Annotated in this window: 54 protein-coding genes and 1 tRNA gene (2 of these 55 cut by a window edge); 34 read left to right on the forward strand and 21 right to left on the reverse strand. The window is 46.0% G+C overall.

All coding sequences use genetic code 11. The features are described from left to right. The 3 genes from ACN0RF_RS02285 to ACN0RF_RS02295 all read right to left on the reverse strand — a co-directional run. On the reverse strand, positions 1-577 hold the 5' portion of the coding sequence (locus tag ACN0RF_RS02285) for an outer membrane protein (RefSeq protein WP_011234663.1). Its footprint begins 32 nt before the window's first position; only the first 577 of its 609 coding nucleotides appear in the window; it begins with the start codon at positions 575-577; its stop codon lies beyond the left edge, outside the window. A 106-nt stretch (positions 578-683) separates the two neighbouring features. Next, complete coding sequence (locus tag ACN0RF_RS02290) at positions 684-1,853, reverse strand: M14 family metallopeptidase (RefSeq protein WP_011234662.1); 1,170 nt, start codon at positions 1,851-1,853, stop codon at positions 684-686. A gap of 8 nt (positions 1,854-1,861) precedes the next feature. Then, positions 1,862-4,678, reverse strand: coding sequence for a TonB-dependent receptor domain-containing protein (locus ACN0RF_RS02295; protein WP_417437928.1), 2,817 nt, complete (start codon positions 4,676-4,678; stop codon positions 1,862-1,864). 234 nt (positions 4,679-4,912) lie between these two features. Between ACN0RF_RS02295 and katG the strand changes: the two genes are divergently transcribed. Continuing rightward, complete coding sequence (gene katG, locus ACN0RF_RS02300; RefSeq protein ID WP_417437929.1) at positions 4,913-7,168, forward strand: catalase/peroxidase HPI; 2,256 nt, start codon at positions 4,913-4,915, stop codon at positions 7,166-7,168. A 97-nt stretch (positions 7,169-7,265) separates the two neighbouring features. Here katG and dbpA read toward each other — a convergent pair whose 3' ends face one another. From dbpA to ACN0RF_RS02315, 3 genes are all read right to left on the reverse strand, one after another. Next, positions 7,266-8,690 (reverse strand): ATP-dependent RNA helicase DbpA, encoded by a 1,425-nt coding sequence (gene dbpA, locus ACN0RF_RS02305; protein WP_417437930.1) that lies wholly within the window; start codon positions 8,688-8,690, stop codon positions 7,266-7,268. Between the two features lie 86 nt (positions 8,691-8,776). Then, positions 8,777-9,649 (reverse strand): DMT family transporter, encoded by an 873-nt coding sequence (locus tag ACN0RF_RS02310; protein WP_417437931.1) that lies wholly within the window; start codon positions 9,647-9,649, stop codon positions 8,777-8,779. Positions 9,650-9,814: 165 nt separating this feature from the next. After that, positions 9,815-10,975 carry a porin gene (locus ACN0RF_RS02315; protein ID WP_417437932.1) on the reverse strand — a complete coding sequence of 387 codons (1,161 nt, stop codon included), beginning with the start codon at positions 10,973-10,975 and terminating at the stop codon, positions 9,815-9,817. A 312-nt stretch (positions 10,976-11,287) separates the two neighbouring features. Between ACN0RF_RS02315 and ACN0RF_RS02320 the strand changes: the two genes are divergently transcribed. The 6 genes from ACN0RF_RS02320 to ACN0RF_RS02345 all read left to right on the forward strand — a co-directional run bounded on the left by ACN0RF_RS02320 (position 11,288) and on the right by ACN0RF_RS02345 (position 18,487). Continuing rightward, positions 11,288-12,451 carry an iron-containing alcohol dehydrogenase gene (locus ACN0RF_RS02320; RefSeq protein ID WP_417437933.1) on the forward strand — a complete coding sequence of 388 codons (1,164 nt, stop codon included), beginning with the start codon at positions 11,288-11,290 and terminating at the stop codon, positions 12,449-12,451. Between the two features lie 11 nt (positions 12,452-12,462). Further along, the gene (locus tag ACN0RF_RS02325; protein ID WP_417437934.1) at positions 12,463-13,824 is read left to right on the forward strand and encodes a hypothetical protein; all 1,362 of its coding nucleotides are present in this window, start codon (positions 12,463-12,465) and stop codon (positions 13,822-13,824) included. Next, positions 13,814-15,190, forward strand: a complete 1,377-nt coding sequence (locus tag ACN0RF_RS02330) for a sigma-54 interaction domain-containing protein (protein ID WP_034821118.1) — start codon at positions 13,814-13,816, stop codon at positions 15,188-15,190. The genes ACN0RF_RS02325 and ACN0RF_RS02330 overlap by 11 nt, the downstream gene beginning before the upstream one ends. Continuing rightward, a complete protein-coding gene (locus ACN0RF_RS02335) occupies positions 15,183-16,631 on the forward strand; it encodes an NAD-dependent succinate-semialdehyde dehydrogenase (RefSeq protein WP_417437935.1) in 1,449 nt (482 codons plus the stop codon). The genes ACN0RF_RS02330 and ACN0RF_RS02335 overlap by 8 nt, the downstream gene beginning before the upstream one ends. Before the next feature lie 34 nt (positions 16,632-16,665). Next, positions 16,666-17,700: a cyclase family protein gene (locus ACN0RF_RS02340; RefSeq protein ID WP_286830144.1), complete on the forward strand. Its 1,035-nt coding sequence runs from the start codon at positions 16,666-16,668 to the stop codon at positions 17,698-17,700. A gap of 220 nt (positions 17,701-17,920) precedes the next feature. Continuing rightward, positions 17,921-18,487 (forward strand): porin, encoded by a 567-nt coding sequence (locus ACN0RF_RS02345; RefSeq protein WP_286823419.1) that lies wholly within the window; start codon positions 17,921-17,923, stop codon positions 18,485-18,487. Positions 18,488-18,749: 262 nt separating this feature from the next. Here the strand turns inward: ACN0RF_RS02345 and ACN0RF_RS02350 are convergent. Continuing rightward, positions 18,750-18,826, reverse strand: a tRNA-Val gene (locus ACN0RF_RS02350). Positions 18,827-19,021: 195 nt separating this feature from the next. Between ACN0RF_RS02350 and ACN0RF_RS02355 the strand changes: the two genes are divergently transcribed. Beyond that, entirely contained in the window at positions 19,022-19,285 is a 264-nt protein-coding gene (locus ACN0RF_RS02355; protein WP_417437936.1) for a hypothetical protein, read from the forward strand. A gap of 8 nt (positions 19,286-19,293) precedes the next feature. Here the strand turns inward: ACN0RF_RS02355 and ACN0RF_RS02360 are convergent, their stop codons facing one another. Next, entirely contained in the window at positions 19,294-20,328 is a 1,035-nt protein-coding gene (locus tag ACN0RF_RS02360; protein ID WP_417437937.1) for a DUF3080 domain-containing protein, read from the reverse strand. Positions 20,329-20,359: 31 nt separating this feature from the next. On the opposite strand from ACN0RF_RS02360, the gene ACN0RF_RS02365 reads away from it, so the two are divergent. Beyond that, positions 20,360-20,968 carry a riboflavin synthase subunit alpha gene (locus tag ACN0RF_RS02365; protein ID WP_417437938.1) on the forward strand — a complete coding sequence of 203 codons (609 nt, stop codon included), beginning with the start codon at positions 20,360-20,362 and terminating at the stop codon, positions 20,966-20,968. Here the strand turns inward: ACN0RF_RS02365 and ACN0RF_RS02370 are convergent. Together ACN0RF_RS02370 and ACN0RF_RS02375 are read right to left on the reverse strand one after the other, a co-directional pair. Then, entirely contained in the window at positions 20,962-21,171 is a 210-nt protein-coding gene (locus ACN0RF_RS02370) for a CPXCG motif-containing cysteine-rich protein (protein WP_011234647.1), read from the reverse strand. The two genes, ACN0RF_RS02365 and ACN0RF_RS02370, sit on opposite strands and share 7 nt — an antisense overlap. Positions 21,172-21,370: 199 nt before the next feature. Further along, on the reverse strand, positions 21,371-22,264 hold the full coding sequence (locus ACN0RF_RS02375) for a DMT family transporter (RefSeq protein ID WP_417437939.1): 894 nt from the start codon (positions 22,262-22,264) through the stop codon (positions 21,371-21,373). 165 nt (positions 22,265-22,429) lie between these two features. Between ACN0RF_RS02375 and thrS the strand changes: the two genes are divergently transcribed. From thrS to ACN0RF_RS02410, 7 genes are all read left to right on the forward strand, one after another. Then, entirely contained in the window at positions 22,430-24,346 is a 1,917-nt protein-coding gene (gene thrS, locus ACN0RF_RS02380; protein ID WP_417437940.1) for a threonine--tRNA ligase, read from the forward strand. A gap of 19 nt (positions 24,347-24,365) precedes the next feature. After that, a complete protein-coding gene (gene infC / locus ACN0RF_RS02385) occupies positions 24,366-24,911 on the forward strand; it encodes a translation initiation factor IF-3 (RefSeq protein WP_126779471.1) in 546 nt (181 codons plus the stop codon). A gap of 73 nt (positions 24,912-24,984) precedes the next feature. Further along, positions 24,985-25,182: a 50S ribosomal protein L35 gene (rpmI, locus tag ACN0RF_RS02390; protein WP_011234643.1), complete on the forward strand. Its 198-nt coding sequence runs from the start codon at positions 24,985-24,987 to the stop codon at positions 25,180-25,182. A gap of 13 nt (positions 25,183-25,195) precedes the next feature. Further along, positions 25,196-25,549: a 50S ribosomal protein L20 gene (gene rplT / locus ACN0RF_RS02395; protein ID WP_011234642.1), complete on the forward strand. Its 354-nt coding sequence runs from the start codon at positions 25,196-25,198 to the stop codon at positions 25,547-25,549. Between the two features lie 123 nt (positions 25,550-25,672). Beyond that, entirely contained in the window at positions 25,673-26,653 is a 981-nt protein-coding gene (gene pheS, locus ACN0RF_RS02400; protein WP_011234641.1) for a phenylalanine--tRNA ligase subunit alpha, read from the forward strand. 13 nt (positions 26,654-26,666) lie between these two features. Then, positions 26,667-29,054, forward strand: a complete 2,388-nt coding sequence (gene pheT / locus ACN0RF_RS02405) for a phenylalanine--tRNA ligase subunit beta (protein WP_011234640.1) — start codon at positions 26,667-26,669, stop codon at positions 29,052-29,054. A 3-nt stretch (positions 29,055-29,057) separates the two neighbouring features. Further along, positions 29,058-29,354 carry an integration host factor subunit alpha gene (locus tag ACN0RF_RS02410; protein ID WP_011234639.1) on the forward strand — a complete coding sequence of 99 codons (297 nt, stop codon included), beginning with the start codon at positions 29,058-29,060 and terminating at the stop codon, positions 29,352-29,354. Positions 29,355-29,398: 44 nt separating this feature from the next. Here ACN0RF_RS02410 and ACN0RF_RS02415 read toward each other — a convergent pair whose 3' ends face one another. From ACN0RF_RS02415 to ACN0RF_RS02425, 3 genes are all read right to left on the reverse strand, one after another. Next, positions 29,399-30,076 carry a ChrR family anti-sigma-E factor gene (locus tag ACN0RF_RS02415; protein WP_011234638.1) on the reverse strand — a complete coding sequence of 226 codons (678 nt, stop codon included), beginning with the start codon at positions 30,074-30,076 and terminating at the stop codon, positions 29,399-29,401. After that, a complete protein-coding gene (locus ACN0RF_RS02420; protein ID WP_011234637.1) occupies positions 30,066-30,686 on the reverse strand; it encodes a sigma-70 family RNA polymerase sigma factor in 621 nt (206 codons plus the stop codon). The genes ACN0RF_RS02415 and ACN0RF_RS02420 overlap by 11 nt, the downstream gene beginning before the upstream one ends. An 88-nt stretch (positions 30,687-30,774) precedes the next feature. Beyond that, positions 30,775-31,353 (reverse strand): LON peptidase substrate-binding domain-containing protein, encoded by a 579-nt coding sequence (locus ACN0RF_RS02425; protein ID WP_114981259.1) that lies wholly within the window; start codon positions 31,351-31,353, stop codon positions 30,775-30,777. A 145-nt stretch (positions 31,354-31,498) separates the two neighbouring features. Between ACN0RF_RS02425 and ACN0RF_RS02430 the strand changes: the two genes are divergently transcribed. The 11 genes from ACN0RF_RS02430 (at position 31,499) to ACN0RF_RS02480 (ending at position 40,128) form a co-directional block, all read left to right on the forward strand. Further along, entirely contained in the window at positions 31,499-32,434 is a 936-nt protein-coding gene (locus tag ACN0RF_RS02430; protein ID WP_114981261.1) for a YbgA family protein, read from the forward strand. 2 nt (positions 32,435-32,436) lie between these two features. Further along, positions 32,437-33,843, forward strand: a complete 1,407-nt coding sequence (gene phrB, locus ACN0RF_RS02435; RefSeq protein WP_034821072.1) for a deoxyribodipyrimidine photo-lyase — start codon at positions 32,437-32,439, stop codon at positions 33,841-33,843. Next, positions 33,836-34,270, forward strand: a complete 435-nt coding sequence (locus ACN0RF_RS02440) for a nuclear transport factor 2 family protein (RefSeq protein ID WP_034821069.1) — start codon at positions 33,836-33,838, stop codon at positions 34,268-34,270. Before phrB ends, ACN0RF_RS02440 begins: the two co-directional genes overlap by 8 nt. Then, the gene (locus tag ACN0RF_RS02445; RefSeq protein ID WP_034821066.1) at positions 34,267-34,998 is read left to right on the forward strand and encodes an SDR family NAD(P)-dependent oxidoreductase; all 732 of its coding nucleotides are present in this window, start codon (positions 34,267-34,269) and stop codon (positions 34,996-34,998) included. Before ACN0RF_RS02440 ends, ACN0RF_RS02445 begins: the two co-directional genes overlap by 4 nt. Further along, complete coding sequence (locus ACN0RF_RS02450; protein WP_034821063.1) at positions 34,995-36,269, forward strand: NAD(P)/FAD-dependent oxidoreductase; 1,275 nt, start codon at positions 34,995-34,997, stop codon at positions 36,267-36,269. Before ACN0RF_RS02445 ends, ACN0RF_RS02450 begins: the two co-directional genes overlap by 4 nt. Beyond that, positions 36,266-36,988: a DUF1365 domain-containing protein gene (locus ACN0RF_RS02455; RefSeq protein WP_011234630.1), complete on the forward strand. Its 723-nt coding sequence runs from the start codon at positions 36,266-36,268 to the stop codon at positions 36,986-36,988. The genes ACN0RF_RS02450 and ACN0RF_RS02455 overlap by 4 nt, the downstream gene beginning before the upstream one ends. Positions 36,989-37,009: 21 nt before the next feature. Then, positions 37,010-38,248 carry a class I SAM-dependent methyltransferase gene (locus ACN0RF_RS02460; RefSeq protein WP_417437941.1) on the forward strand — a complete coding sequence of 413 codons (1,239 nt, stop codon included), beginning with the start codon at positions 37,010-37,012 and terminating at the stop codon, positions 38,246-38,248. Beyond that, positions 38,248-38,748: a DUF2878 domain-containing protein gene (locus tag ACN0RF_RS02465; RefSeq protein WP_417437942.1), complete on the forward strand. Its 501-nt coding sequence runs from the start codon at positions 38,248-38,250 to the stop codon at positions 38,746-38,748. The genes ACN0RF_RS02460 and ACN0RF_RS02465 overlap by 1 nt, the downstream gene beginning before the upstream one ends. A 3-nt stretch (positions 38,749-38,751) precedes the next feature. Next, positions 38,752-39,258, forward strand: a complete 507-nt coding sequence (locus ACN0RF_RS02470; RefSeq protein ID WP_417437943.1) for a chalcone isomerase family protein — start codon at positions 38,752-38,754, stop codon at positions 39,256-39,258. A gap of 1 nt (position 39,259) precedes the next feature. Beyond that, positions 39,260-39,787 (forward strand): DUF3833 domain-containing protein, encoded by a 528-nt coding sequence (locus tag ACN0RF_RS02475; RefSeq protein ID WP_011234626.1) that lies wholly within the window; start codon positions 39,260-39,262, stop codon positions 39,785-39,787. 83 nt (positions 39,788-39,870) lie between these two features. Then, positions 39,871-40,128: a DUF3912 family protein gene (locus tag ACN0RF_RS02480; protein WP_011234625.1), complete on the forward strand. Its 258-nt coding sequence runs from the start codon at positions 39,871-39,873 to the stop codon at positions 40,126-40,128. Positions 40,129-40,175: 47 nt separating this feature from the next. Here the strand turns inward: ACN0RF_RS02480 and ACN0RF_RS02485 are convergent, their stop codons facing one another. Next, entirely contained in the window at positions 40,176-40,595 is a 420-nt protein-coding gene (locus ACN0RF_RS02485; protein ID WP_417437944.1) for a hypothetical protein, read from the reverse strand. Positions 40,596-40,734: 139 nt separating this feature from the next. Between ACN0RF_RS02485 and ACN0RF_RS02490 the strand changes: the two genes are divergently transcribed. The 3 genes from ACN0RF_RS02490 to ACN0RF_RS02500 are packed head-to-tail and all read left to right on the forward strand — an operon-like array spanning position 40,735 to position 43,173. After that, positions 40,735-41,496, forward strand: a complete 762-nt coding sequence (locus ACN0RF_RS02490; protein ID WP_417437945.1) for a Nif3-like dinuclear metal center hexameric protein — start codon at positions 40,735-40,737, stop codon at positions 41,494-41,496. 16 nt (positions 41,497-41,512) lie between these two features. After that, positions 41,513-42,301, forward strand: coding sequence for a methyltransferase domain-containing protein (locus ACN0RF_RS02495; RefSeq protein ID WP_417437946.1), 789 nt, complete (start codon positions 41,513-41,515; stop codon positions 42,299-42,301). Between the two features lie 2 nt (positions 42,302-42,303). Then, positions 42,304-43,173, forward strand: coding sequence for an NAD(P)-dependent oxidoreductase (locus ACN0RF_RS02500; RefSeq protein WP_011234621.1), 870 nt, complete (start codon positions 42,304-42,306; stop codon positions 43,171-43,173). A 155-nt stretch (positions 43,174-43,328) separates the two neighbouring features. Here ACN0RF_RS02500 and ACN0RF_RS02505 read toward each other — a convergent pair whose 3' ends face one another. Further along, positions 43,329-44,678, reverse strand: a complete 1,350-nt coding sequence (locus ACN0RF_RS02505) for a DUF1329 domain-containing protein (protein ID WP_011234620.1) — start codon at positions 44,676-44,678, stop codon at positions 43,329-43,331. A gap of 162 nt (positions 44,679-44,840) precedes the next feature. On the opposite strand from ACN0RF_RS02505, the gene ACN0RF_RS02510 reads away from it, so the two are divergent. Next, positions 44,841-46,013: a WD40/YVTN/BNR-like repeat-containing protein gene (locus ACN0RF_RS02510; protein ID WP_011234619.1), complete on the forward strand. Its 1,173-nt coding sequence runs from the start codon at positions 44,841-44,843 to the stop codon at positions 46,011-46,013. Further along, positions 46,014-48,344: an efflux RND transporter permease subunit gene (locus tag ACN0RF_RS02515; RefSeq protein WP_417437947.1), complete on the forward strand. Its 2,331-nt coding sequence runs from the start codon at positions 46,014-46,016 to the stop codon at positions 48,342-48,344. An 84-nt stretch (positions 48,345-48,428) separates the two neighbouring features. On the opposite strand, the gene sbcB is transcribed toward ACN0RF_RS02515, so the two are convergent. Continuing rightward, positions 48,429-49,868, reverse strand: coding sequence for an exodeoxyribonuclease I (gene sbcB / locus ACN0RF_RS02520; RefSeq protein WP_417437948.1), 1,440 nt, complete (start codon positions 49,866-49,868; stop codon positions 48,429-48,431). A 62-nt stretch (positions 49,869-49,930) separates the two neighbouring features. Next, positions 49,931-50,167 (reverse strand): hypothetical protein, encoded by a 237-nt coding sequence (locus ACN0RF_RS02525; RefSeq protein WP_114981270.1) that lies wholly within the window; start codon positions 50,165-50,167, stop codon positions 49,931-49,933. 89 nt (positions 50,168-50,256) lie between these two features. Here ACN0RF_RS02525 and ACN0RF_RS02530 point away from each other — a divergent pair, with 89 nt between their 5' ends. Continuing rightward, on the forward strand, positions 50,257-51,294 hold the full coding sequence (locus tag ACN0RF_RS02530) for an isoaspartyl peptidase/L-asparaginase family protein (protein ID WP_114981271.1): 1,038 nt from the start codon (positions 50,257-50,259) through the stop codon (positions 51,292-51,294). Positions 51,295-51,305: 11 nt separating this feature from the next. Beyond that, the gene (hrpA, locus tag ACN0RF_RS02535) at positions 51,306-55,235 is read left to right on the forward strand and encodes an ATP-dependent RNA helicase HrpA (protein WP_417437949.1); all 3,930 of its coding nucleotides are present in this window, start codon (positions 51,306-51,308) and stop codon (positions 55,233-55,235) included. 36 nt (positions 55,236-55,271) lie between these two features. Here the strand turns inward: hrpA and ACN0RF_RS02540 are convergent, their stop codons facing one another. The 4 genes from ACN0RF_RS02540 to nrdA form a co-directional block, all read right to left on the reverse strand. Beyond that, complete coding sequence (locus ACN0RF_RS02540; RefSeq protein WP_011234612.1) at positions 55,272-55,538, reverse strand: GrxA family glutaredoxin; 267 nt, start codon at positions 55,536-55,538, stop codon at positions 55,272-55,274. 102 nt (positions 55,539-55,640) lie between these two features. Next, a complete protein-coding gene (yfaE, locus tag ACN0RF_RS02545; RefSeq protein ID WP_011234611.1) occupies positions 55,641-55,901 on the reverse strand; it encodes a class I ribonucleotide reductase maintenance protein YfaE in 261 nt (86 codons plus the stop codon). A gap of 3 nt (positions 55,902-55,904) precedes the next feature. Continuing rightward, positions 55,905-57,038, reverse strand: coding sequence for a class Ia ribonucleoside-diphosphate reductase subunit beta (nrdB, locus tag ACN0RF_RS02550; protein WP_417437950.1), 1,134 nt, complete (start codon positions 57,036-57,038; stop codon positions 55,905-55,907). An 18-nt stretch (positions 57,039-57,056) separates the two neighbouring features. Continuing rightward, positions 57,057-57,671: the final stretch of a class 1a ribonucleoside-diphosphate reductase subunit alpha gene (nrdA, locus tag ACN0RF_RS02555; protein ID WP_417437951.1), read on the reverse strand. Its footprint extends 1,716 nt past the window's final position; only the last 615 of its 2,331 coding nucleotides appear in the window; its start codon lies off the right edge, out of view; its stop codon occupies positions 57,057-57,059.

The following is a 57,671-nucleotide window of genomic DNA, read 5'->3' on the forward strand; positions in this document are numbered from 1 at the left end:
TATCGACGTCTTGATCGATTTCATCTAAATCGTAGAGTTTATAACCAACACCAAGAGAGAGGTTACTGGTTAAGTGAAAGAAAGCTGAAGCGTCATAACGAATACCATTTTCGTCATCAATGTCCAGATAGTCAGCTTTCACCGACAGCTCAAAAAAGTCGGTGATCATTGAACGAATGCCAACGCCGGCTCCGTATCCTGATTCATCGAAAGATTCTGAGCCAAGGGCGTCTACTGAACCAACAAGTTCAAGCTTTTCGTATGTAACTGTGGCGAAGACGTCGGTCGACTCTGTGATACCGTGATTAAAGCCGATACCTGCATTAAGTGAATCTAAATCAACATCACCGAGATCCGATTCATCACCAACGGAGTCGAAATTGGCCAATACAAAAATTGAGTCACTTAATGAAAGCGAGCCGGCTACGGCGTAACCATCCATTGTAATGTCTTCGTCGATAGGCGTTTCAATATCGGTTTCTATGTAGGAGGCCTGAATTTTATCCCAGTTAGGAGAGTCGGCAAACGCGCTAGTTGAAGTTCCAATCAATGCAATTGCAATTAATGTTTTCTTCATAATGCTTCCTTAGTTGAGAGTAGTTATTCAAAAAAGTAACCAAGCGGTTATCTCTCTTTAAAGCTAGCTACACCTCGGTCAGTCAGCAAGGCCCTTTACGAAACCTTTAATCTAAGCGGTTAATTAAAGAGATCAGAGCGGCTTCCGCAACCTTTTTAATGTTATTGCGTTCTTCGTTGTCACTTACTTCATAGGTCACCGCGTGAGCGGCAAATTCATCAGCGATAAACTGCTTAAAAACACCACTTTCAGGATGAGCTCCGGGCTGATAATCAAGTTCTACTGAACCGACAAGTTCTTCAATTTCCTCAATCCAGTTGTAGACTCTTTGAGGGTTTCTCAAAGGCACGCCACTGCGGGGTTCGTAGTCTTCAGGCATGGTGTAAAACACATTTTTTCTGGTAGAATGGAAGTCAATTGCAAATTCAATTTTGCCGCCGTCTTTAACCAGCTTTTTGAGATAATTAGCCATGGCCTGAGTTTCCGGCAGGGTCAGATTTTTCCAGTCTCTGTTCATATCGATGCCTGCCGCGGTTAAGCGCCAGTTACCATGATAGACCCCATCCGGATTCATATTGGGTACCAATAGAATGTTGTACTTTTGTCGAAATTTAACGACGTAAGGCTCGTCGCTAAACAGCAACTCACCAAAATGCAGTAGTGCTAACGCGCCGGTAACTTCGGGAGGGTGTTGACGGCCAATTAAAATTATCCATTTATCGCTGGACTCAACTCTATGCTCCAGAGCTGCCAGGTTACGCCCTTCACTGGAGACACCAAGAGAAATAACTTCGGTCTGTTGCGGCTCTTTAATAAGACTACTGAGCCACTCAATATAATGAACGTTATCAATAATCTCCTGTCCGGCAATATACTCTTTGGTTTGGCCTGAAAGGGTTAATTCAAATTGAAGCGTGCCGTCGCCCTCAGAAAATGGAATTGCGTGCCAAATATCATCGCCTTCACTACGTTTGGGTTTATATCGAGAAACCCCTTCACTGGCGACCAAAGTAATATCGATTGTTTGGCTTGTTTCAGTTTTATTTTTTACCGCAAAAGCATACCAGGGACTTGGGTTAATTTTTTCCCGTTCAGGCTCCAGAAAAAGCTTGTATTGATTATCACCTGTTTTCTCACAATGGTTCAGGCGTCCCACAGCAAAATTGATAGTGAACTCGATCTGCTCAAAAGAGCAGTCCTCCGGTTTTTTATCCGTCTCTCCGGGCTGCTGAAGTGCTAACTGGCTTAATAACGCAACATTAGCTAGTGTGAGCATTTATACTCCTAAAATGCCCACGACAAAGTTGCGTATGTATAACGTCCACGATTTGAATGAACATCGGAAAAGTAACCGAAGCTTTCATCTGCAATGGGCGGGTTTTTATCAGCCAGATTGCGGGCACCGATTCGCAGACTTAAGCCATCGAGTGACTCCTGATTAAAATAGTAGTCGAGATAGATATCGGTTGTGATCCAGCTATCAATTGGCATCATGTCTCCATCCGACGTTGTAACGCTAGTTTCGTAAAAGTCATCAACATAGTTGACTCGTATACCCGCGCCCCAGTTCCCGAGATCCCAGTCTAGACGAGCAAACGAACGCCATTTAGGGTTGCCGTCCATTTGCCGTAAATCACCTGCGCCAACCACCGGAATGTCAATAGGAACGGCAGGGTTACCATTTTCCTGAGCTTCCAGAACAATGGCACTTATAGGGTCCGGGGTTTGCATAAATTTACGCAAGTGAGCTGCATTTAAGGAAAAGTTGAACAACCCAAATGCCTCACTGTTAACTTCATAATTAATACTGATATCGGTGCCGGAAATTTCCCGAACTTCAAGGTTGTCGTACTGATTATTTACGTAAACAACTTCCAGGTCATCGTTACGTATAACGGCTGGATTTGAGCTGCCTTGTGAACGCAGCAGTGAATCATAAAGTAAGTGGGTTTGGCTGTTTAAAATTCCGACAACGTTTTCTTGTTCAATTGTCCAGCGATCGACAGTAATAAGAAAGTTATCGAAAGGGGTAATGGCAAAACCGACATTATAAATTTCGTCGTCTTCTGGTGTGAGTTTGCTATTGCCGCCTCTAATCTCGGTTATGCTGTAGCGGTCATCAATAACAGGATCGGTTCTGGAATTGGTTCGGGAAACACTTTCCTCAACCACCTGAGGTAAGTTAGGTGCGCGGAAACCACCGGAGTACGATGCTCTTAATTGCAACCAGTCCATCGGCAACCAGCTAAGGGCGACTTTGGGTTTGGTTACGCTGCCGACATCGTTAAATCTTTCATAACGAAGCGCCAGTTGCATATCAATGGTTTCGTGCAGCGGTACCAGAAGCTCAGTATAAGCGGAAAATACGTTGCGACTGCCTTCTGAGTCTGGTGTAAAGCTGCTACCGAGAACATCAGAGTTAGTCATGAGCTCGCCAGTGACTTGATCGTAGAACGGGGTAGAGCCATCCAGCAAATAGTGACGATCATCGGCATAGGCTTCGTAGCGATACTCAACGCCCGCGGCAATACCAATGTCACCTGCGTACCAGGATGTAAGCACGGGGTTTGATAATTTGAAGTCCCATTGCGCTAGTTCGCTGGTACTGTCACGGGTTATGTCTTCGGTCAGCCCGGCTATAACCGCGGCTGAGTTATAGACTGACGTGCCGTTGTTTACGTTATCCGGGTTACCGCCAATAAATGGATTATAGGCTTCTTCTATATTGGTTGAGTTAATCGCCTCATGCAGCGCACTCACGCGGATGCGGTTATAACCCGTATCCAGTGTGTCGGCTCTGGAATAGAGTAGGGCGGATTCCCATTCCCACTGTTTCGAGTAACCCTTTATGCCTCCCAGTAAACGGTAACTGGAGTCTTCAACCTCTATTCTTCTTGGGCCGACATCCATTGGCCGTATGTTTCTTAATGTCACGGTTTCGCCAAATGGGTTGTAAGCGGCATCTTCGCTGATGGTGAAGCGTTGTGCAGTAAGATTGGCATTTTGCTCGCGCCGACGCTTAGATAGCGCCTCGTAGTACAAGGCCTCGCCAAAAAGCTCTAAGTTAGGTGCAAGAGAATGTGTGTAATAAGCAAATAGGTTTACCCGGTCTATTGCCGAGGTCATGCTCTGATCCTGAGCTGAGTCGTAACGCATGTCTCTGGGAATGGAGCCTTCAGCAGCACAGACTCCATCAGACAAAGTCTGGAAGCAGTCACCCATAGATTCCGGCCGAATATGGAAACGGCCGATATTTTCACCATCGTATATTGCCCAGGGGCTGGACAGCGAACGGTTGTCTAATTGAGTATCGCCAACAAAAGCTTCAGGTATTCTGTCGTTAAAACGACGGTCTTCGCTGGCTGAATATGAGCGCTCATTGGCACCGATTTCATCACGGGTGTAATAAGCGAAAGACAAACTTAAATGGCTTTTATTGTCGTTAAAAAACACGCCGGTTGAACCGCTGGCAAGGTACTGTTGCATTGAAGTTCCTTCAGCATTGCCAGCGCTCAGGTTTAACTGAGTTTGAGTGACTTCTTTTTTCAGAACATAGTTAACGACACCAGCTACGGCATCGGTTCCATAAAGTGCTGAAGCACCATCACGAAGTACTTCAAGTCGTCTTAAGCCGGTTACCGGAAGCGTGTTTGAGTTTACTGTGGTGACAGGAACAAAATTCTCGGTCTGGGTTCCCGGGTGCAGAACCAAGCGACGACCGTTGAGCAGAGTTAAGGTATTACCTGTGCCGATACCTCGTAAGTTAATGGAAGCGACATCGCCACGGGCATCATTAACGCCACCAATAGATCGCTCGTTGTTAAAACTGATATCGCCCACCTGAGGAATAGAGCGAAGCAGTTCATCTCCGGTTACGGCACCTGTATTAATGATGTCATCTGAATCGAGGATAGTCACCGGAAGCCGACCAGCTGCTTGCGCCCCCCGAATATTACTGCCCACGACTGTAATTTTCTCTATAGCTTCCTCGTCATCCTCACTGCGATCTTGCTGCATAGCCAGAGCCTGCGGTTGGAGAGCAAACGAACTTAAAGCGGCAAAAGTACATAGGGCTAAGTAGCTTTTTCTGTGTTTATTCATGATAAAACCTACACTGTATTAACAATTAACTTAGTTGTAGGTATATACCCAGATCGTTATTTTTACCTCAATTTTTAAACATTCTTAACATATTGATGACTGAAAATTTTGGGTCAAGACTGACAATCCGATTATGGCAATCTATTTTTCGAGCCTATCTGAGCCCCCTAAAACACTGCGTTTGTTTTATATTACTGACGCACTTATTGTGTCTAACGAAAAGGGTAATTAATCATGTTTAAGAAAACAGTACCTTTACTTTCCGCTGTAGCGATTGCGATATCGTTTTCAGCCGGAACGGGTGTTGCAAATGCTCAGGAAAACGCATCTTATGAGGTGAATTCTCCAGAGCCTAAGTCGAACGATTTCTGGTGGCCAAATAAGCTCAATTTAGAGCCATTGCGTCAACATAGTCCTGAATCAGACCCTTACGGCGATGATTTTGATTATGCCGAAGCCTTCAGTCAGCTTGACCTTGAGCAGGTTAAAAAAGACATTGAAGAGCTGATGACCTCTGATCAGGACTGGTGGCCAGCCGACTACGGTCATTATGGTCCATTCTTTATTCGTATGGCCTGGCATGGTGCCGGAACCTACCGGGTTCAGGATGGCCGCGGCGGTGCGGCAGGCGCTCAGCAACGTTTTGAACCTTTGAACAGCTGGCCGGATAACGTCAGTCTGGATAAAGCGCGCCGTCTGTTATGGCCGGTCAAACAGAAATACGGAAGAGATATTTCATGGGCTGACTTGATGGTGCTAACCGGTAACGTTGCGCTTGAGTCTATGGGTTTCGAAACTTTTGGTTTTGCCGGCGGACGTGAAGATGCCTGGGAACCTGATATTGTTTACTGGGGCCCCGAAAAAGAATGGTTAAAGGGTGATGAGCGTTATTCAGGCGATCGCGAACTTGAAAACCCTCTGGCCGCTGTTCAGATGGGTCTGATTTATGTTAACCCCGAAGGCCCTAACGGCAAGCCTGATCCTTTACTGGCTGCGAAGGACATCCGTGACACCTTTGGCCGCATGGCAATGAACGACGAAGAAACCGTTGCTCTGATTGCCGGTGGACATACCTTTGGTAAGGCACATGGTGCGCACAAGCCAGAAGAATGTTTAGGCGCGGAACCCGCGGCTGCAGGTGTTGAAGAGCAAGGTCTGGGCTGGAAAAATAAATGTGGTAAAGGTAACGCCGAAGATACCATTACCAGTGGTTTAGAGGGGGCGTGGTCAGTGAACCCGACAGCCTGGACAACTCAGTATCTGGATAACCTGTTTGGTTTTGAGTGGGAACAGACTAAGAGTCCAGCCGGTGCTATTCAGTGGATCCCTGTTGATGGTCAGGCGTCTAATTTAGTTCCTGATGCTCACGTTGAAGGCAAGCGTCACGCACCTATTATGTTTACGACGGATCTTTCGCTAAAAGAAGACCCTGAGTATCGCAAAATTGCTAAACGCTTCCATGAAGACCCTAAAGAGTTTGAACTGGCGTTCGCAAAAGCCTGGTTCAAATTGACGCACCGCGATATGGGGCCTAAACAGCGTTATCTTGGTGATATGGCTCCGCAGGAAGATCTTCTGTGGCAGGATCCAATTCCTGCAGTCGATTTTGAACTGATTAACGAGAATGACGTTGAGCAGCTTAAGGTTGCAATTCTGGACTCAGGCCTTAGCGTGCCTCAGTTAGTTCGTACGGCCTGGGCTTCGGCATCAAGCTTCCGCGGTACTGACATGCGTGGCGGTGCTAACGGCGCTCGTATTGCATTAGAGCCTCAGATGAACTGGGAAGCGAACAACCCGGCTGAGCTTAAGAAAGTGCTGGATACGCTGAAAGGCGTTCAGGAAGACTTTAATGATGAGCTGTCCGGCGACAAGTACGTGTCTTTGGCTGATGTTATCGTTTTAGGCGGCGCTGCGGCTATTGAAAAAGCGGGGAAAGATGCCGGTTACGATGTGACGGTACCTTTTGAGCCGGGTCGTACTGATGCCTCTCAGGAAATGACGGACGTTAACTCGTTCTCGTTCCTTGAGCCTAAAGCTGACGCATTCCGCAACTACTATGCTGAAGGCAACCGTGTTTCACCAGCTCAGCATATGGTAGATAAAGCTGACCAGCTAACCTTAACGGTACCGGAAATGACGGTATTAGTGGGTGGCTTACGTTCGCTGGACGCTAATTATAACGACAGTGATCATGGTGTTTTCACAGACCAGCCGGGCACGTTGAATAATGACTTTTTCGTTAACCTGCTAAGCATGGATAACGAATGGAAAAAGTCATCGGACAACGAAGCGATATACGAAGGCTTTGATCGTAAAACTGGAGAACAGAAATATACTGCAACGACGGTTGATCTGATTTTCGGTTCAAACTCTGAATTGCGTGCTGTTGCAGAAGTGTATGCAATGAGTGATGCAGACCAGAAGTTTGTTAACGACTTTGTTCAGGCATGGACGAAAGTCATGCAGTTAGACCGCTTTGATCTGAAATAATAGTTAAGCGTGTAAGCGGTGGTATTCTCTTCAGAACCAAGAGAGTATCACCGCTTTTTATATTGTCATTTAAGAGCGCAGGCTGAGGCACCGCAAATTAAAGTACTTTCGCCCGAAACTTCTTACCTTTTATTTTATTGTTATTAATAAGCCCTAAAGCGTGCTTAGCCAAACGGGAGTTTACGGCAACAAAACCAAAGGTACTTTCCAGCTTTATCTTTCCAATGTCGTCAGCACTCAGAACCTTGTCCTTTGTGAGGGCGCCAACAATGTCACCCGGTCTCAACTTGTCCTTTTTCCCGCCACTGACTTGTATGGTCGACATATTAGCTTTCAGCGGTGTGCTGTTAGACAGCGCTGGCGCAGGCTTTACCTGAATGGGTTCTGCGAAAGTATCCTCAAGCAAACGCATTTTATAATCATCTTTTTCAGCAATTAAGGTTATTGCGACGCCTTCTTTGCCCGCGCGGCCAGTACGACCTATGCGGTGGGTATGGGTGTCTAAATCATGAGCCATATTAACGCTAATCACTAAATCAAGTTCAGCAATATCCAACCCACGGGAAGCGACATCGGTTGCAATGAGTACGCGAGCACTGCCATTACTAAATTGTATAATCGCCTGATCTCTATCTTTCTGTTCGAGCTCACCATGCAAAGCCAATACGCTGAATTTATTGGCATGAAGTGTGTTAAAAATGTCTTTTACTTCGTTCTTGGTATTGCAGAAAACCAGACAGTTTTCAGGTTGATGCTCGCCCAGTAAATTCATTACCAGCTGTGCGCTGTCTTCATTATTCATGGCATAAAAGAGCTGTTCGATTTGTGGCTTTGCCTGCTCTTGAATAGCCTCAATATTTTTTGCCTTAGTTGTCACCTGTTCTGCTAACGCGGCGATATTTTTAGGGTAGGTGGCACTGAATAATAGTGTCTGTCGTGTTTTTGGAATGTGTTTGACGATGGCGTTCAGGCTGTCCTGAAATCCCATTTCTAACATTCGGTCGGCTTCATCAAGAACCAGAGTCGTCAACATGGACAAATCAACATTGCGCTGCTCAAGATGATCAAGTACCCGCCCGGGTGTGCCAACTAAAACATGAGCGCCATGCTCAAGCGAGTTGGTCTGAATACGTGATGGCTCGCCACCGCACAGGGTAAGTATTTTGATATTAAGCATTGATTTAGCCAGCTTACGGATCTCGTCAGCAACCTGATGGGCGAGTTCACGAGTAGGGCACAATACCAACGCTTGTGGCGAAAAGCTTTTTGCCTCCAGCTTTGCCAGCAAAGTCAGCGCAAAAGCGGTGGTTTTTCCTGAACCGGTATCCGCGCGAACAACGGCATCGGTGTTATTTAAAATGATCGGCAAGCTTAAGGACTGAACCGGTGTCATTTGTTGATAACCAATTTCATCAAGCCGTGCCAGTAACGCTGGCGGCAGGTTCAGTTGATTAAAGTGAAGGAGTTCAGGTGAAGTCTCAGAAGTGTTATCCGAGATATTTTCAGGCGTATTTATAGGCATTAAAGGGGCCACTTTCTGTGTCAGGTTTCTGTGGTTATTGTAACAGGGTTCCGGACAAATACACTGAGGTAATCTGAGCAAAAGCTTCACTGTTTGCTCGAATAAACACCCAGCGCAGTGACCGTAGCCAGTATTATCAGCATTCCTAGTACCTGCGTGTAAGCCAGCACCTCACCTAAAATAATCACGCCGAATAGCGCTGCCGTAACGGGTTCTATTGTCGCCACTATAGATGCCAGCGCGGGCAATGTTCTTCTCAGCCCAATAATATAAAGAATAAATGATGCGCCACCGCCCAGTACTCCGAGAATAGCAAAGAGCGGCCAGTCTGCTGAGTTGACGACTCTGCCGGCTTCCTCTATATCAATTAATGTCCCCAGAGCCAGTGTCAGGGTAGAAAATGCGATTGCAAGAACCGCCTGCGGACTACCTTGCCTGGCGGCGTATTTAAAGCCAAAAATAAAAAGCGCCAGTGACATACCTGAAAGAAGTCCGGCTATGACGCCTATAGGAGTAATACCACTGCTGTCGATTTGATACACACGGGTGAGCAATACGACACCAGCCATGACTAACAATATTGCAGCACATTTGCTTAACGTGGGGCGTTCAATTTTAATAGCGAAAGAAATCAGGTAAACAAATATGGGGGCGCAATACATGAGTGTCGCTGCAACGGCAACGCTACTCTTAGAAATACTGAAGAAATAAAAAGCGAAATTCCCGGAGACCCCAAGTCCGGCGATGATAGACCACAACCATAACTTACTGTTAGTGAGCCCACTATTACGAGGTCTTAAAACCAACCACATCAGCACAAATATAAGCCCGACAGCACCCCGGCAAAAAGATACTAAAACGGCATTCCAACCGTCATTGATGAGGACGCCAGCTATTCCACCGGACAGTCCCCAGAACAGCGCCGCTGACGCCACCAGTATGATGCCTGAATTCGCCATTGCTTCGGTCAACTTCTGTTGGAGTGCTGAATGAGCCTAAAGTATTGAATTTAGAAGACAGGAAGAGGACTTTCAAATGGTGCTTAGGTATTGAACTAGCAGTGTAGACTGCCATTACTCTAAAAGTGCGAGCAATGACAGTTTATTGGAGAATAATGTTAATACTTAAAACGACAACGCAAAGCCGATACTGAAAGCTTCATTTTTAATGCTTTGGTTCATGTGGTTTTCTGCTTCTAGCGCCGACACTTCAGCCGAAACTGTAAAAATATCCCACAAGGTGTGGTAAACGGCAGCGCTGATTTTTGTTTGTTGTTTGACTTGCTCTAAGCTGTCTACGCCAGCTAAGTCCACTTTTGAGGTGCCATAATTCAGGCCAACTTTGGTTGCACCAAATTGATGGGTTAGCTGTGTAAACCAACCTGAGCTGTCGCGGGGGCTGCCGTTGACATCTGCTGCATCAATTAATAACCCGTAATAGCCCAGGCCTGACGCATCAAAAGCTGAAAGTGATAAACGAGTGTCATCAAACTGGATAGCCGCGGTGATGTCGATTCCTTTTGCATCGTAATCATCAAGTGAGGTACTGACCTTTTGATTATAGAAGGTTGTTGAAACAAACCCGTAGTCGTAGTTATAGCGAAGCCGTCCATGAAGTCCCGGGCGCTCCGAACCTGAATCGCCAACATAGCCATTGCCACCGAAACTGACCGAATCTAATGGTTGAAAAATACCGATATCTGCGTGGAAGTTTTCTCCTAATGCCCGGCTGTATGTAATTTGAGAAAGCCGGTCGGCAAAAATATAACCATAACCTGCCGCACCCAGCGAGGTATTCAATGGACTGCGAATTGAGGCTGGTGCGCCGACACCACTCAATGCCATATCCTCTAAAACAACATCAATGCCGAATACTCCATATCCGCGTCCGACTTTTAAAGTTCCGACATCGTCATTTCCTACCGTAAAATACGCACGATAAGCCCTGTTATCTCCGTTGCCGTTAAAGGCACTGTTATCAGTAGATCCTGGCTCAATTGCTAAAAATGCTTTTATATCGAAGTCATGTGTCTGAGTTGTTGCTGAGAATTGAAAGCTGGACGGGCTATATCCATTTGATACTGACGTAGCGTCTTCACCAATACATAGCAGGGCGTTTCCTGCGACGGTGTTATTAGAGTCATCACAGCTTGCGTATACCGCATGTGCATTGATGTAGCCGTTAAAGTTGAAATCCCAGTCCGGAGTTGTCTGCGCTGCTGAGCTTCCACTGATTAACATTCCTGCAATACCTAGCGACCGGTAAATAGTGTATTTGTTATTCATTTTTATAATCCCTGGTTTTTTATTATGTGACTAATGTCAGCGGTTTGAGTAGCAATGCTTGTGCCAAACGGTAGGCTTCGAGTAACTCTATGTTTTTTATGGTTTTTTAATGTATTTACATTTAACTATTTGATGAAATATCTCATCAAATATTGGTATATTGATGATGAAATTCATCAGAATATTTTAATTTCAGCAGGTGAAGTCACATAAAGTAATTTAAAAACAAAGGGTTATATAATTTTGTTGTGAGTGGTACGGGTTTTGCTACAGTTTATTGACATAACTTGAAGGTATAGATGAAGGAAATCTATGACAGCTAATAGCGTACAGGTTTTTAAAACGGCGGGACGATTGCTTACCGGCTCAGGAGCAAGTAACCAGCTATTTTCCGAGATGTGCAGGCTTAACTTGAGGCATCCCTTAATTGTAACGGATAAAGGCGTACTTGATGCCGGGCTAATCCAACCTATTGTTGCCGAACTTAAAAGTCAGGGCATTACGGGTATTGTCATTTACTCTGAGATATCAGCGGAGCCAGAAACCCATGTCGTTGAATCGTGCCGTGACGTTTTCATTAATGAAAGCTGTGATGGGATTATTGGAATTGGTGGCGGCAGTGCAATGGATACCGCAAAAGCTGTTGCGGTATATCAAAGTGAGAAGAGAGCTTTGAACGAACTGTTTGGCGAGAGCAATTGTGCGCGGCGAACCGTACCTTTAATTTGTTTACCAACCACCGCAGGAACAGGCTCCGAAGTCACTAATATATCCATTCTGTCAGACGTAGAGGCACAACTGAAAAAGGGGATTGTCAGCGATGAACTGCTGCCGGATGTGGCGATTGTTGCACCGGAATTGACACAGAGTTGCCCTCCATCTGTAACGGCAGCAAGTGGCATTGATGCATTGGTGCACGCCGTAGAAAGTTATATTTCCAATTTTGCTTCAGATATCACCCGGGCGTTATCAGTAGGCGCCATAAAAATGATTATTCGCGCCTTGCCTGACGCATATCAACGCCCTGATGATCTCGACGCAAGAGAACGTATGGCTACCGGTAGCTTAATGGCTGGGTTGGCATTCGGAAATGCAGGAGTTGGTGCAGTACATGCCTTGGCTTATCCCTTGGGCGGGCGTTATCACTTGTCGCATGGGGTTAGTAATGCATTGATGTTCACTCACGTCATGCGCTGGAATCTATCATCCTGCCCAAATGATTTTCTCAATATTGCGCTGGCAATGGGGGCTGAGGCCACGATTAGCGAAGCCGACGCAGGAGACTTCGTTATTGAGAAACTTGAATCCCTCTGTCGGGCTGTCGAAATTCCCGGCGGATTAAGAGAGTTTGGTATTGAACTCAGTGATCTGCGTTCACTAGCTGAAGCGGCGAGTGGTGTGACTCGTTTATTGAGAAATAACCCTCGTGAACTTAGCGTCGATGATATCGAAGCAATTTATCAGGCCGCTTACTAAAAGGACTCATTATGTCGTTATGGAAACAACGAAAAGACGGGGCGGAAGCACCTTTCTGGCCTATGGGACCATTCAAGGTCAGATTGCCATTTCTGCACTATCGCTTTGAGTGGCCAGACTATCTGCAGGGATTATTAATGTGCGCCGTCGATTTGGCGGCAATATCATTAATGACCGAATTATTGGGAATGCCATTTGAAGCGGCATTAGCCGTTGTTCTGATTAACGGCGCGTTTTATCTGCTGCACCATTTATTGGGCGACCCTGTTGTTCCAGGATGGATAACGCCCGCTATTCCTTTATTGATGATGTACGTATCGACCTTTCCGGAGGGGGAAGCGAGAGTGCATGCTTTAATAGCGTTTCAGATGATGCTGGGACTTTTTGCCATTGGGCTTGGAGCATCCGGTGTTGCAAAACGGGTAGTACAGCTTATTCCCAGCGCTATAAAAGCTGGAATTATCATGGGCTCCGGTTTAGCTGCGGTAGCGGTAGTATTTGAGGAGGGAGGCCGTTTCGAATCCTACCCGTTTACTATTTCAATTGCGGTTGGCATTGCTTTTTATCTTATTTTTTCACGACATTTCGCGACGGTTCAGAATAAACATTGGGTTCTTCGTGCACTGGGTAAGCTTGGTATCTTTCCCATTATTGCATTGGCTATTGTGATTGCACCACTGGCTTCAGAAGCTCCATGGCCAGATATCGAATGGGGCATAACATCACCTGACTTCGCAACCTTATTCGCGCATTACACCGTTTTTGGTGTCGGGCTACCGCCTCTTAGTATGTTTTTAACTGCCATGCCAACGGTGCTGGCAGCTTATATTGTGCTGTTCGGCGATGTGTTACAGAGCAAAGCTATTCTGGCGGAAGCAGATGAGATGCGTCAGGACGAAAAAATTGATTACAACGCCGACCGCGCGCATCTCATTTTTGGTGCCCGCAACTTTGGTATGAGCATAATTGGCCCGGATGTTGCGATGTGCGGACCGTTATGGGCGGCAATGCATGTGGTAATTGTTGAGCGCTTTAAAAAAGGGCGGAAAGCTATGGACTCCATTTTTGGAGGCGCGGGTTCTTTTCGCTGGGGAACCAATACCGGCCTTTTACTTCTGCCGGTGGTTAGCTTAGTTCAACCGATTCTGGGAATTGCTTTAGCTCTGACTTTGCTTATACAAGGCTACGTCAGCGTTCGTATTGGCATTCAGGAAGCAAAAACGGAACGCGACTTGGGCATAGCTGGAATTATCGGGGCAATTCTTGTAGTTAAAGGAGCAACTTGGGCTTTCGCTGCTGGGTTGCTGTTATGTTTTTTGCTATATGGCTGGCGTTTGCGCGCACCTAAAAAGGAGCAGAGCGATGTTCGGTAGCGATAGGTTACAGCGTGTATTAGATGCGATGAGCGACGGTGTTTATATCACCGATGGTAACGGCATTACGATAACGGTTAATACGGCTTATGAGCGTATTACCGGTATTCCGAAGGAAAAGCTTCGGGGGTTACATATGTCCGAAGTTGTAAAACGTGGCTATATTTCGCGCTCGGTATCATTGGAGGTTTTGAAAGAAAGAAGACCTGTCACTTTGACGCAGGACGTAAGTAAAGAGCACCAAATTTTAGTTTCTGGTACACCAATGTTCGACTCCGACGGGCGTATTGAGTACATCGTTACCACGGTTCGGGATGTCACTGAGCTGCTAAAAGCTAAAAGAGCGCAGGAAAAACTGGAACAGTTACTGAGCTTACGAGAGCAATATGGGGCTTCTGTTTCAACCGATGGCCATAAAGAGCCTTTTGTCATTAGTCGGCAAATGAGAGCTTGCTATGATCTCGCAAAACGAGTCGCGAGCTCCTCTGCAAAAGTGTTGCTACAGGGAGAAACAGGTACCGGGAAAACACTGCTTGCACGGACTATTCATAGTTACAGCAATGTCGCTAACGGGCCTTTTATTGAATTAAATTGTGCCGCGATGCCAGAGTCTCTGCTTGAGTCTGAGTTATTTGGTTATGCTTCCGGGGCGTTCACCGGAGCCTCGGAGAAAGGCAAGACAGGGTTACTTGAGGCGGCTAATAATGGCACTTTGTTTCTTGATGAAATTGGTGATTTGCCACTAACTCTTCAAGCCAAGTTACTTAAAGTTATTGATGAAAAACGGTTTTTGCCGGTCGGTGCTACTTCGTTTAAACAGACTAACTTTCGGTTAATTTCTGCAACACATCATGACTTAAAGAAACTGGTTGCCGAAAGTCATTTTCGCGAAGACTTGTTATACCGATTAAGTGTGGTACCGATTGAACTGCCTCCCCTGCGAGAAAGGATTGAAGAAATTCCCGTACTGCTTGAACATTATCTCAACCATTTCAATGAAAACTATGAGCTGGACTGTCGTTGGCATGCGGATGTGATTGCTCGTCTTAAACAATATGAATGGCCGGGCAATATTCGCGAGCTGATTAACCTGACAGAACGATTAATGGTGACTTCTGAACAGTCGCTGATCACAACGGCTCAGTTACCTATAGAAATAGCAACTGACAGGCCGTTAGGGCGTGAAGGTTGCTCGCTAAAAGAACAGGTAGAGATGCTTGAGAAGAGAGTAATTGAAGAGGCGTTATTGATACACGGTACCACGCGGGCGGCAGCCAGTGCTCTGGGAGTTGATCAGTCTACCTTAGTTAAAAAACAAAAACGCTGGCGCATAGAGCAAAAAAGGGACTTACCGAACGATGAATAATGAACAAGTTTTACAGCCCGATAACGTGGAGTTAATAAAAAACAGCCGGGTTGGTACGTCAACAAAAAGCTCAATAGCTGTTGATGATCCTGCAACTGGACATGTGATAGGTCACGTACCCGATTTAACACCGAGGCAAATTTTCCGTGCTATAGAGTCTGCGGAAACCGCTTTTTACAAGTGGAGAGACGTTCCTCTCAGAGAGCGATGCGAGAAGCTGTTCCGCTGGTATCAACTCATGCTTGAAAAGGAAGAGGAGCTTGCTGGCATTTTGACCAGTGAGCAGGGTAAACCATTATCTGAGTCGCGAGGCGAGATACGTTACGCAGCAAGTTACATTCAATGGTATGCGCAGCCAGGCCTGCAAGACCAGGGGAGCGTTCTGCCGTACTCGTCAATCGATGAATCGATGATGGTTATTACCGAGCCGGTAGGTGTTTGTGCTGCGATAACTCCCTGGAATTTTCCTGCGGCGATGATCACGCGAAAAGTTGCGCCGGCACTGGCGGCTGGTTGCACAATGTTGGTTAAACCTGCTCTTGAAACCCCACTGACAGCAATTGCAATTGCTGAGTTAGCGATACAGGCGGGGATTCCCGAAGGTGTTTTAAGCATTGTAACCGGCGACGGGGAGGCTATTGGCAAAATATTCAGTGAAAGTGCCGTGGTCAGAAAGTTAAGTTTTACCGGCTCAACTCGAGTCGGGCGTTTACTCATGGCTTCATCAGCTTCAACGATTAAGCGACTCTCACTTGAACTCGGCGGAAATGCGCCTTTTATTGTTTGTGAAACCGCAGATGTCGAGCGTGCAGTGCAAGGAGCTATCCAATCAAAATTTCGTAATGCGGGGCAAACCTGCGTATGTGCTAATGCCTTTTACGTTCATGCCAAAATTTACGATGAGTTTACTGCGAAATTTATCGCCCGGGTAAATCAACTCATGTTGGGTAACGGCAAAAATGAGTCCGTCGATATTGGTCCATTGATTAACGAAAATGCACTCGAAAAAGTAGAGCAGATAGTCGCAGATGCAGTAAAAAAAGGCGCCGTAATCGCCTGTGGCGGAGAGCGGTGGGTAAACTCAGAGCGCTGGTATTACCCGACCGTGTTACTCAACGCTGATAGCTCTATGCATTGTGTGAATGAAGAAATCTTCGGGCCCGTTGCACCTATTGTTCAATACGACAATGAGACAGCTTTATTAGAAGAACTCAGACAGCAACAAACCGGATTAGCTGCCTACTTTTACAGCCAGAATTTAGGGCAAATAAAACGTCTTTCGAGAGCTCTTGAAGTTGGAATGATTGGTGTTAATAGCGGCGTTATATCTGACGCGGCAGTGCCTTTTGGCGGTGTTAAATCGTCGGGAATTGGCCGCGAGGGCGGGCGTCATGGAATTGAAGAATATTTAGAAACTAAGTACATCAAACTTAGTTATTAATATAAGCGTTAGAACAACAAAAAAAGGAAGAACAATGAAAACAATAAAATCAGTACTATCAATGGCTTTAGCTACAGCACTTATGAGTGCATCCGGAGTTTCGTTGGCTCAGACCAGCGATATTGAAAACCTTCAAAAAGATATGCCCAAAAACTGGGGGAAATGGGGCGATGACGATCAACTTGGCGCTCTTAACTATCTTGATGAAAAACAGGCCTTGCGTGGTATAAAAGCCGTTCGTTCAGGTGAAACTTTTACGCTGCAACTGCCGATTACTCATGGCGTCGGGCCTGTGTTCCCGGGGCGTGTTCCGGCCATGCATTTCATGACGCAGGACGAGAGTATGTACAGTGTAAACAAGCTGGATGAGCTGGCCGGTGGCGTTAAGTACTCAGACGATGCAGTTTTTATGTACTTACAGGGCACGACGCACATGGATGCACTAGGTCACGCCTGGTATGGCGATAAAGTATACGGCGGGGTATCGGCCGATAGCACAGTGCATGGACATGATCATGTTGATGTCGGTGTATTAGCTGAACACGGTATTGTTGGCCGCGGAGTACTGCTGGATGTCGGGCATTTGAAAGGTGGTGACGTAGGACGGCTGGCACCGGGCTCATGCATTACGTTACAAGACTTGAAAGATACGGCAGAAGCGCAGGATGTAACCCTTGAAAAACGCGATATTTTGTTAATAAGAACAGGATCTGTTGGACGTTTTTATCAAGAGGAACCAGATGCTGAGTGGAGCGCAACAACGGAGCCCGGCCTGTGTTATAGCAAAGACCTGATCAAATGGATTGATAACATGGAGATACCCGTGATTGCGGCTGATAATCTGGCAGTTGAGCTCGTACCGCAAGAGATTGAAGGTAAAGACTATGTGATCCCTCTGCATGGTGCGCTTATTCGGGACTTAGGTGTGGTATTGAGTGAGCTTTACTGGTTGGACGATTTGGCGGCAGATAGCCGTGAAGATGGTCAATATACCTTTATGTTTACTGCTGCGCCTTTAAAGATGGAGCGAGGCTCGGGTTCTCCAATTAATCCTATCGTTATTAAGTAGCCTTTCATTTAAGAGTATGCGGGCATATCTGCCTGCATATCTCTTTGCTTTTTGTCGTAAAAAATGTCGATAATCATATGACAATCAACTAAAAAACAACAAAAAATATAAGTTTATTTCGTTATTATTACATACATTGCTTCGCTGAATGAAGCAGTGCTGCCTGGCAGCTTGGAAGTAGTAAGTGCGGGACACGCACGACATAACGGAGTATTAAAGAATGAAAAAAGCAGTATTAGCTACACTTATCGGCGCCGCGTTATTCAGTGGTGCAACTTTAGCCGCTGATCAAGGTTCTGACTTTGATCGCGTAGAAGCACGTTTTATCGACTTCGGTGATGATGTCGATGGTTTTGGCCTTGATGGTCGTGTAATGCTAAGTGAATCTATTTATTTCACTGCAGATTACTCTCAGCTTAGCGAAGGCGATGCAGATTTTGATCAAATCTTTGCCGGTGTTGGTTACAAACACGACTTCAGCGAAAAATTCACTGGCTTTGCTGATGTGAACCTTTATTACGCAGATGTTGATACTCAGGTAGGCAGCGACGATGATACTGGTTATGCAGTGCAGGTTGGTGGTGTTTATCGTTTAAACCCAGCATTTGAGTTCTCAGGTCTGGTACGTCACGTCGATAACGATGTTTTCGTAGACTCTGAGCAAGAATATGAATTGTCTGCTCGTTGGTACATCAATAACCAATTCAGCTTAAGTGCAACTTATGTTGATGGTTTTGATAGTGACTGGTTCGATGGCTACTCTATTGGCGCTGCTTGGCACTTCTAAGTAATCCAGTTAAGCCTGCCGTCTGTCGTTTTAGACGGGCGGCAATTTACCCTAAAAACTTCCCTTACCTTCTTAAAGCCCGCGCTAGTTAAACTTCGATACAAACAATGCTTCATTTCCATTAAGAAAACCACAGACAGAACCCGTTCAGGCTTTAACCGTTGTGTTTCCATTAAAGTCAAAGTAAATAAATAAAGCTTGAGGGATACTTCAATTAACCGAGTAAAGGTATTTTTCTATGGGGTAAACCGGGCACTTAGAATGGTGCGTCCGAGTAGACTCGAACTACCGACCTCTGCCATGTCAAGGCAGCGCTCTAACCAACTGAGCTACGGACGCACTTTATGGGGAATGTCGTTAACGACGGGCGGTATATTAGTGACTTGCGGCCACAGGTGCAAGAGATTTTTTACTAAATGCATTTGTTTGTCGAAATTCTATTCAGCTTTGAATGACTACGCTTACTTTCTTAAAAAGGCTTTTGCTAGAATGTTCACTAAACTCAGTTTTTACTGACGAAAAAGAGGTGATTAAATGTTTACTTTTTTACGAGTAATACGTGCCGTTGCAGGGCTTCTTTTTTTGGCGACTATCGTCGGCATCATTGCACAGCTTACTTTTAATATATTGCATGTCGATACTTTGATGCGATCTTCCGTAATTGTTGTTATGGCGGGGGCTTTACATGCCGCGTTCTGGCTTTGGGTCTTTATTGGTTTACGTTACGTTATCAATGAAATTCATCAAAAAGAGCAGGGTACGCCACACCCCGGTCTAACTAAACATTGGCATCTGTAAGCTAGATGCTAATCGAGCCCTGGTGTAAAGTCACAGGCGCTATAGAATTTTTGCCATGGACGGACAAAATGCACTGACGCATCGGTTAGCTTTTTACTGAGTGTACCAAGTTCTGCAATATAAGCTTTTAGCTCCGGTTGAGGGGCTATACCTGCGAGATTCTCCAGAGTCATGAGTAAGCGTTGATGCTGTTCAATAACTTCTGCTATGTCGCCTTGCATCTCTTTGAGATAAATGGCGTTAAAAGCTTCTTTTAGCGCTAATGCGTCATCTGGCACTTTTCCATTTTGACAATAAACTGATTCGGGAACTTCAGGCAGATATTCTGTCATTCTCTCCAGTTTATAGGAGTAATCCAACATAGTACGGAATAAGTCGGGAAGGTAGTCACTACGTTCTAAACGACCGAGCATTTTTATTAGCTCATCGGGGTCATCTGCTTCTTTTGTGTAGTTCCAGCGTTCTAATATGCGGGTAAAGCGTTCCAGCGCATTCACAGCGTAGTTGTACTCTGTCACATGTATTTTGGGTAAAGAGTTATTGCCTACAGACAGAGCTTTTCTCAACCCTTCGTCACGGGCAAAAGCGTTCGCCAGGCTATTCTGTAGTTGCGACTCCTTATGCATTAATGCTTCTTTCAATTTATCTTTAACATTGGCCGACTCAGGATGCTCAATGCATTCCTTCAGTGCCTGAATCATGGTCAGGTCAGCATGGTAACGGCTGAACCCATCTTTTAGCTTTCCCAGTGAACTGTTGTTTTCAGCTATTAGCTGGCCTAACTGGCAATGATTAAGCCTAAGGCTTTCCAGTAAGCCCATGCTTGTTCTTTCAATCTTTCGGGTTAGTGCGCGCTTGGCCGGATACTGGAGTTGAGGTTTAGGGGCATCTATAGAGTTATTGGGGAGTTTGAGTGTACTTTGGACTCGGTTATGCAGTTCATCTGCGTATTCCGTTAGACCCTGATCATCTGAGCAGGCAGATAACCCAAAGGCGACGAACGCATAGCCAAAAGAACGGAAAATCAGTACACTTCGCTTCATTGTATTATTCCTTGCAACAAGGTTCTTATCGATGTTTACCGGTATTGTTCAAACCCAAGCTACGATATTTTCAGTCTCCGACCAAGGATCTTTTCGACACCTGGTTATTAAAACTGAACCCAAATTTCTGCAAAACCTGGCTATTGGTGCAAGTATTGCCATAAATGGTTGCTGTTTAACGGTGGTCGAATTCAGCGATACTGAGGTGCACTTTGACGTCATTGATGAAACCCTGCGGCTAACAAATTTAGGGTTGTTAGGTGAGGGGGACAAAGTTAATTTGGAGCGGTCACTAAAAGTGGGCGATGAAATTGGCGGGCATGCGGTTTCAGGTCATATTCACTGCCAGGGCAAAGTGACTAAAATTGATACCTCTGAGAATAACGTTGCTATGTGGATAGAACTACCAGAGCAATACACTCCGTACTTGTTTGCCAAAGGGTTTATTGCGGTTAACGGTGCTAGTTTGACGGTAGGTCAGGTTGAAGCTAATTGCTTTAGCCTGCATTTAATTCCGGAAACTTTGCGCCTGACCAATTTGGAATCAACGCAGGTGGGTGACAGTCTGAATATTGAGCTTGATCAGCAAACCATTACTATTGTTGAAACGGTTGAGCGTGTGCTGGCTAAACGTCAGTAAAACTGCTCATCGTTACCATCTACTTTCACCCGTGCCTGCTGGTTAACTTCATCAACTTGCAACTGAACATGAATGAGGTCACCGCAGGCAGCACATTCTTCCTGATAATCCTGATTTCCCTCCGATGCATCAATATCTAAAAAGGTATTATGCCCACAATGCGGGCATTTCACCGGAACACTTTGTAAGTTTTCTTCGTTCACTGTTAACTCCTTGGTCGGGATGCCTCGCTAAACTCTGGCTGAGAAATCACCGGGTATGAAACAGACACGCTGCGAGTCCGTCCATGGACGCTTAACTCAGGCCATCCATGGCCTTCGATAGTCTGTGTCATACCCAGTTATTTCTTTAGGCGCCAGAGCTTATCAACGCACCCTCAACGAAATAAGGTTCTACGTCTTACTATAGAAATAAAATACTGATTCCGCCCAATGAGATTAACGCTCCTGCTATAGAACGCGGGGTAATTCGTTGTTTTTTCAGTAAAGATATTGGTATCAAAAAGAGTGGTGCAGTAGATAATAAAGTCTGGGTTAGGCCCGGGTTGATATTGGCGATAGATATTTGCTGTAACCAAATAGCCAGGAACGTACCGAATACAATAGCGCCGAGCAGCGGCAAAGGGTTAATAGAACGAACTTGTTTTATGATTGCGTTGTACGCGCCTCGTTTTGAAAGTCCGACAATTATGGCGAGTAATAAAGAGCCGGCGGCAAGACGCACAAATGCCGCATCTATAGCGTTTACGCTGGTTTGCATGAGCACCGCAAAAGCCATGACTAAACCGGTAGCCTGACAGAGCGCGGCGCCGCAGCCGAAGAATATACCTGATAATGAAAGCGCAGGCTGTTTGTCCGGAGCTTTTTCAGTAACGACCCACAGAACACCGCTTAAGGTTATGACCGCACCGGTAATTTCAATGGTGGATAAACCGTCACTTAAAAATACCCAGGCCATGAATGCAGCCAGTGGTGGTGCGAGATACTCCAGTAACATAGCGTGCCAGGGGCCTAAACGACGCAGAGCGGCAAAATGACAACTGTCGCCAATGGTAATACCTATAATGCCGCTTAACGCGAGTAACGACAGGCCTGAGCTTAGCTCTAACGAGTTACCCAGCAACAAACTCATAGTCAAAAGCAGGGGAGTCGCAACAACACCTTTAACTAAGTTCATTTGCAAAGGCGAGAAGTGGCTGCCGGCGCGGTGGTACAACACGGTGGCGACAGCCCAGAAGGCAGCGGCTAGTAAAGCGGCAAGTTGTCCGGTTAATTCTCCGGTAATGTCTGATGTCAAAACAGGCTCGGCGGTTGCTCAAATGTAAGCGGTCGATTATAGTAGCGTCTCGCGTTCGATGGTACCGAACGCAAAAATTTCGTAGGTTTTTCTATAAAGCAGATAAAACCAAAATAGAGCACGTGGCACTTGGTAGGTGTCACCACTGGTTGGAAAGGAAGTTTCATGCCTGTAATTACTCTCCCTGACGGAAGTCAACGCGAATTCGATAAACCTGTAAGCATTATGGAAGTTGCCGCCGATATCGGTGCTGGTCTTGCGAAAGCAACGGTTGCTGGTCGTATTGACGGTGAGCTGGTTGATGCCTGTGAACTCATTGAACATGATGCCCGCATTGAAATTGTGACACCAAAAGATGACGACGGCGTACACATTATTCGCCACTCCTGTGCTCATTTAATGGGGCATGCGGTGAAACAGATGTGGCCAGATGCAAAAATGGCAATAGGTCCAGTCATCGATAACGGTTTCTACTACGATATTGACGTTGATCACACCTTCACTCAGGAAGACCTTGAGAAAATTGAAAAGCGGATGAAAGAACTGGCTAAAACGGAATATGCCGTTATAAAGAAAAAAGCCAGCTGGAAAGAAGCCCGTGAAACTTTCGTAGAGCGCCATGAACCGTATAAAATAGAAATTCTGGACGAAGACATCCCAACCGATGCAACACCTGGGCTCTATCACCACGAAGAATATATCGACATGTGTCGTGGTCCGCATGTACCCAACATGAAGTTTTGTCAGCATTTCAAAATTATGAAAATGGCCGGAGCATACTGGCGTGGTGATTCTGACAACAAAATGTTGCAGCGTATATACGGTACGGCCTGGGCAGATAAAAAACAGTTAAAAGCCTATTTACAGCGTTTAGAAGAAGCGGAAAAGCGCGACCACCGTAAAATTGCGAAAGCTCAGGATTTATTCCATTGGCAGGAAGAAGCGCCGGGCATGGTGTTCTGGCATCACAATGGCTGGACCATTTTCCGTGAATTAGAAACTTACATTCGCGAAAAAATGCGCGAGTACGAATATCAGGAAGTCAAAGGTCCGATGATGATGGACCGGGTATTGTGGGAAAAGTCGGGGCACTGGGAGAAATTCTCAGAACTGATGTTTACCACGTCATCGGAAAACCGCGAGTATGCTGTTAAGCCGATGAATTGCCCGGGACATGTTCAAATCTTTAATCAGGGCTTAAAGTCATACCGCGACTTACCGTTACGCATGGCGGAATTTGGCAGTTGTCACCGTAATGAACCTTCAGGTGCGTTGCATGGTCTGATGCGTGTTCGTGGTTTCACACAAGACGATGCACACATTTTCTGTACCGAACAGCAGGTTCAGGAAGAAGTCGCGGGTTGCATCAGAATGGTGTACGAAACTTACAAAACCTTTGGTTTTGAGAACATCGATGTGAAGCTTTCAACCCGCCCTGAAAAACGCTTAGGCGACGATGCCACATGGGACCGCTCGGAGACTGCACTAGCTCAGGCTTTGAAAAATAATGACATCGATTTTTCTTATTTACCGGGTGAAGGTGCCTTTTATGGCCCGAAAATAGAATTTACTTTGTTCGATTGTCTGGGCAGAGCGTGGCAATGTGGTACAATACAGCTTGATTTTGCGTTGCCAGGGCGTTTAGGTGCCACATACGTAGGCGAAGATAACGAGCGACACACGCCTGTTATGATTCACCGCGCTATTTTGGGATCACTTGAACGTTTCATGGGTATTCTCATTGAAGAGTACGCAGGGCACTTCCCGTTGTGGTTGTCGCCAACGCAAGTTGTGTTAATGAATATCACGGATAATCAAAGCGATTATGTACGAAAAGTTGTCAAAACCCTGAACGAAAAGGGAATTCGTGCATCAGCCGACTTGAGAAATGAGAAGATAGGCTTTAAAATCCGTGAACACACATTAAAACGTGTTCCATATTTACTGGTTGTCGGCGACAAAGAAGTCGAAGCTGGTGAGGTTGCGGTACGTACACGTGGTGGTGAAGACTTGGGCAAATTCCCGTTAGAAGACTTCATTGCTCGTGTAGAGGACGAAGTCCGTACTCGCAAAATTGATTAATTGTTTGGAGGAATAAACCATTAAAGGCGGAAAAAGAACTCAGAAAGCTGCAGATAAAAACCGTATCAACGAACAAATTACAGGCGTTGATGAAGTTCGCTTAATCGGAACCGATGGTGAACAAGCTGGTGTCGTCAGTATTAACGAGGCTCTTGATGCAGCAGCGGAAGCTGGTGTTGATTTGGTGGAGATGAGCCCTAACGCAGAACCACCAGTCTGCCGCTTGATGGATTACGGCAAGTTCCTCTTTGAAAAGAGTAAAGAACAGAAAGAGCAGAAGAAAAAACAGAAACAGATTCAGGTCAAGGAAGTTAAGTTCCGACCTGGTACTGATGAGGGCGACTACCAGGTAAAACTGCGCAACCTGCGTCGTTTCCTCGAGGGAGGTGACAAAACTAAAGTCACTATCCGTTTCCGTGGCCGGGAAATGGCACACCAAGAATTGGGTATTGAATTGCTAAACCGTGTTAAAGACGATTTAGAAGAAATCTCAATTGTTGAGTCGTTCCCAAGACGTGCCGAAGGGCGCCAGATGATTATGGTCTTGGCACCCAACAAGAAGTGATCGTGGTTTACAAGTAGTCTGATTGTCAGGCTCACCCTTTCACACTTTTATCAACAATGCGGAGTTTAATTTCATGCCAAAAATGAAATCGAACAAGGGCGCTTCCAAGCGCTTTAAAAAGACTGCTTCTGGTGGTTTTAAGTGCAAGCAATCTCACTTGCGTCACATTCTGACTAAGAAGAGCCCTAAGCGTAAGCGTCAGCTTCGCGCTAAGAGCATGGTCCATGAGGCCGACGTTAAATTAGTCGTTCGCATGTTACCGTACGCATAAGGAGAGATAGCAAATGGCACGAGTAAAACGTGGTGTAATCGCGAGAGCGCGTCACAAAAAAGTCCTGAAGCAGGCGAAAGGTTATTATGGTGCCCGTAGTCGCGTTTATCGCGTAGCGGTCCAGGCAGTAACTAAAGCAGGTCAATACGCATACCGTGACCGTCGCAACAAAAAACGTCAATTCCGTCAATTGTGGATTGTTCGTATCAATGCTGCGGCTCGTCAAAACGGTCTGTCTTACAGCCGCTTTATCAATGGTCTGAAAAAAGCATCTATTGAAATCGATCGTAAAATATTAGCCGATATCGCTGTTCATGATCAAAACGGTTTTGCCGCTTTGGTTGAGAAAGCAAAAGGCGCACTGTAATTATTCAAAACCTTTATGGGTTCGAATAAACAGATTTAGAAGGGAGCCAATTGGCTCCCTTTTTCATTGAAAATTCGCTATCATAGCGCCTTTATTATTTATCTTGTGTTGTTGAGGGATACGATGCAGCTAGAGCAAATTGTTGAGCAGGCTGAATCGGCCATTGCGGCCGCAGATTCACCGACTGCGTTAGACGAAGTCCGCGTCGAGTATATGGGCAAGAAAGGGCAGCTCACTGAGCTTTTAAAAGGCTTAGGTAAGTTAGATCCGTCTGAGCGCCGGGAAGCCGGACAAAAAATTAATGAAGCCAAGCAACAAGTTCAGACCAGTATCAATGCTCGTAAAGAGCTATTGAAAGCGGCTGAATTAGCGCAAAAGCTGGAAGCGGAACGCATAGACGTTACTTTACCCGGACGGCATTCAGCGGTAGGCGGTGTGCATCCGGTTACTCAGACGATTCGCCGCATTGAGCAGTTTTTTGGTGATTTAGGCTTTAGCGTAAAAGAAGGCCCGGAAGTAGAAGACGGTTTTCATAACTTTGATGCGTTGAATATTCCGGCGAATCATCCGGCACGAGCCGACCACGATACGTTTTATTTTACCCCCTCAACAATGCTGCGTACGCAAACTTCTGGTGTACAAATTCGTACTATGGAAAATGAAAAACCGCCACTGCGGATCATTTCTCCAGGAAGGGTTTACCGGAATGACTACGACCAGACCCACACACCGATGTTTCATCAGGTTGAAGGGTTAATGGTTGATACCGACGTCAGCTTTACCCAATTAAAAGGAATTTTAGAAGACTTCCTGAATCACTTTTTCGAAGAGTCGCTGACGGTGCGTTTCAGACCTTCGTACTTCCCATTTACCGAACCTTCGGCAGAAGTTGATGTCATGGGTAAAGATGGTAAATGGCTAGAAGTTTTAGGTTGCGGCATGGTGCACCCAAACGTGTTGAAGGCGGTAGGCATTGATTCGGAAAAGTACACCGGCTTTGCGTTTGGTATGGGCGTTGAACGTCTTACCATGTTGCGCTACGGCGTGAATGACTTACGTGCGTTCTTCGAGAACGATCTGCGTTTCCTCAAACAATTTAACTAACGGGCAGTAAGCAATGAAATTCAGTGAACAATGGTTAAGGGAATGGGTTAACCCCGACATCAGCAGTCATGAATTGAGTGAACAGCTCAGCATGGCAGGTCTTGAAGTAGATGCTGTTGAGCCGGTTGCCGATGAATTCCATACTGTCGTCGTTGGTGAAGTGATTGAGTGTGGTCCTCATCCGGACGCAGATAAACTGCAAGTGACCAAAGTTAATGTTGGCGAAGACGAGCCGGTGGATATTGTTTGTGGCGCCTCTAACTGCCGCTTAGGCATTAAGGTTGCGGTTGCTAAAGTTGGTGCGGTATTGCCTGGTGATTTCAAAATTAAGAAAGCGAAGCTTCGCGGTCAGCCGTCAAACGGTATGCTGTGCTCGTTTAAAGAGCTGGGCCTTATTGATGAGCATGATGGCATTATTGAGCTTCCGGCTGATGCTCCGGTTGGAGAAGATTACCGTAAATACCTGCAACTTGACGACAACAGTATTGATATCGACTTAACGCCTAACCGTGGTGACTGTCTGAGTATTCGTGGTATTGCACGTGAAGTAGGGGTATTGAACCGTCTGGATGTCACAGTACCAGAAAGTAATGAAGTAACCGCTAGTATTGAAGATACGCTGAGCATTAGTTTGTCTGCGGCTGAGCAATGTCCGCGTTATTTAGGCCGTGTTATTAAAGGTGTCGATTTAACTCGTCCAACGCCGGTATGGATGACAGAAAAGTTAAGACGCAGCGGTATTCGTAGCATTGACCCGGTAGTTGATGTCACTAACTACGTGCTGCTTGAACTGGGTCACCCCATGCATGCTTTTGATCTCGACTCGCTGGAAGGGAACATTGATGTTCGCTTAGCTAAGCCGAAAGAGCAGTTGACCTTATTAGATGAGCAATTAGTTGAACTAGACGAAGACACCCTGGTTATTGCTGACGAGAAAAAAGCACTAGCCATGGCGGGGGTTTACGGTGGTAAAAACAGCGGTGTAACAGAAAGCAGTAAAAACATTTTTCTGGAAAGCGCGTTCTTTGCACCGGATGCCATCTTAGGCAAAGCGCGTCGTTACGGGTTACATACCGATGCGTCTCATCGTTATGAGCGCGGCGTAGACCCTCAGTTGCAGCGTACTGCAATGGAAAGAGCAACAGAATTATTGTTGGCGATTTGCGGTGGTGAAGCAGGGCCGGTAACCGAAGCCGTAGCAGAAGCATTTTTACCTAAGCGTGACGGCATTACCTTAAGAGCCTGCCGATTGGCGAAAGTACTGGGTGTCAGCATTGCTAATGACAATGTCACTGAAATTCTAGAGCGTTTAGGCTTTGATGTTTCATTTGACGGTGAACAGTGGCAGGTGGGCATTCCTTCATACCGTTTTGACTTAAGCATTGAAGAAGACTTAATTGAAGAAGTTGCCCGTGTTTACGGTTACAACTCAATTCAGGCTGCACCGCCGGCAGCGCAACTGCGTATGACCGAGCGCAAAGAAAGCCAGCTTAGTACCCATCAGTTGGTGGATGCTATGGTCAGTCGTGGCTATCAGGAAGCGATAACCTACAGCTTTGTCGATCCAAAGCATCAGGCACTGATGTTTGATGAAACCGCAGCGCTGACCTTGCCACACCCAATTTCGGTTGATATGTCTTCTATGCGTGTAAGCTTATGGCCGGGATTAGTCGGCGCGGTTGCTCATAATCAGAAGCGTCAGCAGTCTGTGCTGGCTTTCGTAGAAACGGGTTTGCGTTTTATTCCAGACGAGTCAGCTGAAAACGGTGTTCGTCAGGAAGCGGTTATCAGCGGTATACGTTCTGGTAAAGCGCATTCAGAGCATTGGTCGGAAGGTGACCGTCCGGTTGATTTTTACGATGTAAAAGGTGATGTTGAAGCTTTGTTGGCTCAAACAGGCAATGCTGCGGCCTTCCGTTTTGTTGCATCGCAAAATCCGGCACTGCACCCGGGGCAATCAGCGGCAATTTACCGCGGCTCTGAAAAAGTCGGTGATATCGGCGCTTTGCATCCCAAGTTTGATAAGGCTTTAGGGCTTAACCAGCGCACCTTTGTGTTTGAACTGGCGTTATCAGTCGTGACTGAGCGACCTTTACCGCAAGCTAAGCCGGTATCTCGTTATCCATCTATTCGTCGCGATCTTGCTGTTGTGGTTGATAAGGACCTTGCGGCAGGTGAGCTGATAGCTGCGATGGAAAATGTTGGCGTAAAACAGTTAGTTGACCTAAACTTGTTTGACGTTTACATCGGTGATGGTGTGGCAGAAGGTAAACAAAGCTTGGCTCTATCCGTTACTTTGCAAGACAGCGACAAAACTTTGGAAGAAGCGGAAGTCACTGAGCTTATGACTAAATTTATTGAGACATTAAAGAGTGAGTTTAATGCAACATTGAGGGATTAAACTATGGCGCTGACCAAAGCAGAACTGGCAGAAGTGCTGTTCGACAAATACGGTGTTAGTAAACAAGATGCCAAAGTGTTAGTTGAAGATTTTTTTGAAGAAATCAGAGTTGCTTTGGAAAGAGGCGAGCAGGTGAAGTTGTCAGGTTTTGGCAATTTTGAACTGCGAACTAAAAATCAGCGCCCTGGGCGTAACCCGAAAACGGGCGAGGAAATTCCTATTTCAGCGCGTCGGGTTGTCACCTTCAAACCTGGTCAGAAATTTAAAAGTCGAGTCGAAAACGCAGAACCCGAGGATTAACCTCGGGTTCTTTTTTATTTGAGTCTGTACTTAGTCGCCGGAAATTAACGAAAGAAGAGCTGGCTAAAGGGATTCAGTAACCGGCTGATGCCTGAAGTAAAATGCAAGGGCGCGTCCAGCGTAGCCAGAGTTAAGCAGTCTTCATCCTGAGTTTCCGGAGTATGGGTACGACTGGGGTCTAACAAAATAAAATCACCGTCCCGGTACTCGCTCTGCTCGTCATTAAAAACACCATCAATAACCAGCGTCGCTTCTTTTCCTTTATGCGTATGCTCAGGGAGTTTTGCGCCTGGTGCCATGTAAATCAAGTTCGTCTGATTTCCATTGTCCAGAGTTAATGGTGCGCGCCAGAGTTTACCGACCAGTTTCGACCACTCACCAATGCGATGACTGTTATGAGCCAAAGTACGAGGCAGTGTAAAGCGACGACCTTCCAGAGAGAGCATCTCATTCGGTTGGTGTGCTTGTTTGTTACATGCAGAAGACGCGAAAATGGCTTCCAGCATTTGGTCACACTGAGACTTGCTCATTGTTGTACTGGCAACACTAACCAAGGTATCCAGGTTTTCTTCACACAACTTCTGCTCAATCTCACACACGGTTTGACGACAGGCTTTACACATATCAATGTGTGTGCCGACAACTAACGTCATCGCCGCGCTAAGATCGCCAGAGGCGTACTGATATAAAAGGCCTTCGCCTGGGTGTGATTTAATCATCATCGACTATCAACTCTTTCAATTTTTTTAATGCTAGACGAGTTCGGGACTTAATTGTCCCTAAAGGTACTCCCAGAGCGTCAGAGACTTCCTGCTGAGATTTACCTTCAATATAAATCTTCTCAATAACAACCCGTTGTGCATCGGGCAATTGAGCGTAATAAAAAGAAATTTCCTGCATCAGAACATCGTGATCCAATGCGTAACCGTCATCGAGGCTATCGTTCTGCTCGGAGAGAATCGGCCAGAGTTCATCAGCACTGATATCATCTTTGCGTTTTTTGTTCTTACGAAGCAAATCGAAGCGGATGTTACGAGCTATGGTAAATATCCAAGTAGAAGGAGAGCCACGGTCAGGCTTGAACAAGTGAGCTTTATGCCAGACGTTAGTCATGGTTTCCTGGACGAGATCCATAGCCGTTTGTTCATTACCAAATTGTCTTGTAGCGTAAGATTGTAGTTTTGGTGCAAATAACCTAAAGAGTTCACTAAAGGCAGCGCGATTTCTATTTTCTGCAATCTTTGCCAGCAGTTCCGCGGCTTTCTCGGCAGCGTCTGTCTGGGTGGTAGCCATAGACCCCCGTTGCGATGTTCTTTCTGACACCATTTGCATAATTAGACCTGCTTCTTTTCACACAATGTTCTAACTATTACGGGGTGTTGAGAAAATGGATCACCCAGATGGCAGAATGTTTACTCAATTAACGAATTAAGTCTAACAGATATTCTTTTGCTTTTAGACAACTTTCGCATCTTATCAGCTCTTGTTTTGTATAGACGTCCAGAGGCAGTATTTCAAGCCACCTTGAACAAACCCAGTCAAGTTTCTCGTAGCCGAGATCAGGTAACAACTCGGAAAGTTCCGGGTAGGTCTCGAAAGCTTCCTGTAATCGAGTCTTGAGTTTATCGGCTGCGTTATCCAGAGAAAGTTCAGGCCAGTTTTCGAGGTACTCTATTTTCCCAAACCTTAATTTATCGCTTTCAGACCAATGCTCGTCAATACGAACCCGACTTTTCCCTTCAACGGTTATACCGAGTAAGCCATCATCTCTTGGTTCAAAATCAATAATTTTCACGGTGGTGGCGTAAGGAAGAAGGTAATCGCTTGATGTCGTTGCATGTTCGTTGTTAAACATGGCCACCACAAACTCACTGTTATTTTGCAGACACTCTTTTACCAGCCTGGTGTAGCGCGGCTCGAACACCTTCAATTTCATGCGTCCGCCCGGCATTATATGCGAGGTAAGCGGGAATAGCGGTAACTGCTGATACTGCTGCATATAACCTCATTTGGCTAGTAGTTTGAACAATTAAGAAACATTACGTTGAGGTGGGTCTGGTTGGATCTTTTTTATCGAATAAATGCCAAACTATTTTTATCGATATACCGTACATTATCATCAGTGAAATTCAACAGGGGTTAAAATGGTAAAGTTAAAAGTGGGTATTAGTTCCTGTTTAATGGGCGACGAGGTCCGGTTTGACGGGGGACACAAGAAGTCCGCATTCTGTGTTGATGAATTAAGTCGACACATTGAACTGGTACGGTTTTGCCCGGAAGTTGGTATTGGAATGCCGGTGCCAAGACCGACTATTCGCCTTGAGCAACATGACGATGTACAGGCGGTAGTGCCCAAAACCGGTGAAAATGTTACGTCACAGCTAGCTGCCTTTGCCGATAAGGTTCAGGTTAAAGTAGAGCAGTTAAGCGGTTACATTCTATGCGCAAAATCTCCCAGCTGCGGTATAGAGCGGGTCAAGTTATATGATCCGGAAACCGGGCATGCACAAAAAGCTGGAATGGGAATTTTTGCCGCGCGGCTTAAAGAAAAGAATCCCGCTTTGCCTTTAGAAGAAGATGGCCGGCTCAATGACCCGCATTTACGTGAAAACTTTGTGATGCGGGTTTATGTGTTTAGTCAATGGAAAGAAATGACGCAGAAGCTTTCCAAACATCAGCTTTTGCAGTTTCACCAGCGCTGCAAGCTACTTTTGTTAGCACATAATCAGCAACGTTACCGCGAGTTGGGTAAACGTCTGGGAGAACAAGAAGTCATCGACAGTGCCTTTGCGGAGCAATATATCATTGATGTGATGGACGCTTTATCAAAACCAGCGTCGCGCAAGAACCACACCAATGTGCTTCAACATATTCAGGGGTATTTTAAAGCGGATCTTGCTCATGAAAGACGAGAAGAGCTGAGTGATATCATTCTCCAGTATCACGATGGCATTCTCCCTCTGATGTCCCCTCTAACGTTAATACGGCATTATTTGCGCGAGTTTCCGAAAGAATATTTAGAAGGGCAATGGTATCTGACGCCATATCCCGATGATTTAAAATTACGTTATGGGCTGTAGTGATGCGAGAAGCAATTTGGTTTCGTAGTGATTTAAGAATTTTAGACAACCCGGCCGTGTTTTCTGCATGCCACGGCGATGAGCCACCCTTGGCTATATTTTTTGTGTGCCACGAAACCTGGAAAAGCCATGACTGGGCACCGATAAAAGTTGACTTTATTTGGCGAAACTTAGAATGCCTGCAGCAGGATTTAGCCGAAAAGGGCATTGAACTGCAAGTGCAGTTAGTCTCCAAATTCAGTCAGGTTCCAGGGGCTTTACGATCCTTCTGTCGGGAAAATAAAATTGCCCGGGTACATATTAATGCGGAATATGCGCTGGATGAAAAACGTAGAGACGCAGCTACCAATGCGGTACTAAGCAATGATGATATCGAACTGGTTTCGCATCATGGTAACTTGTTGGTGTCGCCCGGAGAGGTCAGAACACAACAAGGTGACTACTACAAAAAGTTCACGCCTTTTAACCGGCGGTGGCGACAAGTATTAAGCGAAAAAACTTACAGCGAACCGCTGCAAATTAAATCTTTTTCTCCGATAACCGCAAAAGGCCTGCCTGAATGCCCGTTGGAGAGAAAAGATTCGTCTGACTGGAGTGCCGGCGAGCAACAAGTTTTGGGGAAACTGGGTCAATTCGTTGGCCACAGTGTTGATGATTATCAACAAGCCCGAGACTTGCCTGCACAAAACGGAACCTCACAACTTTCCGCTTATTTGGCGCAGGGCGTTATCGGACCGCAGACGGCTGTCCGGGCATTACACAAGTTTTCGCCGGAGTTTCCGTTTGGGCTTGCTTCCGGGGCTGATACCTGGCTTACGGAACTGGCGTGGAGAGAGTTCTATCAGCATTTAATGTACTTTGTGCCGCGTTTATCAAAAGGTGAGAGCTTTCAGTCTGAAACTGACAGCATTCAGTGGTTAGAGGACGATGACGCTTTCCAACGCTGGTGTGATGGCCGAACCGGGTATCCAATTGTTGACGCCGGAATGCGTCAATTGACATCAACCGGATGGATGCACAACCGCTTAAGAATGATCACAGCTAATTTTCTGGTAAAAGATCTATTAGTGGATTGGCGAAAAGGTGAAGCCTTTTTCATGCAGCATTTAATTGACGGGAGCTTTCCGGCAAACAATGGCGGCTGGCAATGGAGTGCTTCGGTCGGAACTGACGCCGTTCCATATTTTCGTGTTTTTAATCCGGTTAAGCAAAGTGAGAAATTTGATCCTGACGGGCAGTACATTCGTAAATGGGTAGAGGAACTTAAGGAAGTACCAACAAAGTATATTCACTGGCCTCATAGTTGGCTTCAGCAACAAAGCAGTAATAACTATTGCGAACCCATGGTCGAGCACAAGTTTGCTCGTGAACGATTCCTAACAACGTTTAAGCAGGTGAAAAATGGATAACAGTGAATTAGTCGAAAAACTCAAAGAGCTCTACGATGAGCTGAAAACCGAAAACCTTGATGAGCTGGATGAGTTATACCATGACGAAATTTCGTTTACTGATCCAATACAACATGTCGTCGGGCTGGACGACTTTAGCAAGTATCTAAAACACACAATGGAAAACGTTGAGTATTGTCACTTTGCCTTTGACGATGAATGCGTTGGGGAAGAGCAGGCGTTCCTTACATGGCAGATGCGTTACGCACACCCCAAGCTCGCCAATGGTATGGAAATTATTCTGCCGGGAGTTTCGTATTTAACCTTTGAAGACGGCAAAATCAGAGAACAAAGAGATTATTACGATCTTGGCGCAATGCTTTATGAACACGTACCGCTAGTCGGCTATGTCATTGATAAAATTAAAAATAGGCTAACAGACGAATGAAAGTCTTAATTACTGGAGCTTCATCAGGTATTGGGCGCCAGCTGGCTCTGGATTATGCAGCTGATGGCAATGACGTTGTTGTGTGCGGAAGAAATAACGACGCGTTGTTAGAGGTACAAAAACAATATCCTGAAAAAATAACCTGCAGCGCCTTTGATATTACCGACAAAGAGTCAGCAAAAAATGCGTTAGCACAAATTAACGATATTGATGTTGCCATACTGTGTGCGGGTGTGTGTGAATACCTCGACGTTAAAGCGTTCGATGCCGACATGTTCGAGCGGGTGTTTAAAGTGAATGTATTCGGCACAATGAATTGCGTGGAAGCTTTACTTCCTCAGTTCAGTGACTCGGCGCGCCTGGTCATTGTTGACAGCCTGGCGAGACTTCTTCCGTTCACCAGGGCTCAGGCTTATGGCGGTTCGAAAGCGGCAATGCACTATATTGCCCGGGGGCTGGAAGTTGATTTGAAACCTCAGGGAATCAAAGTTCAAACCGTCTCACCCGGGTTTGTGAAAACACCAATGACTGATGCCAATGATTTTGAAATGCCAATGCGCGTTGACGTTGAGTTTGCGTCGAAGGCAATAATAAAAGGCATTAATAAGAACAAACGGGACATCGCATTTCCGTGGCTATTTAGTAGCCTTCTGAAGTTAATGTCTATTTTGCCGGAAGGCTTACAAGTGAAACTATCAGAACAAATGGCAAGGAAGCAGTCGTCATGAAGATAGCCGTTATTGGAAGTGGTATTGCGGGTCTTACCAGTGCTTATTATTTAAGTCGTGAACATCAAGTCAGTGTATTTGAGAAAAATGACTATATTGGCGGGCATACATGCACCAGCGATGTAAAAATTAATGGCAGTATGTATGCTGTGGATACAGGCTTTATCGTTTTTAATGACAAGACGTATCCACGCTTTAAACGCTTGTTGACAGAGCTGAAAGTGGCCTGGCGCGACACTGAAATGAGTTTCAGTGTACGTGACCCTAAGTCGGGACTGGAGTTTAACGGACATAACTTAAATACCCTGTTTGCACAGCGGAAAAATTTGTTTAGCTTGTCTTTTTACCGTTTGTTACGGGGGATTCTGAAATTTAACGCTGCCGCTAAAAGCGCGTTAGAAGAGGATGTCAGCGAAGCGGACAATGTCACGTTGGCAGAATTTCTTACTCGGCACGATATTCCGGAATCGGTCTCGCAGTACTACTTATTACCAATGGTTTCGGCTATATGGTCTGCAAGCCTGGCCGATGCGAAGGACTTTCCTCTGGGCTTTTTCTTACGTTTCTTTGATAACCATGGGTTATTGAATGTTAGCGACCGTCCTCAGTGGCACACGCTGGTTGGTGGTTCTCACGCGTACATTCCTATGCTGACCGAACCGTTTAAAGAAAGGCTTGAGCTAAACAGTGAAATTGTTGCGGTTAAGCGCCAACAGGAACAGGTTGTTCTTGTTTTTAGTAATGGCGAGGAACGGTATTTTGATGAAGTGGTTTTCGCCTGTCACAGTGACGAGGCGCTTGCTTTACTTGACGATGCCAGCCCCGACGAAAAACGTATTCTTGGTGAGATAAAATATTGCCCGAATGAGGTTGTTCTGCATACAGACGAGAATTTGTTACCCAGAAACCGACGTGCCTGGGCAAGTTGGAATTACCTATTAAGAGAAGATGATGCAGCAGAAGAACAACCCAGTTCAGTAACCTATAATATGAATATCCTGCAAGGGTTGCAGTGTGATAAAACCGTATGCGTTACATTGAATAATACAGCTGCCATTGACTCTGATGAGATTATTAAAACCTTTACCTATGAACACCCGCAATATTCTGTTCAGTCTTTAAAAGCCAGAGCAGAACGAAATGCGATTTGCGGAAAGAACAGCACCCATTTTGTTGGTGCTTATTGGTATAACGGTTTTCATGAAGACGGCGTAAGAAGTGCTATTGATGTTGCTAACCGTTTGAATACTGAAGCGATTGATAACTCATGAAGAGCGCCATATATTGGGGCGATGTTTTTCATGTAAGACATCGCCCCAAACATCATGCCTTTAATTACCGTTTTCAACAATGGTGTATTGATTTATCTGAACTCGATCAAGTCAGTTCTATAAGCCGTTGGTTATCCTGTAACAGTTTTGCTCCCCTTTGGTTTCGTCGAAAGGACTACCTAAAAGATGAAGAGGGCAATTTACACCAGGCGGCACTAAAGAAAATGTCCTCCCTTGCCGGGAAAGATTTAACCGGTCAGGTTCTATTTGTCGGTAACTTACGTACCTTTGGAATTTTTTTTAGCCCCATTAATTTGTATTTTCTTCGGCAGGACAATGACGAATATACGCACATGTTAGCTGAAGTCAGTAATACGCCCTGGCTGCAACGTCATTATTACTTGGTCGATTTGTCAGAAGAGTGTCCTGAAACCGTAAAGCAATTCCACGTTTCTCCATTTAATCCTATGGATATGACCTACCACTGGCAGATAGAGCCACCCACCGAGAGTTTAAAAGTCACTCTAAGCGCCCACCAGCAAGAGAAAGATTTTGTTGCCGGTATGAAATTAAATAGACAACCGCTAAACCGTACTGAAGTTTACCGCGTATTAAGAACAACACCTGTTATGGCTCTAAAAATTATTGGGGGCATTTATTGGCAGGCGTTAAAGCTTTTTATCAAGCGGGTTCCATTTTACGGAAACCCTGGTAACTAAAATAATTAGAAGGCAGTTTGTATGTCCAGTGGTGAAACAACTATGGTAGCGCCTATTCAGTATGGTGTGTTGGATAAGCTTTTCCGAACTATCGCTTTTAAACTACTCGCTCATTTGCAGTATGGGCAGTTGACGATAAAAGAGAAAGGCACGTTCATTGAAACTTTCGGGCATCCCGATAAAGACCTGAACGCTGAAATTGACGTGAAGGATTCATCTTTTTACCGTCGCCTGGTTACTGGTGGCAGTATTGGTGCAGCCGAGTTGTATATTGATAAGCATTGGGATACCCCCGATTTAACCTCGGTTATTCGTATTTTTGCCCGTAACTTACCGGCCTTAGATAAACTGGAAACGCGACTGGCCTGGTTAACTTTTCCCTTTAATAAATACCAGCATTGGAGTAATCGTAACCACAAAGGACAGGCAAAAAAGAATATCTCCGCTCACTACGATCTGGGCAACGAGCTTTATACCCGTTTTCTTGATAGCGCCATGCAATATTCCAGTGGTTTATTTAAAGAGCCTGCCGACTCACTGGAGCAAGCACAGTGCAATAAAATGCAGCGCTTATGCGATTCGCTTGATTTAAAGGCGCAAGACCACTTGTTGGAAATAGGCACGGGCTGGGGTGGCCTGGCCATTTATGCGGCCAAAAACTATGGTTGCAAGGTAACCACGACGACCATTTCTGATGAGCAGTTTCAGTACGCTAAGCAGCAAGTTGAAGCGGCGGGCTTGTCCGACAGAATTGAACTGTTGAAACGTGACTACCGTGACTTAGAAGGGCAGTACGACAAGTTGGTCTCGGTTGAAATGATAGAAGCGGTAGGAAAGGAATACTTACCGACTTTTTTCAAAACCTGCAACAAACTGTTGAAAGAAGACGGAAGAATGTCGTTACAGGCTATCACTATTGCCGACCAGCGAGCGAAATCCTATGCTCGCTCTGTAGATTTTATTCAAAAGCATATCTTCCCCGGTGGTTTTCTTCCGTCTTTAAGCCAAATGACGCAACTGTTTACACGCTACACCGACTTGGTGGTACGTGACGTGCACGACTTTGGTCTAAGTTACGCAAAAACCCTGAGACAGTGGGAAGAACGTTTTAACGCCCATGAAAGCGAACTCGAAAAGCTTGGCTATGATGAACGCTTTTCCAGACTTTGGAACTACTATTTCAGCTATTGTGAAGGCGGCTTTCTGGAGCAACGGGTATCGGTTGTTCAGGTTACCGCCAGCAAATCGCAGGCCTACTAATGACTTCTATTCAGCATAAAATTGTCAGTTTCGTTCTGTTCAATGCGCTTTGGTTAAGTGCCGTTTCCGGCCGCGAGAACTATATTGTGCTTAGCGGTGTTTTATTAGCCTTGCAATTTTTTTACAGCATTGCCGTAGCCCGGGTCAGCTGGACCTTAATTTTGCGGCTGTTTGCAGTGGGATTATTACTGGAGGCTATTGTGATTAGCCTGGGCGTTATTGATTTTGCCGGAGGGTACTTTCCTTTGTGGCTGGTCATGCTGTGGCTGGGTTTTTCATCTATGGCGCCGGTTGCACTGGACTGGCTTGCACCTAAACCGCTAATAGCTGTTCTGCTCGGTGCTGTTTCAGGCCCTCTAAGCTATGTTGCAGGAATAAAGCTTAATGCTGCCACCGTTGACTCAATGCCCATTGTTATTGCCTGTTATGCCGCTGTATGGGGACTAATGATGGCGTATTTTGTTTTCTCCATATCACCTAAGAAAGAACAGGGAGTTTAGAGTATGAGATTCATTTTATGCGGAATTATTGCGCTTTTCAGTCTTAATTCCTATGCCGCTGAATGCACCGCTTCCGTACCCGATGACTTTTCTAAAGTTGGGCAAACTCGGCTTAGCGTCTACTTCTGGGATGTTTACGATGCCACTTTATATAGCCCGTCAGGTAAGTATAAACAGGATGAGCGACAAGCTCTGTTACTGGAGTATCTGCGTGACATTAAGGCGAAAGATCTTATCGAGACAACGGAAGAAGAATGGCAGAAGCTGGAACTGAATAGCGATAAACATGAGCAATGGTTAGAAAAACTGGACTCCATCTGGCCTGACATTAAAGAGGGCGACTGCCTGCTCTTAGTTGAGAAGAAAGACGGGACAGCTGAATTTTACCAGGGCGATAAGTTGCTGGGCGAAATTGAAGATAAAGACTTTACTGAGCAGTTTTTAGCTATTTGGTTGTCGGAAAATAGCCGTTTTGAATCTGAGCGCAATGAACTCATTGGGGAGAAATAAAATGAAGGCTTTAAAGGTTTTAGGTTTTACTGTTTTACTCAGTTTGCTTGCGGCGTGCTCAACCGGCATTGATGCCTATAAATCAGCAGAGCCAAAGTTAAAGCTTGAAGAGTTCTTTAACGGTGAATTGGTTGCGTATGGTATGGTTCAGGACTACAGCGGTGAAGTGATTCAGCGTTTCGAGGTTACCATGACAGGCACCTGGGAAGGTAACGAAGGCGTTCTCGATGAACATTTTACTTATGCTGATGGTCGTGAGCAGCAACGAGTCTGGCACATAACGAAAACCGGTCCGAATAGCTATGAAGGGCGTGCAGACGATGTTGAAGGCGTTGCTAAAGGTACAACAGCAGGCAATGTTCTTAACTGGGAGTACCAACTGGAAGTTGTGGTAGACGGCGAGCCTCTGGTATTGACGCTGGATGACTGGCTGTATCTTATTGATGAGAACAATATGATCAATCGTACCGACATGTCTAAATGGGGCTTCCCTGTTGGTGAGATAACGCTTTATATTGGTAAGAAATAAATATCAAGAATCTCTGTCGGTGACCGATAATAGGAGTATAATCCTGGTATTGATATAGCCTTATAAGGTTTAGGGAAACGGCAGTGGCAATTAATTATCCGACATTTTCTTATAACAACCCCCGCATACAAGGGCAGACGATTTTTATTAAGCGTGGACCGCATCAGGGGAAGTTAGGAATTATAGCAAAAACACTGGATAACGACCGCTTCCTGGTGTCTCAGGCTGACTTTGGTTCTGAAAAAGTTATTTTCAAACGTAGCGACTTTCTGGTGCACCGTTACCGTAAAATTAGAGTTCCAATAGATCGCGTTGCCGGCAAAAATCCGGACGTTCTATAACGAAAAAAGCGACCATTAAGGTCGCTTTTTTTACTTATAGCGGTGGCTTACACACTGCCTCGAGGTAAACGACAATCGCTGTCTTTACCTTCTAGCTTTTGCTTCCACAGTTCTTTTGCGGTTAAGCCGCCAGAGCTGGATTTTTTCGCCGGGGATTGCTTAGCTGAAGATTTCTTCGCAGCAGGTTTTTTAGCTGCTGGTTTCTTAGTCTCAGCTTTTTTAGCCGCAGGCTTTTTCGCTTCTGCTTTTTTGGGTTCAGCCTTTTTCGACTCCGACTTTTTAGGCGCAGACTTTTTCTCTTTACCAAGCGCTTTTGCGTCGTCAGCTAATTGACTCAGGCGTACATTTTTGCCTCCATCAACGCTATACCAGCCGTTACTGCTTTCAATTTTAGGCTTTTTACCGTGAGCTTTTTGATAAGCTTCCGTGTATTCAGCGATTACCTTATCTTTGTCCAGGTTGCTCATTCAAGTGTTCCTTTATTCAAGGTTTGGTTTAAAAGTATTGTATAAAAATGCTTCGCTATTCGTTTATACCGTTTTTTCGGATTATTGTCTAATTTCGGGTAAACTGAAGCCATTCAACGAAGCAATTTGGTTTTTAGATATGCCGATAAATAGAAATGAATTACAGAATTATCTTAATAAACTATTAAACAGTGAGCAGATTAAAGACTATTGTCCTAATGGACTGCAAGTAGAGGGCAAATCTGAAATTCAGAAAGTGGTCAGCGGGGTAACAGCATGCCAGGCTCTGGTTGACAGAGCTGTTGATGAGAAAGCCGATGCGATTCTGGTTCATCATGGCTATTTCTGGAAGGGCGAGCCGGCGGAAGTTGTTGGTATGAAAAAGCGGCGCTTACAGCAGCTGTTGAAGCGTGATATCAATTTATTTGCCTATCACTTACCGCTGGATGTTCACCCTGAGCTTGGCAATAACGCGCAGTTAGCTCAGTTAATGGGCTGGGAGTTTGACGGCCCGGTGGATGCTTATGATCCGGCTTGCCCACTGGTCACCGGTCATTTAGCTAAAGCCGTTTCCTGCGATGAGTTTGCTAATGAACTGGAGCAGCGCTTAGAACGCTCGCTGGTTTGTCGTGTCGACAGTTTAAATAAAATTAAAACAGTTGCCTGGTGCACTGGTGGTGGTCAGGGTTTCATTGACAGAGCCGCTCAGCTTGGTGTCGACGCCTTTATTACCGGTGAAGTCTCAGAGCCGACCATCCACAGTGCCAGGGAGCAGGGTATCGCATTTTTTGCGGCCGGGCATCACGCCACCGAGCGTTACGGCGCAAAAGCACTGGGCGAGCACTTAGCCCGCCAGTTTGAACTGGATGTTAAATTTATTGACATTGACAGTCCGGCCTGATGAAAAGAAGCCTTTAATGAATAAAAAGAAACAAGAACGTGGCGACTTTAGCGGCATCAGCCAGAAGTTCTCTAAATCCATTTATGACACCACTAAGGGGCAACTCAGGGTTGAGGTGCTCAAGCGTGATTTAGCGCCGCTGTTAGCCACTGAGCCATGTTTAGTGCTTGATGTAGGAGCCGGGCTTGGTCAGGTAAACCAGTGGTTTCAGGAAAAAGGCTTTGCGGTGGTGCATTCTGACCTTTCAACTGAAATGGTTGAAGAAGCAGAGCGCCGCCATAAAGCGTCCGGTCTGGGGCATGAGTGCAAATATGTTTCGGCAAGTTTAACGGAGCTTGTTAATCAGCAACCGCTAATGCAGTACGATATTATCCTCTGCCATGCTGTGCTGGAATGGTTGCCGGATACCGAGCTCGCCATTCATCAATTGGCTTCACTTTTAAAACCCGGCGGCAAACTGTCGCTCATGTTCTATAACTACCACGCCAAGCTTTTTGCCAATGCCATTTACGGTAACTTTGATTATATTGAGCGCGGCCTGAAGGTGAAAAAGACCGTTCGTTTGAGTCCTCAAAACCCGGCGGTGCCGGAACAGGTTGACGACTTGCTAGAGCAAGAAGGACTAAAAGTTCAGCAAAAGACCGGTGTTCGCTGTTTTCATGACTACTTGCGCGACCTGACTCATCAGCAACGGTTCGATGAACTACTGGCACTGGAGATGAAATACAACCAAATGTCCCCTTATCGTGAACTGGGGCGTTACCAACACTGGCTTATTGAAAAACCGAATTTTCGGGAGGAATGACGATGTCAAAGCAATGTGCATTTATTGGATTAGGCGTTATGGGTTACCCAATGGCCGGTCACTTACAAAAAGCGGGCCATAAGGTAACGGTTTATAACCGCACTCAGGCTACAGCCGAAAAATGGGCAAAGGAATACTCCGGACACTGCCAGCCCACCCCGGCTGAAGCGGTTAAAGAAGCTGACTTTGTTATGGTTTGTGTTGGTAACGATGACGATGTACGCAGTGTCTTTTATGGTGACGACGGCATATTGGCGAATTTAAAACCCGGAGCTGTTGTTGTTGACCACACTACGGCTTCTGCTGAATTGGCACGAGAGCTGGAACAAGCTGTAAATGAAAAGCAGGGCAGCTTTTTAGATGCGCCGGTTTCAGGCGGCCAGGCCGGAGCGGAAAACGGTGTTTTAACCGCGATGATCGGTGGTGAGCAGCAAACTTTTGAAGCTGCAGACGAGCTTTTCCAATGCTATGCCAAAACTCGTCAACTGATGGGACCTGTCGGTAGTGGACAATTAGCGAAAATGGTCAATCAGATTTGTATTGCCGGCGTTTTGCAAGGCTTGTCTGAAGGGCTTCAACTGGCACGTAAAGTCGGCTTAGATCCTGATAAGCTTATTGCGGCTATTAGTCAGGGCGCTGCAGGCTCCTGGCAGATGGAAAATCGCTATAAAACCATGTGGAATAACCACTACGAGCATGGCTTTGCTGTAGACTGGATGCGTAAAGACTTAAAAATAGCCTTGGCTGAGGCCGACCGTCAGGGCTTGTCGCTGCCGGCGACTGCATTAGTTGACCAATTCTATGCTGACGTTCAGAAAATGGGTGGCAGTCGCTGGGATACATCGAGTCTTCTGGCTCGTCTGGAGAAGTAGCCTGATGCTATTGCATCAGGTGAGGTGATCCGTAACAACCGAGATGCTGCTGCCTTCTTACGTAATAACGTCAAGCTACATAGAACTCACCAGGCTGCGGACATTAAAAAAGGAGACTCGAATGAGTCTCCTTTTTCCGTTTTAGCGGTATTAACTTATCTGAAGCCTTTACGACGTAATGCGTTAGTACTGAAGTCTTCACGGTTTGGAGAAATATCCCATTCCATGTAAGTACTTTCTTCATTACCCAGACCCAGAGAAATATAACGTCCAGAGTCTAAGTCATATAACGCTTCTGCAGCCATCCACGGAACGTCCTGATTATAGAACTGAGTATTCAGAGCTTCACCAACACGCCATAGTTCGCCACGTCCGTCGTAGTGATCAACCAGTGACGCTGTCCAGGTATCTTCATCAAGGTACATTGTACGCTTAGAGTAGATATGGCGTTCACTGTCTTTAAGACTACCTTCAACCACCCAAACACGGTGTTTTTCATAACGGATCAAGTCCTGATTCATATGACCAGCTTTAATGATTTCGTCATAACTCAGTTCAGGATCCATGATCTTGAAGTTGTTGTAAGGAATATAAACTTCTTTTTTACCTTTTAATTCCCAGTTGTACTTATCTGGTGCACCGTTGTACATATCGAGGTTGTCAGAAGTACGTAAGCCATCTGCTGCAGTGCCTGGTCCGTCATAAGCAACGTTAGGTGCACGACGAACGCGACGCTGACCGGCATTATAAATCCATGCGCGACGGCCTTCTTTTACCTGGTTAATGGTTTCATGAACCAGCAAAACCGTACCGGTTAAGCGAGAAGGAGCTTCAACTTCCTGCATAAAATAAAACAGAACGTTGTCGTCAGCTTCCTGGCGACCGGTTTCTAAGTACTCAGGGAATACCAGGGTTTCTTTAAGTTCTACCGTGGTGTAGTTACCGTTAGACAGAACCGGGAACTGCGCTACGTTACGAGTAACTGCGCCGCCACGGTAACGAGTAATATGGTTCCATACAGCCTCTAACCCATTTTCCGGAATAGGGAACGGAATGGTGGTATCAAAGTTTTCGACGCCGTTACCACCGGCAACCATTTCTGCATTTTCTGCGTTGGATTTAATTTTAGGCCAAAGTTCATCCGGATAAGTTGCCGAACGACGGGTTGGATACACAATCATTTTATAGTCTGAGTATTTATCGAACATAGCGATTTGGCCTTCGCTCAGATGTTCTTTGTGCTCATCCAGGTTATCGTGAGTGATGGTAAACAAAGGTTTATCATCAGCATACGGGTCATTACCGCGAACAACTTCAACCGCGTGATCGGAGTAACCACCATCCCAGGCTGGGATAGAGCCGTCGGCGTTTGCCGCTTTTTCAGCACCAATAGGGGTTAGGTCCTGACCAAGCCGTGCGGCTTCTTCTGGTGATACTTTCGCCGCAACGCTCGCGGAAATCACCGATATGGCAAAAACGCCAGCTTTTAGCATCAGTTTATTCATTATAATTTTCCTTGTTGTTCTACTTTCCAACATCACTTTGCCAGAGGACTGACCTCTCAAGCAATACTTTAACGAAAAAAAGCACGAATTTAACGAAAAAAGGTTTTCAAATTATCTTGAGCTTATACAATCCTATGACATTTTTAGTACCCGGGAGGTTCCATGCGCTTGTCTTTAACCCCATTAGGGGTGTTGTTGGGGGCTATTTTTAGCACCGCAGTGCTCGCACAGGATAGCGACACAACAACGATTACTGATTACGACGTGATCAGTGCACCAGCATTGTCATCAGACAGAATTAAAAGCGAAGTACTTATTGAAGTGACGACTGTTGGAACGCGACTTATAGCCGTCGGTGCGCATGGAAATATTATCTGGAAAGAGGGTGATGACTGGCAACAGGCAGAAGTAGATACAAGCGTACTGTTAACCAGTATCGCTTTTGCTGACGAGCAAAATGGATGGGCGACCGGGCATCATGGCGTCATTATTAAATCAGAAGACGGCGGTAAAAGCTGGAAGCGCCAGTTAGACGGTTTTGAACTAATGACGTTAGAAGAAGGCTATTTTGAAAATCGAATTGAGAAACTCAACGAACAACTCGAATCAACCGACGATGAAGACGTTATCGGTGAACTGGAGTGGCAGCTTGAAGAAGCTCAGTTTCAGGTTAGTAATATAGAGGCAGCCAGAGAAGAAGGCCCCAGCAAGCCCTTTTTAGATCTTTATGTTAAAGACAGTCAGACCGTGCTGGCGATAGGTGCTTATGGTACCTTCCTTAAAACTGAAGATGGCGGCGAAAGCTGGCAGGTTATATCGGGTCGTTTGGAAAACCCGGGCGGTTATCATTTGAATACCATTTTTGGTCGGGGTGACGACTTATACATTGTCGGGGAAGCCGGATTAGCCTTTGCGAGTTACGATGGTGGTGAGAATTGGGAGACCCTTGATTCTCCTTATCGCGGTTCGCTGTTTGGCGGACACCTTGATGCCGAGGGCCGTGTTTGGGTTTACGGCTTACGCGGCAATGCCTTTGTCTCAGACGATAAAGGACAAAACTTTACAACCGTTGATACAGGCACCAGAGTTAATCTGTCAGCGGGAACCAACACTAACAAGGGTACTCAGCTAATTGTCGGGCATTCCGGAACCATTCTTGAGATTGATGACCAGCTAGAAGTAAAGAACCGGACACATCCGAGCGGTTCAGTTATGACCGATATTATTGAAGTGGCCGAAGGCGAGTGGATTATGACGGGGCGCAGTGGTTTATTGCACTGGCCGGCCAAAATCACTGAAGAAGAAGCATTAGCAACGCAACAAGGAGCGCAGTAAATGGATAATCCGAGTGCGAATAAACCAGCGGGACTGCTGGAGAAGTTATTATTCACGGTACGGGCTCCCTGGCTAATTGTCTTTTTGTTACTGACCTTGTTTTTGGGTTATCACGCGTCACAGGTTCGCCCCGATGCCAGCCTGACCAAAATGATCCCGACCAACCATCCATTTATTCAAAACTATTTTGAGTATCAGGACGACTTAGCCAGTTTGGGGAACGTTGTCCGAGTGGCGGTTGAAAATAAAGACGGCGATATTTTTGAAGCCGATTTTCAACAGGAACTGCAAAAAATAACCGACGAGATCTTTTTTATTCCGGGCGTTAACCGCTCCGGGCTTCGCAGCTTATGGACTCCTAATGTCCGCTGGATGGAAGTAACCGAAGAAGGTTTTGTCGGCGGCCCGGTTATTCCCGATGGTTATGACGGCAGTGAAGAGTCATTAGATCAACTAAGAACCAATGTTTTGCGTTCCGGGGAAGTAGGGAACCTGGTTGCCAATAACTTTGAATCAACCATCGTCTATATTCCGCTGGATGAAGTTAACCCTGAAACTGGTGAAAAGCTCGATTATCAGCAGTTTTCGGAAAAGCTGGAAACGCTGGTTCGCGACAAATACCAAAGTGATGATATTGAAATTCACATTACTGGTTTTGCGAAACTGATAGGCGACCTTATTGAAGGTGCCGAGCAGGTTGGTTTGTTCTTCCTGTTGGCTATTGCTATTACGCTGGTCATGCTTTATCTCTACAGCCGCTGTTGGCGCAGCACCTTTATGGTACTTAGCTGCTCAATTATCGCGGTGGTCTGGCAACTGGGTATTATTGAACTTATCGGCAGCGGTATTAACCCGTATTCAATGCTCGTGCCATTCCTGGTGTTCGCCATAGGGGTATCACACGGCGTACAGATTATTAATGCCATTGGCTCTAATCGGGTTGCCGGGCTTGATAAAGTTGCTGCGGCTCGCACAGCGTTCCGTGGTCTGTATATTGCCGGGTTAACCGCTCTGGCCAGCGACGCTATTGGCTTTACGACCTTAATGGTTATTGATATTGAGGTAATCAAAGAACTGGCAATAGCCGCGAGTATTGGTGTTGCTGTAGTAGTGCTGACCAACCTTGGTTTATTGCCTATTTTAATGTCGTACCTGGGAACGTCAGACAATGGTGTTGCTTATCAGAAGAAAATAAAGGACGAGCGTCATCCACTATTTGATTTCTTCGCTAAGTTTACTCAGCCTAAATGGGCCTATTCGGCACTAGTTGTTGCTCTTATTATGCTGGCCTGGGGCCTGGTGAACAGTCAAAATATGGCAATAGGTGACCTTGATAAAGGCGCGCCGGAACTGCGCCCTGACAGTCGCTACAATCAGGACAATGCCTTTATTGTAGAAAACTACAGCTCCAGTACCGATATTTTTGTGGTTATGGCGGCTTCTGCACCTGAACAATGTATTGCGTACGATAATCTCGAAATGATGGAACGTTTTAGCTGGCATATGGAAAACACCAGCGGTGTTCAGGACGTTAAATCTGTCGTCTACGTTTCTAAAATGGGCATGTTTGGTATTAACGAGGGTAACCTTAAGTGGTTTAGTTTAAACCGTAACAAATACGTTACTAATGCCTCGTTAAGCCGTATTCCGGATGGTTTGATCAATAACGATTGTTCAATGGCGCCGGTTATTATTTACCTGGACGACCATAAAGCTAAAACCTTAGAGAATGTCGTTGGCTCGGTTAATGAGTTTAACCAGAACTATCAGCAAGAAGGTTTAGAACTGTTGATGGCAGCGGGCAACTCGGGTATTGAAGCGGCAACCAACTCAGTTATAGAAGCGGCGCAGAATAAGATGCTGCTGTGGGTTTATGGCGTTGTTATCGTGCTGTGCTTTATTACCTTCCGTAGTGTTCGTACGGTGGCTTGTATTGTATTGCCGCTGGCCTTTACCACAGTGATGAGTCAGGGACTTATGGCGGTGTTAGGCATAGGCATTAAAGTGGCTACCTTGCCGGTTATTGCCTTAGGGGTTGGTATTGGTGTCGACTACGGCATTTATATCTACAGTAAAGTAAAAGAGGGCTTGCAGCAGGGCATGTCGTTGCAGGAAACCTACAAGTATTCACTGGATAATACAGGCAAGGCCGTTGGTTTTACTGGCTTAACGCTGGCCATAGGCGTCGCTACCTGGATATTCTCACCCATTAAATTCCAGGCCGATATGGGTATATTGCTCACCTTTATGTTCCTGTGGAATATGCTGGGTGCACTTATCTTGATTCCTGCACTGGCACGGTTGTTCAGAGTGGGGAATAAGAAAGCCTAACTTGGTAATCTAGTTTGAGTTAGTAAATTGAGGCGTCGGCTTTTATTAAGTCGGCGCCTTTTCTTTTATAGCGATAGTGAGCTATTAAAGCGATGCGGCGTAGTCATACAGTGACTTCAGCAACCGCAGTTTATGCGCATCTTCCTGATGCTGATTTGCTAAATCCTCAAGCTTCAGGGCAAAGTCCTCTGCAGATAATAAGCCTTCTGGCGGTTCAATTAAGCGCTGTTGACAAAACAGACGCCACTTATTTAGTTCTTTATCGCTAAGAGTCGACGGATAGTTTCGTGCCCGGTAACGAAATAGCAGTGCAGGCATACGCTTGTCCTGAAAATCCAGCTCCAGACCGGCCAGTTGGTGTGGCTCTGACGAACGGATAATCTCCATATGCTTTTTATCCTGAGGAGAGAAAAAGCCATCGTATATCTGGTGATCAACATCGGTTCTGGGCGCGAACTCTTTGGTCTGTTCAAACACCTGCATGAGCTTGTCGCGGAAGTCGCTGTTTTCCTGTAACCATTTGGCGTTTGTCTCCAGGGCGGCTGTATCTAATGCGGCACTGTCAGCGGCTTCCGCAGAAATGGTTTTAATGGGAGCTAAGAATGGACAGCGACCCAAGTGAATATTTTGTATGCCGCTCTTTTGTAAGCCTTGCTCTTCCAGTTCCCTACGACTGGTGTAGGTTAGTTCAGTTAATTCTTCTACCGATTTATCGGCAAAATCCATGGGAGGAACTCGCAAGTCCCAGGCAATAACGTTGTTATTTTGCTTAGGGTGAAAACCCAGCGGCAATATAGCCGACAAATAGCGGTTAGCCGTACCGTAAAACCCACTGACATGGGCCAATGGTTCCTGAGCCTGCCAGTTAAACAAATTCAGTAGCTTTTGCTTACGGCGAATACTGTAAGCCCACTGCCACAGCTTAGGCTGTTTTTCGCTGATAAGTTTTGCCAGACCAATGGTCGCGTAAACGTCTGACATAGCGTCATGCGCCTGACCGTGCTCAATGTTATTGGCAACACTCAAGTGTTCCAGTTTTAGACTGGGTTGTCCGTCAGAATTTTCCGGCCAGTTAATACCGTCAGGGCGTAATGCAAAGCAGGCTCGCACCACATCAATTAAATCCCAGCGTGAATTGCCGTTTTGCCAACTGTATTCGTAAGGGTCATAAAAGTTGCGATAGAACAGCAAACGGGTGACTTCGTCATCAAAACGAATGTTGTTGTAGCCAATAATGGTGGTATTGGGCTTTTGAAACTCATTTGCTATGGCTTTGCTGAATTCCGCTTCACCGACACCTTGTTTAGCAGCAAGCTGTGGGGTTATACCGGTAATTAAAGTGGCTTCCGGGTTAGGCAGAAAGTCTGGTGTGGGCTGAGCGTAAAGCGTTAAAGGCCGACCAATAACATTAAAATCAGTGTCTGTGCGTAAGCCTGCAAACTGTGCCGGGCGATCCACTAAAGGGTTAGCGCCCCATGTCTCATAATCGTGCCAGTAAAAGGTTTCTTGTTCGTTTTGTGCCATAAGCCTAACTGCTCAGCGGAAAAGGAAAACTATAGCACGAGCCTGCAGATAAATTCAGCCACTCACTCCCTTTCAATCTTATTCACTTGCACGTCGTAAGCTTTGTCCAGCTTTTGCTCTAATGTGCGGTCGTCTTCGTGGCGAAAAGCAAGTTCGGCGTGCGGCAGAATGCGGTCGGCTAAACGCTGTGCAACGGTGTCTCTGAACTTTTGTTCGTTATCTAGTGCTTCATTATCTACTTCCAGCGTAATTTGCTGTCTGTCGCCTAAGTGTGTGTACTCAACGCGATAAGTCGGCATCTGTATATCTCCTCGTTGTCAGTTCGTTGCTTTCCTGCGACTATGTTGTGACTAACAATCTAGCCTATAACAATAAAATCGAGGTCAGAATGAAAAAACTCTACTTATCAGCATTACTTGCCACCGCTGCGTTTGGATCGCTATTACCAGCCGCACAGGCGGATGATCATGATGTTGAATACGCTATGGCCATTCACGGCGGTGCCGGTACTATTACCCGTGCGAATTTAACCGCCGAACAAGAGCAAGCCTACAAAGATAAACTGACGGAAGCTCTAGAGGCTGGCCGTAAGGTATTGAAAGAAGGCGGTGACAGCACCACCGCTGTTATCGCGGCTATTCAGGTAATGGAAGCATCGCCACTGTTTAACTCTGGCAAAGGCGCGGTTTATACCTGGGATGGAGAACATGAGCTGGATGCTTCGTTAATGGAAGGTCTGAACGGCAATGCTGGGGCCGTTGCCGGTGTGAAAACGGTAAAAAGTCCAATAGAACTGGCGCGTGAAGTAATGGAAGAGTCGGTACACGTCATGCTAAGCGGCGAAGGCGCAGAGCTGTTTTCCCGGCAACAAGGGCTGGAGCAGGTCGAGAACAGCTACTTTAATACTGAGCACCGTTATCAGCAGCTACAAAACGCCAAGGAAACCATTAAGAAAAGTGAACAGCCAGAGCAACAAGCCTGGGAGTATCTGGATTTAGACTACAAATACGGTACCGTTGGCGCTGTGGCTGTTGATAAAAACGGGTTATTGAGCGCTGGTACTTCAACCGGCGGCATGACAGCTAAACGTTATGGTAGAATAGGGGATTCCCCCATTATTGGCGCCGGCACCTGGGCGGATAACGACAGCTGTGCAGTGTCTGCTACTGGACACGGGGAATATTTTATTCGCTTCCATGTGGCGGCTGATATCTGCTCGAGGGTTAAGTATAAAGGGCTTTCGGTCAGTGAGGCCGGCGATGAAGTCATTCACGGGGTGCTGGAACAAGCGGGTGGTACCGGGGGCGTTATTATTATTGACGCAGAAGGCAATATTGCTATGCCGTTTAATACCGAAGGTATGTATCGTGGCTATATTAAGGGCGAAGGTGATGCCCATATTGCTATTTATAACGAGGATGAATAAGTTCGGAGTCTATGAGTCGTCAAAAATCGCACGATAAATCACAAAGTCAGCCTTTTGTTGATAAATTTCAGACACAATTAGAGCAATGTACAACACAACAGGCCGCGCTTTTGCGCGGTCGTTTGCGTGGTCTGAGTAAAATTAAAAATGAGCAACGACAGCAGCAGGTGCTGGAGCGGATAGCTGCGGACATTGAAATTGCCGAGCTGGCATATTTAGAGCGTCAGCAGCAAAAGTTTCATATTAGTTACCCCGAAGAATTGCCGGTTGCCCAGCAGCGTGGTGACATTAAAAAAGCCATTGAGCAGAATCAGGTGGTGGTCATTGCCGGTGAGACCGGTTCGGGTAAAACCACTCAGCTACCGAAAATGTTGCTGGAACTGGGTTACGGTCGCAAGGGTACCATTGGTCATACTCAACCACGACGTCTGGCAGCTCGCAGTGTTGCCGCCCGTATTGGTGACGAGCTGCAGGATCACGCGAAAAAACAGGTGGGTTATAAAATCCGCTTTCAGGATGAGACCGCACCAACGACAGCAATAAAGCTAATGACCGACGGTATGCTGTTATCCGAACTGCAGCAAGACCCTCTGCTACTGCAATACGACGCCATTATTATTGATGAAGCACACGAGCGCAGTCTGAACATCGATTTCTTACTGGGTGTTCTGCATACGCTGCTGCCCAAACGCCGTGATCTTAAAGTTGTTATTACCTCAGCGACCATTGAAACCGAACGTTTCTCCAAACACTTTCATGATGCTCCCGTACTGACGGTAACCGGCCGAACCTATCCGGTGGAAGTTCGGTATCGACCGCCAAAAGAAGACGGCAAAGCAGCCGATGCAGACGTACTTCAGGGCGTTTGCGACGCGGTAGAAGAGCTGCAGCGGGAAAGTGAAGGTGACATTCTAATTTTTGCGAGCGGTGAGCGAGAAATTCGTGATTACGCGGACGCTATTGGTGACTTGCAACTGCGTAATACGGAAGTTTTGCCCTTGTATGCGCGTTTATCGTCGCACGAGCAGAATCGTGTGTTTCAGTCGCACAGTCAACGGCGTGTGGTTATTGCCACCAACGTAGCAGAAACCTCATTAACCGTGCCGGGCATACGCTTTGTGATTGACCCGGGCACAGTGCGTATGAGCCGTTACAGTTACCGCACTAAAGTGCAGCGCTTACCTATTGAGCCTATTTCACAGGCCAGCGCCAACCAGCGCAAAGGCCGTTGTGGCCGTATTGGTCCGGGTATTTGTATTCGCTTATACAGTGAAGAGGACTTTTTGCAGCGTCCGGAATATACCGATCCGGAAATTCTCCGTACCAATTTGGCGGCGGTCATATTGCAAATGTCGTCGTTGCGTTTGGGTGACATTCGCCAGTTTCCTTTTGTGCAGAAGCCCGACGAACGTTTTGTCAAAGATGGTCTGAACTTACTGGAAGAGCTGCATGCGATTAAACCCGGACGTAAAAACGAACAACCGAAATTAACGGATACAGGACGGCAACTGTCGCGGCTGCCTCTGGATCCGCGCCTGGCCAGAATGGTCATAGCCGGGCAGCAATATGGTTGTGTCCGGGAAATGCTGATAATTACCGCGGCTTTGAGTATTCAGGAGCCGCGTGAACGGCCGCACGATGCACAGCAAAAAGCGGCCGAATGGCACCAGCGTTTTCGCGACAAAACCTCTGACTTTATGGGGTTTCTCAATTTATGGAATTACGTCAAAGAACAGCAGAAAGCTTTGTCAGGAAATCAGTTCCGTAAGCAAATGGGACGTGAGTTTATTCATTTTATGCGCTTGCGTGAGTGGCAGGATATTTACACGCAGAGCCGACAAACGGTTCGGGAAATGGGGTTATCCATTAATGAAGAACCTGCCACTTTCGAGCAAGTACACCGGGCTTTAATTACTGGCTTATTGTCTCAGGTGGGTTTTAAAGAAGACCGACACGAATATCAGGGAACACGCCAAACGCGTTTTCATATTTTCCCGGGCTCAGGTTTGTTCGGTAAACCGCCCAAATGGGTTGTTACCGCAGAACTGGCGGAAACCTCTAAACTGTATGCGCGTATTAATGCGGATATTGATCCTTTGTGGATAGAGGAAGCCGCGCCGCACTTAGTTAAAAAGCAATACCTTGAACCTCATTTTGAGAAGAAACAAGGCAGTGTTATTGCCGATGAGCAGGTCACGTTACTGGGGCTTATTCTGGTGCCCAGACGGCGCGTTCAGTTTGGTCCGGTTTCACCGGTTAAAGCCCGGGAGATATTCATTCGCGAAGGGCTGGTTAATTCACAGTTAACGCGCAAGCTGCCGTTTATTCAACACAACTTAAAATTGATTCAGGATGTTCAGGCGCTGGAGGCGAAGTCACGGCGGCGTGATATTCTGGTGGATGAAGAGGTGCTGTTTGAGGCTTATGACCGCGCTATACCTGAAGGCATCTATAACGAGAAGTTGCTGGCAGGCTGGTGGCATAAGGCGGCCAAAAAAGAGCCTAAGTTGCTGTTTTTTGAGCGTGACGACCTTATTGCCGGCGAAACTGAGCATATTACAGAAAATGAGTATCCGGAGTTTTGGCGACAGGGCAACCTGCGACTGCCGTTAAGCTACCATTTTGAGCCTAACGCTGAAGACGACGGCGTCAGTGTGAATATTCAGCTGGGTATTCTGAACCAGGTGAAGCCGGAAGGTTTCGACTGGCATATTCCTGCGTTGCGCGAGGAGCGTATTGCCCACTTAATTAAGTCGCTGCCAAAAACCTTACGCCGTAATTTTGTACCGGCGCCTAACTTCGCTGGCGCGATTATAGCCGATGTTGAGCCGTTGCAGGGACGCTTAACTGGCGCTATGGCGACTAAGTTGCGCCGTATGACCGGCGTGACAGTTCCGGAAGAAAACTGGGATGAGTCCTCGCTACCGGCTCATTTACGCATGAATTTTAAGATTCTTGACGGTAAGAAACTGGTGAATCAGGGGCGCGACTTGCAAAGCCTTCAGCAGCAGTTATCCGGTAAAGTGCAGCAGCGGCTGGAGAAAACCGCCGGTGATGATATTAGTCGCGAGTGGGTGGAAAGCTGGGACTTTGATGACTTACCGGAAGTTATTACCGAGCGCCAGCAAGGTTTTGAGCTTAAGGCTTACCCGGGCTTAATCAATAAAGGCAAAGGACAGGTTGCGCTGCAATTGTTCGATAACCCAGAGCAAGCGAAGAAGCATCATAAAGCCGGTGTGCGCGAATTGTTACTGCAACAAATACCGTCACCTATTAAGCATTTACAGAAGTCACTGTCGAATAAAGCCAAATTGGCCATGTATTTTAACCCCTGGGGTAAAGTGGATGCGTTAATAGCCGACTGTATAGCAGCGGCGGTAGACGGCCTTATTCAGGAACAAATTGAACAGGGCAATGGGCTTAGGGAGCAAAAGGGCTTTGAGCAATTAAAAGATATTGTTCGTGCTAATTTGAATGAACGTGTTGAGCAAATAGCCCTGGAAGTTGAACAGTGCCTGCTATTGTCACAACAGGTGAGAAAGTCTCTTAAAGGTAAAATCCCATTGGATCAAATCCAGTCCCGGGGCGATATTCAGGACCAACTGGATAACTTAGTGTTCGCCGGGTTTGTCTCTGCTTTTGGTGGGGAGCGCTTGAGTGACATTGTGCGTTATTTAAAAGCTATTCAACGTCGGCTGGAAAAGCTGCCGGTTGACCCGAATAAAGACAGATTAATGACTCTGACTCTGGCAAATCTGGAAGAACAGTATAAAGCAGCGGTGAAAGTTTATGAAAATAAAGGCTCGGTTGTTCCCGATGACGTTACTGAAATTCGCTGGATGATTGAGGAGCTGCGAGTATCATTTTTCGCGCAGACACTGGGGACAAAGTATCCGGTGTCGGAAAAGCGGGTTAAACAAGCAATAGAGGCGGCTAAATAGCCGCCTCTACGATAGGGTTACATTGCTAACACAGAATTATGCAGTATATAGCCCTAAGTTTTCTTTTGCGTAGGCTTCAAACTCAGTGAAACCACCAACGTGTTGTTCGTCGACAAAAATTTGAGGAACTGTTTGTACCGGTTTGCCTACTGTTTTCTCAAGGTCAGCTTTACTGATGCCTTCAGCGTGAATGTCGACATAGCGATAATCAAAATCTTCCATATCGGCTTTTAATTTATCCGCAACTTCTACGGCACGAACACAAAAAGGACAACCCGGACGTCCAAAAATGACTGTAAACATGAAATACCTCTCTCACAAAAATTTATGGTGCCATTATCCAGATTTTATTGCTGGTTAACAATTGTTCTGCACGATGGGCACAATCGATTTAATGAATAATACTTAGTGGTCAATGTCCAGATCTGACTCGGGGACACAACAGCAGGGCAGAATGTCGCCTTTTCTGACATAAGCCAGAGGTTCTGTTGTATAACGGACTTTACCGGACTTTAGGGTGCTACGGCAGGCACCACAAAAACCACTGCGGCAGTGGTAATGCATTTCTAACTGATGCTTTTCTAAGGCCTCGAGTAAGGTGCCTTCAGTCGCGTCAACGGCAAGTTCGGGCCCACCGTTGACAGTGACTTTAAAGGTGTTAGCCATAGCTTAGAGATCAAAGTCCCCAAGGTCGGAAGCATTAACTTCGCTGTCTATCTGACCAACAAGGTAAGAGGTGATTTCTGATTCCTGCGGCGCTACCTGAACGTTGTCTGAAACCAGGTACTTGTTCATCCAGGGTAGAGGGTTGGAACGCTGGTTCTCAAACGGTGCGTCAAAGCCAATGGCCTGCATACGTAAGTTAGCAATATACTCTACGTACTGGCAGAGCATGCTCTCATTCAGGCCAATCATTGAGCCGTCTTTAAACAGGTAGTGCGCCCACTGTTTTTCTTGCTTCACTGCAGTCATGAAAATTTCATAAGCGTCGTCACGCAGTTCTTCGGCAATTTCTTTCATTTCCGGGTCGTCTTCGCCGTATTGCCACAAATTAAGAATGTGCTGTGTCGATGTCAGGTGAACGTTTTCGTCACGGGCAATCAACTTAATAATTTTTGCATTGCCTTCCATTAACTCTCGTTCTGCAAAAGCGAAAGTGCAGGCGAAACTGACATAGAAACGAATAGCTTCCAGCGCGTTAACCGAGTTAATGCATAAGAATAGTTTCTTCTTAATTTCCCGCTGCGTTACGGTATAGGTTTTGCCTTCAACAACAACGTCGCCTTCACCGTGCGTCTGCAACAGTTGAGTATAGAAAATAAGATCATCGTAGTACTTGGAGATGTCATTCGCGCGAATTTTAATTTGCTCGTTAATGACGATATCTTCAAAAACTTCGCTGGGGTCACTAAACAGATTACGCAGAATATGTGTGTACGAGCGCGAATGTATGGTTTCAAAGAATGACCAGGTTTCAATCCAGGTTTCCAGTTCCGGAAGAGAAACAATAGGCAGTAGCGCGATATTCGGCGAACGCCCCTGAATTGAATCTAACAGTGTTTGATACTTCAGGTTAGAAATAAACACATGCTTTTCACTGGCTGTTAACTTGTTAAAGTCGATGCGGTCACGGCTGACATCGATTTCTTCAGGTCGCCAGAAAAAGCTGATTTGTTTTTCAATCAGCTTTTCAAAAATGCTGTGTTTTTGCTGGTCGTAGCGAGCAACGTTAACGGAGTTGCCTAAAAACATAGGCTCCGTTAACGGATTATTCTGCTCTTGATTAAAGGTTGAGTACGACATTCGCTAAAATCCTTCTTATTAAATTTTGCAGGCCCCGCCGGCACAGTCATCATCTTCTTCAATGATAACTTCTGTCGGCTGAGCTTGAGACGCAGCAGCACCTTTACGTGCCGCAATGTCGGATTGATTATCCGCAGCACCGTCACGGGTGTTGTGATAGTAAAGCGTCTTAACACCAAGCTTATAGGCCGTTAATAAGTCCTGCAGAAGCTGCTTCATTGGTACTTTTCCGGCTTCGAATTTACTTGGATCGTAATTGGTATTCGCAGAAATTGTCTGGTCGACAAACTTTTGCATAATACCAACCAGCTCAAGGTATCCCTTGTTGTTAGGGATTTGCCATAACAGCTCGTACTTGTCTTTTAAGTTTTCGTAGTCCGGAACTACCTGTTTGGTGACACCGTCTTTTGACGATTTAATGCTGACAAAACCACGAGGCGGCTCAATACCGTTAGTCGCGTTAGAAATCTGTGACGATGTCTCAGAAGGCATTAACGCTGATAACGTGGAGTTACGCATGCCGTGTTGTTTGATGTCGACACGAAGCTTGTCCCAGTCTAGATGCAGCGGCTCATCGCAAACCTTATCCAGGTCTTTCTTGTAGGTATCGGTTGGCATAATGCCCTGAGAGTA

It is taken from the genome of Idiomarina sp. (assembly GCF_048260185.1).
Classification (GTDB): Bacteria; Pseudomonadota; Gammaproteobacteria; order Enterobacterales; family Alteromonadaceae; genus Idiomarina.

Excerpts from the sequence above, each read along its gene's own strand:
- ACN0RF_RS02290 (WP_011234662.1), bottom strand. The coding sequence starts at position 1,853 with ATGCTCACACTAGCTAATGTTGCGTTATTAAGCCAGTTAGCACTTCAG.
- ACN0RF_RS02295 (WP_417437928.1), bottom strand. The coding sequence starts at position 4,678 with ATGAATAAACACAGAAAAAGCTACTTAGCCCTATGTACTTTTGCCGCT.
- katG (WP_417437929.1), top strand. The coding sequence starts at position 4,913 with ATGTTTAAGAAAACAGTACCTTTACTTTCCGCTGTAGCGATTGCGATA.
- dbpA (WP_417437930.1), bottom strand. The coding sequence starts at position 8,690 with ATGCCTATAAATACGCCTGAAAATATCTCGGATAACACTTCTGAGACT.
- ACN0RF_RS02310 (WP_417437931.1), bottom strand. The coding sequence starts at position 9,649 with ATGGCGAATTCAGGCATCATACTGGTGGCGTCAGCGGCGCTGTTCTGG.
- ACN0RF_RS02315 (WP_417437932.1), bottom strand. The coding sequence starts at position 10,975 with ATGAATAACAAATACACTATTTACCGGTCGCTAGGTATTGCAGGAATG.
- ACN0RF_RS02320 (WP_417437933.1), top strand. The coding sequence starts at position 11,288 with ATGACAGCTAATAGCGTACAGGTTTTTAAAACGGCGGGACGATTGCTT.
- ACN0RF_RS02325 (WP_417437934.1), top strand. The coding sequence starts at position 12,463 with ATGTCGTTATGGAAACAACGAAAAGACGGGGCGGAAGCACCTTTCTGG.
- ACN0RF_RS02330 (WP_034821118.1), top strand. The coding sequence starts at position 13,814 with ATGTTCGGTAGCGATAGGTTACAGCGTGTATTAGATGCGATGAGCGAC.
- ACN0RF_RS02335 (WP_417437935.1), top strand. The coding sequence starts at position 15,183 with ATGAATAATGAACAAGTTTTACAGCCCGATAACGTGGAGTTAATAAAA.
- ACN0RF_RS02340 (WP_286830144.1), top strand. The coding sequence starts at position 16,666 with ATGAAAACAATAAAATCAGTACTATCAATGGCTTTAGCTACAGCACTT.
- ACN0RF_RS02345 (WP_286823419.1), top strand. The coding sequence starts at position 17,921 with ATGAAAAAAGCAGTATTAGCTACACTTATCGGCGCCGCGTTATTCAGT.
- ACN0RF_RS02355 (WP_417437936.1), top strand. The coding sequence starts at position 19,022 with ATGTTTACTTTTTTACGAGTAATACGTGCCGTTGCAGGGCTTCTTTTT.
- ACN0RF_RS02360 (WP_417437937.1), bottom strand. The coding sequence starts at position 20,328 with ATGAAGCGAAGTGTACTGATTTTCCGTTCTTTTGGCTATGCGTTCGTC.
- ACN0RF_RS02365 (WP_417437938.1), top strand. The coding sequence starts at position 20,360 with ATGTTTACCGGTATTGTTCAAACCCAAGCTACGATATTTTCAGTCTCC.
- thrS (WP_417437940.1), top strand. The coding sequence starts at position 22,430 with ATGCCTGTAATTACTCTCCCTGACGGAAGTCAACGCGAATTCGATAAA.
- rpmI (WP_011234643.1), top strand. The coding sequence starts at position 24,985 with ATGCCAAAAATGAAATCGAACAAGGGCGCTTCCAAGCGCTTTAAAAAG.
- rplT (WP_011234642.1), top strand. The coding sequence starts at position 25,196 with ATGGCACGAGTAAAACGTGGTGTAATCGCGAGAGCGCGTCACAAAAAA.
- pheS (WP_011234641.1), top strand. The coding sequence starts at position 25,673 with ATGCAGCTAGAGCAAATTGTTGAGCAGGCTGAATCGGCCATTGCGGCC.
- pheT (WP_011234640.1), top strand. The coding sequence starts at position 26,667 with ATGAAATTCAGTGAACAATGGTTAAGGGAATGGGTTAACCCCGACATC.
- ACN0RF_RS02410 (WP_011234639.1), top strand. The coding sequence starts at position 29,058 with ATGGCGCTGACCAAAGCAGAACTGGCAGAAGTGCTGTTCGACAAATAC.
- ACN0RF_RS02415 (WP_011234638.1), bottom strand. The coding sequence starts at position 30,076 with ATGATGATTAAATCACACCCAGGCGAAGGCCTTTTATATCAGTACGCC.
- ACN0RF_RS02420 (WP_011234637.1), bottom strand. The coding sequence starts at position 30,686 with ATGCAAATGGTGTCAGAAAGAACATCGCAACGGGGGTCTATGGCTACC.
- ACN0RF_RS02425 (WP_114981259.1), bottom strand. The coding sequence starts at position 31,353 with ATGCAGCAGTATCAGCAGTTACCGCTATTCCCGCTTACCTCGCATATA.
- ACN0RF_RS02430 (WP_114981261.1), top strand. The coding sequence starts at position 31,499 with ATGGTAAAGTTAAAAGTGGGTATTAGTTCCTGTTTAATGGGCGACGAG.
- phrB (WP_034821072.1), top strand. The coding sequence starts at position 32,437 with ATGCGAGAAGCAATTTGGTTTCGTAGTGATTTAAGAATTTTAGACAAC.
- ACN0RF_RS02440 (WP_034821069.1), top strand. The coding sequence starts at position 33,836 with ATGGATAACAGTGAATTAGTCGAAAAACTCAAAGAGCTCTACGATGAG.
- ACN0RF_RS02445 (WP_034821066.1), top strand. The coding sequence starts at position 34,267 with ATGAAAGTCTTAATTACTGGAGCTTCATCAGGTATTGGGCGCCAGCTG.
- ACN0RF_RS02450 (WP_034821063.1), top strand. The coding sequence starts at position 34,995 with ATGAAGATAGCCGTTATTGGAAGTGGTATTGCGGGTCTTACCAGTGCT.
- ACN0RF_RS02455 (WP_011234630.1), top strand. The coding sequence starts at position 36,266 with ATGAAGAGCGCCATATATTGGGGCGATGTTTTTCATGTAAGACATCGC.
- ACN0RF_RS02460 (WP_417437941.1), top strand. The coding sequence starts at position 37,010 with ATGTCCAGTGGTGAAACAACTATGGTAGCGCCTATTCAGTATGGTGTG.
- ACN0RF_RS02465 (WP_417437942.1), top strand. The coding sequence starts at position 38,248 with ATGACTTCTATTCAGCATAAAATTGTCAGTTTCGTTCTGTTCAATGCG.
- ACN0RF_RS02470 (WP_417437943.1), top strand. The coding sequence starts at position 38,752 with ATGAGATTCATTTTATGCGGAATTATTGCGCTTTTCAGTCTTAATTCC.
- ACN0RF_RS02475 (WP_011234626.1), top strand. The coding sequence starts at position 39,260 with ATGAAGGCTTTAAAGGTTTTAGGTTTTACTGTTTTACTCAGTTTGCTT.
- ACN0RF_RS02485 (WP_417437944.1), bottom strand. The coding sequence starts at position 40,595 with ATGAGCAACCTGGACAAAGATAAGGTAATCGCTGAATACACGGAAGCT.
- ACN0RF_RS02490 (WP_417437945.1), top strand. The coding sequence starts at position 40,735 with ATGCCGATAAATAGAAATGAATTACAGAATTATCTTAATAAACTATTA.
- ACN0RF_RS02495 (WP_417437946.1), top strand. The coding sequence starts at position 41,513 with ATGAATAAAAAGAAACAAGAACGTGGCGACTTTAGCGGCATCAGCCAG.
- ACN0RF_RS02500 (WP_011234621.1), top strand. The coding sequence starts at position 42,304 with ATGTCAAAGCAATGTGCATTTATTGGATTAGGCGTTATGGGTTACCCA.
- ACN0RF_RS02505 (WP_011234620.1), bottom strand. The coding sequence starts at position 44,678 with ATGAATAAACTGATGCTAAAAGCTGGCGTTTTTGCCATATCGGTGATT.
- ACN0RF_RS02510 (WP_011234619.1), top strand. The coding sequence starts at position 44,841 with ATGCGCTTGTCTTTAACCCCATTAGGGGTGTTGTTGGGGGCTATTTTT.
- ACN0RF_RS02515 (WP_417437947.1), top strand. The coding sequence starts at position 46,014 with ATGGATAATCCGAGTGCGAATAAACCAGCGGGACTGCTGGAGAAGTTA.
- sbcB (WP_417437948.1), bottom strand. The coding sequence starts at position 49,868 with ATGGCACAAAACGAACAAGAAACCTTTTACTGGCACGATTATGAGACA.
- ACN0RF_RS02525 (WP_114981270.1), bottom strand. The coding sequence starts at position 50,167 with ATGCCGACTTATCGCGTTGAGTACACACACTTAGGCGACAGACAGCAA.
- ACN0RF_RS02530 (WP_114981271.1), top strand. The coding sequence starts at position 50,257 with ATGAAAAAACTCTACTTATCAGCATTACTTGCCACCGCTGCGTTTGGA.
- hrpA (WP_417437949.1), top strand. The coding sequence starts at position 51,306 with ATGAGTCGTCAAAAATCGCACGATAAATCACAAAGTCAGCCTTTTGTT.
- ACN0RF_RS02540 (WP_011234612.1), bottom strand. The coding sequence starts at position 55,538 with ATGTTTACAGTCATTTTTGGACGTCCGGGTTGTCCTTTTTGTGTTCGT.
- yfaE (WP_011234611.1), bottom strand. The coding sequence starts at position 55,901 with ATGGCTAACACCTTTAAAGTCACTGTCAACGGTGGGCCCGAACTTGCC.
- nrdB (WP_417437950.1), bottom strand. The coding sequence starts at position 57,038 with ATGTCGTACTCAACCTTTAATCAAGAGCAGAATAATCCGTTAACGGAG.